The organism is Pseudomonas sp. HR96 (assembly GCF_034059295.1).
Classification (GTDB): Bacteria; Pseudomonadota; Gammaproteobacteria; order Pseudomonadales; family Pseudomonadaceae; genus Aquipseudomonas.
Genome location: NZ_CP139141.1, coordinates 2,888,416 through 2,943,526 on the forward strand (window position 1 = coordinate 2,888,416; position 55,111 = coordinate 2,943,526).

Annotated in this window: 56 protein-coding genes and 1 pseudogene (2 of these 57 running past the window's edge); 35 read left to right on the forward strand and 22 right to left on the reverse strand. The window is 64.7% G+C overall.

What is annotated here, in order from left to right; all coding sequences use genetic code 11:
• The 10 genes from SFA35_RS12920 to SFA35_RS12965 all read left to right on the forward strand — a co-directional run.
• Positions 1-553 carry the 3' portion of an ABC transporter substrate-binding protein gene (locus tag SFA35_RS12920; RefSeq protein ID WP_320570917.1) on the forward strand. The gene continues 686 nt to the left of window position 1, outside the view, so only the last 553 of its 1,239 coding nucleotides appear in the window; its start codon lies off the left edge, out of view; the stop codon is at positions 551-553.
• 10 nt (positions 554-563) lie between these two features.
• Positions 564-1,433 (forward strand): ABC transporter permease subunit, encoded by an 870-nt coding sequence (locus SFA35_RS12925; RefSeq protein WP_320570918.1) that lies wholly within the window; start codon positions 564-566, stop codon positions 1,431-1,433.
• A complete protein-coding gene (locus tag SFA35_RS12930; protein WP_320570919.1) occupies positions 1,433-2,464 on the forward strand; it encodes an ABC transporter permease subunit in 1,032 nt (343 codons plus the stop codon). Before SFA35_RS12925 ends, SFA35_RS12930 begins: the two co-directional genes overlap by 1 nt.
• A complete protein-coding gene (locus SFA35_RS12935) occupies positions 2,461-3,186 on the forward strand; it encodes an ATP-binding cassette domain-containing protein (protein WP_320570920.1) in 726 nt (241 codons plus the stop codon). Before SFA35_RS12930 ends, SFA35_RS12935 begins: the two co-directional genes overlap by 4 nt.
• Positions 3,179-3,883, forward strand: a complete 705-nt coding sequence (locus tag SFA35_RS12940; protein WP_320570921.1) for an ABC transporter ATP-binding protein — start codon at positions 3,179-3,181, stop codon at positions 3,881-3,883. Before SFA35_RS12935 ends, SFA35_RS12940 begins: the two co-directional genes overlap by 8 nt.
• Positions 3,884-3,895: 12 nt before the next feature.
• Positions 3,896-5,416 carry an amidase gene (locus SFA35_RS12945; RefSeq protein WP_320570922.1) on the forward strand — a complete coding sequence of 507 codons (1,521 nt, stop codon included), beginning with the start codon at positions 3,896-3,898 and terminating at the stop codon, positions 5,414-5,416.
• Complete coding sequence (locus tag SFA35_RS12950) at positions 5,413-6,537, forward strand: transporter substrate-binding domain-containing protein (RefSeq protein WP_320570923.1); 1,125 nt, start codon at positions 5,413-5,415, stop codon at positions 6,535-6,537. Before SFA35_RS12945 ends, SFA35_RS12950 begins: the two co-directional genes overlap by 4 nt.
• A 16-nt stretch (positions 6,538-6,553) precedes the next feature.
• A complete protein-coding gene (locus SFA35_RS12955; protein ID WP_320570924.1) occupies positions 6,554-7,156 on the forward strand; it encodes an ANTAR domain-containing response regulator in 603 nt (200 codons plus the stop codon).
• Positions 7,157-7,185: 29 nt separating this feature from the next.
• The gene (locus SFA35_RS12960; RefSeq protein WP_320570926.1) at positions 7,186-8,340 is read left to right on the forward strand and encodes an iron-containing alcohol dehydrogenase; all 1,155 of its coding nucleotides are present in this window, start codon (positions 7,186-7,188) and stop codon (positions 8,338-8,340) included.
• 130 nt (positions 8,341-8,470) lie between these two features.
• On the forward strand, positions 8,471-9,163 hold the full coding sequence (locus SFA35_RS12965) for a TIGR02466 family protein (RefSeq protein WP_320570927.1): 693 nt from the start codon (positions 8,471-8,473) through the stop codon (positions 9,161-9,163).
• A gap of 95 nt (positions 9,164-9,258) precedes the next feature.
• Here SFA35_RS12965 and SFA35_RS12970 read toward each other — a convergent pair whose 3' ends face one another.
• Positions 9,259-9,867, reverse strand: a complete 609-nt coding sequence (locus tag SFA35_RS12970) for a dTMP kinase (protein WP_320570928.1) — start codon at positions 9,865-9,867, stop codon at positions 9,259-9,261.
• A 321-nt stretch (positions 9,868-10,188) separates the two neighbouring features.
• Between SFA35_RS12970 and SFA35_RS12975 the strand changes: the two genes are divergently transcribed.
• The 7 genes from SFA35_RS12975 to SFA35_RS13005 all read left to right on the forward strand — a co-directional run bounded on the left by SFA35_RS12975 (position 10,189) and on the right by SFA35_RS13005 (position 15,363).
• Entirely contained in the window at positions 10,189-10,917 is a 729-nt protein-coding gene (locus SFA35_RS12975) for a hypothetical protein (RefSeq protein ID WP_320570929.1), read from the forward strand.
• A 335-nt stretch (positions 10,918-11,252) separates the two neighbouring features.
• Positions 11,253-11,978 carry a hypothetical protein gene (locus tag SFA35_RS12980; protein WP_320570930.1) on the forward strand — a complete coding sequence of 242 codons (726 nt, stop codon included), beginning with the start codon at positions 11,253-11,255 and terminating at the stop codon, positions 11,976-11,978.
• 742 nt (positions 11,979-12,720) lie between these two features.
• A complete protein-coding gene (locus SFA35_RS12985) occupies positions 12,721-12,948 on the forward strand; it encodes a hypothetical protein (protein ID WP_320570931.1) in 228 nt (75 codons plus the stop codon).
• A 104-nt stretch (positions 12,949-13,052) separates the two neighbouring features.
• The gene (locus tag SFA35_RS12990; RefSeq protein WP_320570932.1) at positions 13,053-13,424 is read left to right on the forward strand and encodes a hypothetical protein; all 372 of its coding nucleotides are present in this window, start codon (positions 13,053-13,055) and stop codon (positions 13,422-13,424) included.
• Between the two features lie 177 nt (positions 13,425-13,601).
• The gene (locus tag SFA35_RS12995) at positions 13,602-14,153 is read left to right on the forward strand and encodes a hypothetical protein (protein WP_320570933.1); all 552 of its coding nucleotides are present in this window, start codon (positions 13,602-13,604) and stop codon (positions 14,151-14,153) included.
• Positions 14,154-14,214: 61 nt separating this feature from the next.
• Positions 14,215-14,766, forward strand: coding sequence for an isochorismatase family protein (locus SFA35_RS13000; RefSeq protein ID WP_320570934.1), 552 nt, complete (start codon positions 14,215-14,217; stop codon positions 14,764-14,766).
• Positions 14,767-14,886: 120 nt separating this feature from the next.
• Complete coding sequence (locus tag SFA35_RS13005) at positions 14,887-15,363, forward strand: SMI1/KNR4 family protein (RefSeq protein WP_320570935.1); 477 nt, start codon at positions 14,887-14,889, stop codon at positions 15,361-15,363.
• 76 nt (positions 15,364-15,439) lie between these two features.
• On the opposite strand, the gene sfnG is transcribed toward SFA35_RS13005, so the two are convergent.
• Both sfnG and SFA35_RS13015 read right to left on the reverse strand, forming a co-directional pair.
• On the reverse strand, positions 15,440-16,540 hold the full coding sequence (sfnG, locus tag SFA35_RS13010; protein WP_320570936.1) for a dimethylsulfone monooxygenase SfnG: 1,101 nt from the start codon (positions 16,538-16,540) through the stop codon (positions 15,440-15,442).
• Positions 16,541-16,788: 248 nt separating this feature from the next.
• Entirely contained in the window at positions 16,789-17,772 is a 984-nt protein-coding gene (locus SFA35_RS13015; RefSeq protein WP_414058393.1) for an MBL fold metallo-hydrolase, read from the reverse strand.
• Between the two features lie 166 nt (positions 17,773-17,938).
• Here SFA35_RS13015 and SFA35_RS13020 point away from each other — a divergent pair, with 166 nt between their 5' ends.
• From SFA35_RS13020 to SFA35_RS13035, 4 genes are all read left to right on the forward strand, one after another.
• The gene (locus tag SFA35_RS13020) at positions 17,939-18,766 is read left to right on the forward strand and encodes an amidohydrolase family protein (RefSeq protein WP_320570938.1); all 828 of its coding nucleotides are present in this window, start codon (positions 17,939-17,941) and stop codon (positions 18,764-18,766) included.
• Positions 18,767-18,926: 160 nt separating this feature from the next.
• Complete coding sequence (locus SFA35_RS13025) at positions 18,927-19,187, forward strand: hypothetical protein (protein ID WP_320570939.1); 261 nt, start codon at positions 18,927-18,929, stop codon at positions 19,185-19,187.
• An 11-nt stretch (positions 19,188-19,198) separates the two neighbouring features.
• Entirely contained in the window at positions 19,199-19,525 is a 327-nt protein-coding gene (locus SFA35_RS13030; protein WP_320570940.1) for a hypothetical protein, read from the forward strand.
• Complete coding sequence (locus SFA35_RS13035; RefSeq protein WP_320570941.1) at positions 19,522-19,983, forward strand: YbaK/EbsC family protein; 462 nt, start codon at positions 19,522-19,524, stop codon at positions 19,981-19,983. The genes SFA35_RS13030 and SFA35_RS13035 overlap by 4 nt, the downstream gene beginning before the upstream one ends.
• Positions 19,984-20,030: 47 nt before the next feature.
• Here the strand turns inward: SFA35_RS13035 and glgX are convergent, their stop codons facing one another.
• Positions 20,031-22,205 carry a glycogen debranching protein GlgX gene (gene glgX, locus SFA35_RS13040; RefSeq protein WP_320570942.1) on the reverse strand — a complete coding sequence of 725 codons (2,175 nt, stop codon included), beginning with the start codon at positions 22,203-22,205 and terminating at the stop codon, positions 20,031-20,033.
• Positions 22,206-22,494: 289 nt separating this feature from the next.
• Between glgX and SFA35_RS13045 the strand changes: the two genes are divergently transcribed.
• A complete protein-coding gene (locus SFA35_RS13045; RefSeq protein WP_320570943.1) occupies positions 22,495-22,761 on the forward strand; it encodes a hypothetical protein in 267 nt (88 codons plus the stop codon).
• A 14-nt stretch (positions 22,762-22,775) separates the two neighbouring features.
• Here the strand turns inward: SFA35_RS13045 and SFA35_RS13050 are convergent, their stop codons facing one another.
• The 5 genes from SFA35_RS13050 to SFA35_RS13070 form a co-directional block, all read right to left on the reverse strand.
• Positions 22,776-24,110 (reverse strand): Gfo/Idh/MocA family oxidoreductase, encoded by a 1,335-nt coding sequence (locus tag SFA35_RS13050; protein ID WP_320570944.1) that lies wholly within the window; start codon positions 24,108-24,110, stop codon positions 22,776-22,778.
• A gap of 155 nt (positions 24,111-24,265) precedes the next feature.
• Positions 24,266-25,912 (reverse strand): lipid IV(A) 4-amino-4-deoxy-L-arabinosyltransferase, encoded by a 1,647-nt coding sequence (arnT, locus tag SFA35_RS13055; RefSeq protein ID WP_320570945.1) that lies wholly within the window; start codon positions 25,910-25,912, stop codon positions 24,266-24,268.
• A 222-nt stretch (positions 25,913-26,134) separates the two neighbouring features.
• On the reverse strand, positions 26,135-27,214 hold the full coding sequence (locus SFA35_RS13060) for an ABC transporter ATP-binding protein (RefSeq protein ID WP_320570946.1): 1,080 nt from the start codon (positions 27,212-27,214) through the stop codon (positions 26,135-26,137).
• Positions 27,211-28,713, reverse strand: coding sequence for an ABC transporter permease (locus tag SFA35_RS13065; protein ID WP_414058544.1), 1,503 nt, complete (start codon positions 28,711-28,713; stop codon positions 27,211-27,213). The genes SFA35_RS13060 and SFA35_RS13065 overlap by 4 nt, the downstream gene beginning before the upstream one ends.
• A 74-nt stretch (positions 28,714-28,787) precedes the next feature.
• A complete protein-coding gene (locus tag SFA35_RS13070) occupies positions 28,788-29,804 on the reverse strand; it encodes an iron ABC transporter substrate-binding protein (protein WP_320570948.1) in 1,017 nt (338 codons plus the stop codon).
• Between the two features lie 259 nt (positions 29,805-30,063).
• Between SFA35_RS13070 and SFA35_RS13075 the strand changes: the two genes are divergently transcribed.
• Positions 30,064-30,843 carry a phosphatase PAP2 family protein gene (locus SFA35_RS13075; RefSeq protein WP_320570949.1) on the forward strand — a complete coding sequence of 260 codons (780 nt, stop codon included), beginning with the start codon at positions 30,064-30,066 and terminating at the stop codon, positions 30,841-30,843.
• A gap of 44 nt (positions 30,844-30,887) precedes the next feature.
• Positions 30,888-31,313, forward strand: coding sequence for a GNAT family N-acetyltransferase (locus tag SFA35_RS13080; protein ID WP_320570950.1), 426 nt, complete (start codon positions 30,888-30,890; stop codon positions 31,311-31,313).
• Between the two features lie 13 nt (positions 31,314-31,326).
• On the opposite strand, the gene SFA35_RS13085 is transcribed toward SFA35_RS13080, so the two are convergent.
• Positions 31,327-31,596 (reverse strand): DUF6124 family protein, encoded by a 270-nt coding sequence (locus tag SFA35_RS13085; protein ID WP_320570951.1) that lies wholly within the window; start codon positions 31,594-31,596, stop codon positions 31,327-31,329.
• Positions 31,597-32,093: 497 nt separating this feature from the next.
• Between SFA35_RS13085 and SFA35_RS13090 the strand changes: the two genes are divergently transcribed.
• On the forward strand, positions 32,094-33,527 hold the full coding sequence (locus SFA35_RS13090; RefSeq protein ID WP_320579006.1) for an aldehyde dehydrogenase family protein: 1,434 nt from the start codon (positions 32,094-32,096) through the stop codon (positions 33,525-33,527).
• Here SFA35_RS13090 and SFA35_RS13095 read toward each other — a convergent pair.
• From SFA35_RS13095 to SFA35_RS13115, 5 genes are all read right to left on the reverse strand, one after another.
• Positions 33,524-34,420 (reverse strand): LysR family transcriptional regulator, encoded by an 897-nt coding sequence (locus SFA35_RS13095; protein ID WP_320570952.1) that lies wholly within the window; start codon positions 34,418-34,420, stop codon positions 33,524-33,526. The two genes, SFA35_RS13090 and SFA35_RS13095, sit on opposite strands and share 4 nt — an antisense overlap.
• A 41-nt stretch (positions 34,421-34,461) precedes the next feature.
• Positions 34,462-34,779 carry an AzlD domain-containing protein gene (locus SFA35_RS13100; RefSeq protein ID WP_320570953.1) on the reverse strand — a complete coding sequence of 106 codons (318 nt, stop codon included), beginning with the start codon at positions 34,777-34,779 and terminating at the stop codon, positions 34,462-34,464.
• Positions 34,776-35,471, reverse strand: a complete 696-nt coding sequence (locus SFA35_RS13105) for an AzlC family ABC transporter permease (RefSeq protein WP_320570954.1) — start codon at positions 35,469-35,471, stop codon at positions 34,776-34,778. Before SFA35_RS13105 ends, SFA35_RS13100 begins: the two co-directional genes overlap by 4 nt.
• 98 nt (positions 35,472-35,569) lie before the next feature.
• Positions 35,570-35,887 (reverse strand): hypothetical protein, encoded by a 318-nt coding sequence (locus SFA35_RS13110; RefSeq protein WP_320570955.1) that lies wholly within the window; start codon positions 35,885-35,887, stop codon positions 35,570-35,572.
• Between the two features lie 96 nt (positions 35,888-35,983).
• The gene (locus SFA35_RS13115; protein ID WP_320570956.1) at positions 35,984-36,340 is read right to left on the reverse strand and encodes a hypothetical protein; all 357 of its coding nucleotides are present in this window, start codon (positions 36,338-36,340) and stop codon (positions 35,984-35,986) included.
• Positions 36,341-36,549: 209 nt separating this feature from the next.
• On the opposite strand from SFA35_RS13115, the pseudogene SFA35_RS26730 reads away from it, so the two are divergent.
• The 5 genes and pseudogenes from SFA35_RS26730 to yfcF form a co-directional block, all read left to right on the forward strand.
• A pseudogene (locus SFA35_RS26730) lies at positions 36,550-37,257 on the forward strand (MCP four helix bundle domain-containing protein); the annotation flags it as partial.
• 198 nt (positions 37,258-37,455) lie between these two features.
• Positions 37,456-38,160, forward strand: coding sequence for a methyl-accepting chemotaxis protein (locus SFA35_RS26735; protein ID WP_414058545.1), 705 nt, complete (start codon positions 37,456-37,458; stop codon positions 38,158-38,160).
• 116 nt (positions 38,161-38,276) lie between these two features.
• Positions 38,277-38,651 (forward strand): RidA family protein, encoded by a 375-nt coding sequence (locus SFA35_RS13125; protein WP_320570958.1) that lies wholly within the window; start codon positions 38,277-38,279, stop codon positions 38,649-38,651.
• Positions 38,652-38,746: 95 nt separating this feature from the next.
• A complete protein-coding gene (locus SFA35_RS13130; RefSeq protein ID WP_320570959.1) occupies positions 38,747-40,744 on the forward strand; it encodes a U32 family peptidase in 1,998 nt (665 codons plus the stop codon).
• 115 nt (positions 40,745-40,859) lie between these two features.
• Positions 40,860-41,483, forward strand: a complete 624-nt coding sequence (gene yfcF / locus SFA35_RS13135; RefSeq protein WP_320570960.1) for a glutathione transferase — start codon at positions 40,860-40,862, stop codon at positions 41,481-41,483.
• 1,017 nt (positions 41,484-42,500) lie between these two features.
• On the opposite strand, the gene SFA35_RS13140 is transcribed toward yfcF, so the two are convergent.
• A complete protein-coding gene (locus SFA35_RS13140) occupies positions 42,501-43,718 on the reverse strand; it encodes a GGDEF domain-containing protein (protein WP_320570963.1) in 1,218 nt (405 codons plus the stop codon).
• Between the two features lie 270 nt (positions 43,719-43,988).
• On the opposite strand from SFA35_RS13140, the gene SFA35_RS13145 reads away from it, so the two are divergent.
• The 4 genes from SFA35_RS13145 to SFA35_RS13160 all read left to right on the forward strand — a co-directional run bounded on the left by SFA35_RS13145 (position 43,989) and on the right by SFA35_RS13160 (position 47,499).
• Positions 43,989-44,183: a DUF2986 domain-containing protein gene (locus tag SFA35_RS13145; protein ID WP_320570965.1), complete on the forward strand. Its 195-nt coding sequence runs from the start codon at positions 43,989-43,991 to the stop codon at positions 44,181-44,183.
• Positions 44,184-44,270: 87 nt separating this feature from the next.
• Positions 44,271-45,659 (forward strand): hypothetical protein, encoded by a 1,389-nt coding sequence (locus SFA35_RS13150; protein ID WP_320570966.1) that lies wholly within the window; start codon positions 44,271-44,273, stop codon positions 45,657-45,659.
• Between the two features lie 116 nt (positions 45,660-45,775).
• Positions 45,776-46,204: a DUF2231 domain-containing protein gene (locus SFA35_RS13155; protein WP_320570967.1), complete on the forward strand. Its 429-nt coding sequence runs from the start codon at positions 45,776-45,778 to the stop codon at positions 46,202-46,204.
• Positions 46,201-47,499 carry a sorbosone dehydrogenase family protein gene (locus SFA35_RS13160; protein ID WP_320570968.1) on the forward strand — a complete coding sequence of 433 codons (1,299 nt, stop codon included), beginning with the start codon at positions 46,201-46,203 and terminating at the stop codon, positions 47,497-47,499. The genes SFA35_RS13155 and SFA35_RS13160 overlap by 4 nt, the downstream gene beginning before the upstream one ends.
• A gap of 67 nt (positions 47,500-47,566) precedes the next feature.
• On the opposite strand, the gene SFA35_RS13165 is transcribed toward SFA35_RS13160, so the two are convergent.
• Positions 47,567-48,412, reverse strand: a complete 846-nt coding sequence (locus SFA35_RS13165) for an NAD(P)-dependent oxidoreductase (protein WP_320570969.1) — start codon at positions 48,410-48,412, stop codon at positions 47,567-47,569.
• A 39-nt stretch (positions 48,413-48,451) separates the two neighbouring features.
• Positions 48,452-49,219, reverse strand: coding sequence for an SDR family oxidoreductase (locus SFA35_RS13170; RefSeq protein WP_320570970.1), 768 nt, complete (start codon positions 49,217-49,219; stop codon positions 48,452-48,454).
• 129 nt (positions 49,220-49,348) lie between these two features.
• On the opposite strand from SFA35_RS13170, the gene SFA35_RS13175 reads away from it, so the two are divergent.
• Positions 49,349-49,768 (forward strand): helix-turn-helix domain-containing protein, encoded by a 420-nt coding sequence (locus SFA35_RS13175; RefSeq protein WP_320570971.1) that lies wholly within the window; start codon positions 49,349-49,351, stop codon positions 49,766-49,768.
• A 34-nt stretch (positions 49,769-49,802) separates the two neighbouring features.
• Here SFA35_RS13175 and SFA35_RS13180 read toward each other — a convergent pair whose 3' ends face one another.
• From SFA35_RS13180 to SFA35_RS13195, 4 genes are all read right to left on the reverse strand, one after another.
• Positions 49,803-51,083, reverse strand: a complete 1,281-nt coding sequence (locus tag SFA35_RS13180; protein WP_320570973.1) for an ABC transporter substrate-binding protein — start codon at positions 51,081-51,083, stop codon at positions 49,803-49,805.
• Between the two features lie 42 nt (positions 51,084-51,125).
• Complete coding sequence (locus tag SFA35_RS13185; protein WP_320570974.1) at positions 51,126-52,400, reverse strand: DUF1479 domain-containing protein; 1,275 nt, start codon at positions 52,398-52,400, stop codon at positions 51,126-51,128.
• Between the two features lie 153 nt (positions 52,401-52,553).
• Entirely contained in the window at positions 52,554-53,426 is an 873-nt protein-coding gene (locus tag SFA35_RS13190; protein ID WP_320570976.1) for an AraC family transcriptional regulator, read from the reverse strand.
• Positions 53,427-53,432: 6 nt separating this feature from the next.
• On the reverse strand, positions 53,433-55,111 hold the 3' portion of the coding sequence (locus SFA35_RS13195; protein ID WP_320570978.1) for an OsmC domain/YcaO domain-containing protein. Its footprint extends 514 nt past the window's final position; the window shows 1,679 of its 2,193 coding nt (coding positions 515-2,193); the start codon falls outside the window, past its right edge; its stop codon occupies positions 53,433-53,435.

The following is a 55,111-nucleotide window of genomic DNA, read 5'->3' on the forward strand; positions in this document are numbered from 1 at the left end:
GGCGCTGGTGGGCGGCGCGCACATGTCGTTCTACCGCCAATGGAAGGCCGCCGGCATGACCGGCAAGCTGCCGATCGCCTCCACCACCTTCGCCGGCGGCAACGAGCACATCGTGCTGTCGCCCGAGGAAAGCAACGGCATCCTCATCTGCCAGAACTACGTGCAGGAGCTGCAGACGCCGCTCAACCTGGCGTTCGTCGAGCGTTTCCACAAGCGCTTCGGCGCCGACTACCCGTACATCACCGAGCTGGCCATGGCCACCTACCAGGGCATGCTGCTGTGGGCCGAGGGCGTGCGCCAGGCCGGCAGCGTGGAGCGCATGGCGGTGATCCAGGCGCTGGAGAAAGGCGTGAGCCTGGACCTGCCCAGCGGCAAGGTGACCATCGACCCGGCCACCCACCACTGCATCCTCGACGTGCACATCGCCGAGGTGCGCGACCATCGCCTGGAGGTGGTGCAAAGCTTCGCCCAGCAGGCGCCGTCGGACACCGCCGCGGTGTGCGACCTGGTGAAGAACCCACGCGACGCCAAGCAGTACAGCATCGCGCTGTAAGGAGGCCGGTATGGATTGGGCTGCAGTCTTTTCGCTACAGATCATCGGCGCCATCGCCACCCTGGTGCTGCTCAGCATCGGCCTGGCCGTGGTGTTCGGCATGATGAAGATCATCAACCTGGCGCACGGCGAGTTCATGATGCTCGGCGGTTATGTGGCGGTGCTCGCCACCCACAACCTGCATGTGCCGATCTGGATCTCCATCCTGGTCCTGGCGCCGCTCACCGTCGGGCTGTTCGGCATGCTGGTGGAGCGTCTGCTGGTGCGCCACCTGTACGGGCGCATGATCGACACCATGCTCGCCACCTGGGGCCTGAGCCTGGCGCTGACCGGCACCGCCACCATGCTGTTCGGCAACACCACGGTGGGCATCAGCTCGCCGTTGCCGGGCATTGCCCTGGGCGCCTACCAGACCAGCGGCTACGGCCTGTTCGTGATCGCCGTGGCGCTGACGGTGCTGCTGGGCATGTGGGCGCTGCTGCGTTACACCGAGTTCGGCCTGTGCGCTCGCGCGACCATGCAGAACGCGAAAATGGCCGCGGCGCTCGGCGCCCACCCCGGACGCATCTACAGCCTCACCTTTGGCCTGGGCGCTGCGCTGGCCGGGCTGGGGGGCGCGGTGCTGGCACCGTTGACCGGGGTCATCCCGACCCTGGGCGCGGCCTACATCGCCAAGGCCTTCATCACCGTGATCGGCGGCGGCAGTGCGGTCATTGTCGGCACGTTGAGTGCAGCCACAGCCTTTGGCGTGATCAGCCAGGTGGTGACTTTCTTCAGTACGCCGGTGTTCGGTGAAGTGGCGCTGCTGCTGGCGGCCATCGTGTTGATTCGGGTGTTGCCCCAGGGCATCACCGGGCGGTTCTTTCGGAGGGCGTTCTGATGCCTGCATGGCGTGATCTGCTACCGCTGCTGGGCTGCGGCCTGGCGGCCCTGCTGGTGGGCGTGCTGCCGCACTGGCTCGACCTGTTCAGCCTGCTGTCGCTGACGGTGTACCTGGTGATGGCGCTGCTGGCCCTGAGCCTGGCGTTCATCTGGGGCTTTGGCGGCATCCTGTGCTTCGGCCAGGCGGCCTTCTTCGGCCTCGGCGCCTACGCCTATGCCGTCGGCGTGATCGACCTGGGCGACAGCACCTGGCCGGTGTTGCTGGCCATCCTGGTGCCGGCGCTGTTCGCCGCCGCCATGGGCTACTTCATGTTCTACGGCGGCATCAGCGACGTCTACCTGGGGGTCATCACCCTGGCGGTGACGCTGATTCTGTTCAACGTGATGAACTCCACCTCGGGCAGCGAATACCACATCGGCAGTGCCCTGCTCGGCGGCTTCAACGGGATTCCGGCGATACCGACCCTCAACCTGCCCTTCAACCCGGACCGGGTGCTGGAGCCGGAAACGCTGTTCCAGGTGATCGGCGGCGCGTTGATTCTCTGCTACCTGGGCCTGCGCGGGCTGCTGGCCAGCCGCTTCGGCAAAGTCGTGGTGGCGATTCGCGAGAACGAACAGCGCGCCGGCCTGCTGGGCTACGACACGCGCCTGCACAAGTTGATCGTGTTCAGCCTGGGCGGCGGCATCGCCGGCCTGGCCGGCTGCCTGTTCGCCAACTGGGGGGCCTTCGTCAGCCCCGGCGTGTTCGGCCTGGCGCAGTCGGCGCAGATCATCATCTGGGTCATCGTCGGCGGTCGCGGCACCCTGTTCGGGCCGATCCTGGCCTGTATCGGCCTGCAAGCGCTGATGGCGCGGCTGGGCCAGCAACCGACCGTGGACAGCGGCCTGGTACTGGGGCTGATCCTGCTGACCTTCGTCATGCTGCTGCCCCGGGGCCTGCTGCCCAGCCTCGGTTCGTTGCTGGCGCGGCTGAGCCGTCGCCGCGCAGCGCCGGTGCCCGCCACCCCTGCACAGGAGCGCAGCGCATGACCGCCCTTCTGCAAACCCGGGGCCTGGGCGTCAGCTTTGGCGGCGTGCACGCGGTCAAGGCCGTGGACTTCACCCTGCAACCCGGCGAACTACGCTGCCTGATCGGCCCCAACGGCGCCGGCAAGAGCACCTTCTTCAAGCTGCTCAGTGGCCAACTCAAGCCCAGCCACGGCACCTGCCACTTCCAGGGCCAGCTCACCAGCGGCCTGGCACCGCACCGTATCGCCCGCCTGGGCATCGGCATCAAGACCCAGACCCCCAGCGTGTTCGACGGCCTCGACGTGCTGGAAAACCTGCGCCTGGCCGCCAGCCGCCTGCAGCCTGCCGCCCAGGCCCGGCAGACCGCCGAGCAGACCCTGGAGCGCATCGGCCTGACCGAGCAGCGCCAGCGTCTGGTCGGTGACCTCGCCCACGGCCAGCGGCAATGGGTCGAGCTGGGCATGATCCTCGCCTCGCGGCCGACCCTGGTGCTGCTCGATGAACCGGCCGCCGGCATGACCTACCAGGAGGTGCGCAAGACCGCCGCGCTGATCAAGGAGATCAACGCCCACAGCACCGTGGTCGTGGTGGAGCACGACATGGAATTCATCCGCCTGATCGCCGGCACCGTCACGGTGTTCAACCAGGGCGCGATTCTGGCCCAGGGCAGCTTTGCCGATGTCACCCAGGATGCCCGCGTACGCGAGGCCTACCTGGGCAAACAGGAGATTCGCCATGCTTGAAGTCAATGGCTTGTGTGCCGGCTATGGCCGGGTCCCGGTGCTGCGCGACATCGCCCTGAGCAGCGCGGCCGACGCCTGCATCGGCGTGCTCGGGCGCAATGGCATGGGCAAGACCACCTTGCTGCGCGCGCTGATCGGCGAGTTGCCGGCGCTGTCCGGCAGCCTGCGTTTCGCCGGGCACGACCTGAGCCGCGCCGCCGCTCACCAGCGCGCCCGTGCCGGGATCGGCTATGTGCCTCAGGGCCGGCAGATCTTCCCGTTCCTCACGGTGCGGGAAAACCTGCGCATGGGCTGCGTCAAGGACTTTGCCAAGGCCCCGGCCACCATCGCGCGCGTGCTCGCCGACTTCCCGCGCCTGCAACGCCTGCTCGACCAACCCGGCGGCGCGCTGTCGGGGGGTGAGCAGCAGCTGCTGGCCCTGGCCCGCTGCCTGTGCGGCGAGCCGCGGCTGATGCTGTTGGACGAGCCCACCGAGGGCATCCAGCCGTCGATCTGCGACGAAATCATCGAGACCCTGCAGCGCCTGCGCCGCGAACAGGGCCTGGGCATCATCCTGGTGGAGCAGGACATCGACTTTCTCACCGCCCTGGCCGACCGCATCCTGATCATCGAAAACGGCCAACTGGTCGATGAAGTCGACCCTACCCAAACCAGCGCCGAAGCCCTCGCGGAGCGCTTCATGGGCTTTCATTCCTGAGGAACTGCCGCCATGTCCATTCCCCGTCCCACCCTTGCCGAGCTGGCCGCCACCGGCGAACAGCTGGGCCTGCAAGTGCCGGCGCCGCTGCTGGCCGAATACGCCCAGATCCTCGAAGCGGTCTGGCAGGACTACGACCGCCTCGAACAACTGGACACCACACCCGCCCCCCCAGCCTACCCGCGCGGCCCGGGCACCCTGCCCGAGCCCGCGCAGAACCCCTACAACGCCTGGTACGTGCGCACCGACCTGCACGGCGCGGTCAGCGGCCCGCTGGCCGGCAAGCGGGTGGCCCTCAAGGACAACATCTGCCTGGCCGGCGTGCCGATGATGAACGGCGCCTCGACCCTGCGCGGCTACGTGCCCGACCTCGACGCCACCGTGGCCACCCGGGTGCTCGACGCCGGTGGGCAGATTCTCGGCAAGGCCCACTGCGAGTTCTTCTGCGTCTCGGGCAGCAGCCACACCAATGCCACCGGCGCGGTGCACAACCCGCGCAACCCCGGGCACTCCACCGGCGGCTCGTCGTCCGGTTGCGCCGCGCTGATCGCCGCCGGCGAGGTGGACCTGGCCATCGGTACCGACCAGGGCGGCTCGGTGCGCATCCCGGCGGCCTACTCGGGCATCTACGGAATGAAGCCGACCCACGGCCTGATCCCCTACACCGGCATCATGCCCATCGAAATGACCCTGGACCACGCCGGGGTCATGAGCGCCAACGTCGCCGACAACGCCCTGCTGCTGGAGGCGCTCGCCGGCAGCGACGGCCTGGACCCGCGCCAGGACCGCCAGGTGCCGGTGCAGCGCTACACCGAGGCGCTGGGCAAAGGCCTGGCGGGGCTGCGCATCGGCGTGGTCAGCGAGGGCTTCGGCCACGTCAATTCCGAGCCGGACGTCGACCTGGCGGTGCGCCGCGCCGCGGCACTGTTCGCCGAGCTGGGCGCGCGGGTCGAAGAGGTCTCGATCCCGCTGCATGCCCTGGGGCACGCGATCTGGACGCCGATTGCCGTGGAAGGCACCACGCAGCTGTTGCAGGGCTACAATTACGGCTCCAACTGGAAGGGGCTGTATGTGCAAAGCCTGATGCACGCGCAACAAGGGTGGCAGCGCCAGGCGGCGGCCTTCCCCCACGACCTCAAGACCTGCCTGCTGGCCGGGCAGTTCGCCCACCAGCGCTTTGCCGGGCAGCACTATGCCAAGGCGCAGAATGCCGCGCGGCAACTGCGTGCGGCCTACGACGCGCAGCTGGCCCACTACGACCTGCTGCTGATGCCGACGGTGCCGTTGAAGGCGCCGCGGCTGCCGAGCGCCCATGCCAGCGCCAGTGACTGGGTCAGCCGCGCCCTGGAGATGAACGCCAACACAGCGCCGTTCGACGTCACCGGCCACCCGGCGATCTCCATCCCGTGCGGCCTGTCGCAGGGGTTGCCGGTGGGCCTGATGCTGATCGCCGGCGACTACCAGGAGGCCACGCTGTACCAGGCCGCCCATGGTTTCGAACAGCACATCGATTGGGAAAGCCTCACCTCATGACTGCCCAGCCCTACAAGGTCGGCCTGCTGTTTTCCGAGCACAGCCTGACGGCCGCCTCTGAAACCACCCAGGCCAACGCCACCCACCTGGCCATCGCCGAGGTCAACGCCAGTGGCGGCATCGGCGGACGGCCGTTGCTGGCCATCGACGGCCACCCCGGTGCCGAACCTGGCGACTATCGCGACAGCGCCCTGCAACTGTGCGACGAGCATCAAGTGCAGGTGCTGTTCGGCACGCACATGTCGAGCACGCGCAAGACCGTGCTGCCGGTGGTCGAGAGCCGCCGCCGGCTGTTGTTCTACCCGACCATGTACGAAGGCTTCGAGTACTCGCCCTACTGCTTCTACACCGGCTCCGCGCCCAACCAGAACTCGCTGCAGCTGGCGCGCTATGTGCTTGAGCACTTCGGCAATCGGGTACTGTTCGTCGGCGGTGCCTACGTCTACCCGTTCGAGTCCAACCGCATCATGCGCGAGCTGTTCGAGCAGGCCGGCGGCGAGGTGGTCGATGAAATCTACCTGCCCTTCCACGCCACTGGCGAGGACTTCATGCGGGTCATGCAGCGGGTGCGGGCAACCGCGCCGGACGCCATCTATTCCACCATCGTCGGCAGTGACATCCCGCCGTTGTACCGCGCCTACCGCCGCGCGGGTTTCGATCCGGCCGTCACGCCCATCGTCAGCCTGGCCACCAACGAGGTCGACGTGCTGGCCATGACCGCCGAAGAAGCCGAGGGGCATGTCGCCGCCGCGCCCTGGTTCTCCACCCTGCAGACCCCGGCCAGCCAGGCCTTCGTCGCGCGCTACCAGGCGCGCTTCGGCGAACAGGCGCCGCTCACCGCCGGCGCCGAGGCGGCGTATTTCCAGGTGCACCTGTTCGCCGAGGCCGCGCGGCGGGCCGCCGATGACTCGGTGCAGGCCCTGCGCGAAGCCCTGGCCGGGGCCAGCTATGCTGCGCCCCAGGGCCAGGTGCGCATCGACACGCAAACCCAGCACACCTGGCTGTGGCCACGGGTCGCCCGGCTGGACCACCAGCGCCGCTTCCAGACGGTGCTGGAGAGTCCGCACGCAGTGCCGCCGAGCCCCTACATGGTCGATTACCAGCTGGATGTGCAGCCATGACGCGCCGGAGGCCGCTATGACCCACGCCCCTTCGCTGCTGCGCGAACTCAAGGGCCTGCGCGTGCTGGTGATCCATCCCCAGGACAGCGAAGCGCACATCGTGCTCGAACAGCTGCAGCGCATCGGCTGCATCGTCGAACAGCGCTGGCCGGTGCCGGTACGCCTGCCCGAAGCGGTGGACGTGGTGCTGCTGGCCATCGAACTGAGCCAGCGCGCCAACACCCAGCAGTTGATCGAGGGGCTGAGCGAACAGGCGCCGCCGATCATCGCCGTGGTCGGCTACGAAAACCCGTCGATGCTGCAACTGGTGCTGGAAACCCAGCCCGCCGCGGTCATCGAACGACCGCTGCGGCCCTTCGGCCTGCTCACCCAACTGTTGATGGCCAGGGCGGCCTGGCGCGCGCGCATCGACCTGCTCGCCGAGCTGCGCAAGCTGCAAGGTCGCCAGCCGGCCGTGGCGAAGATCTCCATGGCCAAGACCCTGCTCATGGCCCGCCATCGCCTCGGCGAAAACGACGCCCACCGCCGCCTGCAACGCGAGGCGATGGCCAGCCGCACCAGCATGGAAGCCATCGCCCAGCAGATCATCGATGCCGGCCTGCCGGCAGCCCTTGAATGACTGACTAAAAAATTAAATCGAGGTCACCCATGCACGGATTCACCTTCAGCAGCACTGCCCACCTGATCTGCGCCGCCGGCAGTGCCACTGGCCTGGCAGTACAATGCGCCAGTTGCGGCGCGCGCAACGTCTTGCTGGTGACCGACGCCGGCATCCTGCGCCATGGCCTGCTCGACGGCGTGCTGCCCGGCTTTGCCGCCGCCGGCGTCAACGTGGCGGTGTACAGCGAGGTGCTGGCCGACCCTTCCGAAGCCGTGGTGCTGGCCGCCACCGCGCAGGCCCGGGCCATGCAGGCCGACCTGATCGTCGGCTTTGGCGGCGGCAGCTCGATGGACACCGCCAAGCTGGTCGCCTACCTGGCCTACCCGGGGCAGCAACAGGGCCTGGCCGACATCTATGGCGTCGACCAGGCGACCGGCCCGCGGCTGCCACTGATCCAGGTGCCGACCACCGCCGGCACCGGCTCGGAAGTCACGCCAATCTCCATCGTCACCACTGCCACCGGCAAATCCGGCGTGGTCTCGCGCCAGCTGCTGCCGGACCTGGCCATCCTCGACGCCCAGCTGACCCTCGGCCTGCCGGCCGCCGTCACCGCAGCCACCGGTATCGATGCCATGGTGCATGCCATCGAGGCCTACACCAGCAAGCTGCGCAAGAATCCCCTCTCCGACCTGCTCGCCCGCGAGGCCCTGCGCCTGCTGGCGGCCAACCTCGAGCGGGTGGTGCAGGTACCCGATGACCTGCCCGCGCGCCAGGCCATGCTGCTCGGTGCCTGCCTGGCCGGACAGGCCTTCGCCAACGCACCGGTGGCGGCGGTGCATGCGCTGGCCTACCCGCTGGGGGTGAGCTTCCACCTGCCCCATGGCCTGTCCAATGCCCTGGTCCTGCAGCAGGTGCTGCGCTTCAACCTGTCGGTCGCCCGCCCGCTGTACGCCGAACTGGCCCCGCTGGTGCTGGGCGATCGCCTGCAACCGGGGCTCGACATGGCCGAACAACTGATCGAAGAACTGCGCCGCCTGCATGTGGCCACCGGCCTGCCCTTGAGCCTGAGCGAGGCCGGGGTGACCCGCGACAGCCTGGCGCAGTTGGCCAGCAGCGCCATGCAGCAGCAGCGCCTGCTGGTGAACAACCCGCGCCACGTCAGCGAGGCGGATGCGCTGGGCATCTACACCGCCGCGTTCTGAGCCCGGGGCGGCGCCGGCTACGTCCGACGCCGCTTCGTGTCCACCCTGTAACCAAGGCAATACACTGATCTGTTTGACCTTTTTCAACACGCGCGGATAAATGTCAAGGTTCTACCCAGAGACCCTCGCCATGCTCCACGCCTCCCCTGCGGCCGCTCGCGTCGACCCCGAGCAGATCCACATCGACAAGATCTTCCCCACGCCCATCGCCAGCCTGGTGCTGCCGGGCCATGCGCAGCTCAATGCGCACCTGGCCGAGATCATCCTCGCCCGCGCCGGGTCGCACCCTGGCACCCAACACAGCAACCAGGGCGGCTGGCAGTCGCAGGACGACTTCGCTGCCTGGGCCGGTGCACCCGGCGCCACCCTGCTGGCCTTCGCCCGGTCCTTCGTCAACGAGCTGACCGCCATCAGCACCCCGGACCTTGGCCTGGTGGAGGCTACGCTGGACTGGCAATCCAGCGCCTGGGCCAACATCAACCGCAGCGGCCACTCCAACGCCCTGCACAGCCACCCCGGAGCCTTCTGGTCGGGGGTGTACTGGGTCGATGACGGTGGCGAGAGCGGCCTGGAAGCGGGCGGCGAGCTGGAGTTCTCCGACCCGCGCGGGGTCTTGCCGATCATGGTCAACCCTGAACTGCGCATGCGTATCGCCGGCTGCCTGACTGCCGGCTACCGCACCTCGGTCAAACCCAGCAGCGGCACCCTGACCCTGTTCCCGTCCTGGCTGATGCACGCTGTAAGGCGCTTCGACGGCCTGCGCCCACGGATCTCGGTGGCGTTCAACTTCGCTGCACCCCGGGTGTATGCCTCGGCGGGCTGAGCGCGGGCCGGATCAACCGCTGATCTGATCGGGCCCCGGCGCGCGCCGTTTTTTTTGCCAAAACGGATACACGCCCGCCAGTGGCGCGGGCCTGCTCACAGCAGCTCGCCAATCGCTGCCACCAGATGCCGAGTAGCGGCCTCGACGCTGCCCTCATTACGACACGCCAGCCAACCCTGCTCCGTCAGCGCCTGCTCGAACGCCTGGGTCGCGGCGACATGCTCCTCGAACCGCTGCATCACCGTACTGCCCAGCCCCCGCGAGCGCGCCGCGGCTCTTGCCCAGGAGAGCTGCGGGTCGGTGACCACCCCTACATGCAGGTCCGGCACCCGCACCCCTCGTTCAAGGTTCAGCCGCAGCACCTCGGCGAACGGCACTTGCCGGCGAAACGCCGCATCGGAGGGGTACCAGCGGTCGATCAGCAGGATGCTGCCCGCCGGCTGTCCGGGCAGCACCTGGCGGGAGATCCAGGCGCGGCTGTCGGCCAGGCGCTGGCACACCTGCCATTCCAGTTCGGGATCAGGCTGCCTGGCCAGTCGATTGACCAGGGCCATGGTCTCGGCCCGGGTGGGGTCGTTGTTGCGCTCGCAGAGGCGGATGACCTTGAGGTCGTGGCAACGCAGCGCCTGGGTCACGGCTTCCAGCAGCGTGGTCTTGCCGGTGCCTTTGGGGCCGTCGAAGGAGATGAACAGGGGGTGAGGCATGAGGGGTCCGGGTAGTCAGCGAGACCGCACGCTGGGTAGTCCTGGCGGCGCCGGGTGTCGATCGTACAGCGGCGTAAGGGGGTCACGAAAGCAGATTGTCGACCACGCGGCGGATCGAGGCCTCGGTCTGGGTGTCGCTGAGCAGGCTCTGCGCGACGCGGCGCACGACCTGGCTCAGGGCAAATTGCGGATGCCCTAGACGAGATCGATATGTTTTTGAGATAGTATCATATTAGTATTGTCGAGCTAATGTTGATTTATCTGTAAAAGTCGATGGCCGTATCAAGAATTATCACTTGCAGAACATGGAGTCAAAATAACATGATAGCTCCGGATCAATTTGACTTCATCTTTTCGCGAAGCGAAGCTGTCAAAGATGAAGTCTGCACCGAGCTGCGTGATGAAATCAAAGATTCGTTGGGGCTCGGATTTGCAGGTATGTTCCCAGGATTTTCAGGGGAGTTCCCATTAGCTACAGCAGTCATTGAAAATCATTGGGAAAAGCCTGTCCTTGCTTTTCGGAATGTAACCTCTACGTGGTTACCTTTTTTGATTGCCGTATCTGCTGATAGGAACATATTTTTTAAGATTAAGAGTAAGCGACTTCCAACAGAGGGTCTAAGCTTTGATGAAAGCCATTATATGCTGCCTGAAGGATGGTTAGAGAGCTATCGATCTTTTGAATCGTTCTATGTGACGGAAGGCTCAAGGATGCCGATATCATGGAAAGACACTCCAACCAGTTATGCAGGCAGGCTATCTATAGAGCAGTACTGCAGAGAATTAGGGGTCAGCTTCAAGTCGGCTAAAGCTTTCAAAAAAGCTCATCCTTCTTCGATTTTAGAATGTTGGTTAATTACAAAAGCGGGGGATGGATTATTCATAAATGCGATGAGCAAGGAACGAAAGGCTCTTCATATCAGGAACGGCAATTTCGATGATATATACGTGCTCGAACATCCCACGCATACCCTCGATAGGTATCTGGAGCATTATTTGCTCCGAAATCCTGGCACGTTCGATTTTCGAGATGAATCGGCACCTAGCTAAAACGTAAAGTTACGCTGCTGGCTACTGCGGCGGCACCGGGTGTGGAACGCGATCCGAGGCTTTAGTAAAGTAGATTGTTTATGACGCGGCAGATGACAGCCGTTAAAGTCCAGGTTTAGCGATTCATTTGCTGCACGCCCGGCCCGGTCCGGTTCACGTGCTTGCGCAGTTGGCACGAAAACGTGCGAGTGCTGCCCAGGCCGCGGTGTAGTGGCGATTCACATGGGGATCCACTATCGGGGTACAGAAAAAAGTCATGGCCGGCCAAAACCAGTCTGTGGGGAAATAAGTCGGCTTATCGAAAACGAACATCTACAAAAAACAGAGTAAATAAAATGCTAAAACCGGAACGCTTTGATTACGTCTTCACGCAAGGCTCAGATATCAGAGCAGAAATTTGTGCTGAGTTACGCGATGAAGTAAAGGAATCGCTAGGGCTAAATTTCGCGAATATGTTTCCAGGATTTTCGGAGAAATTTCCATTGGCTACGGCTGCCATTCAACACTATTGGGAGAAGCCTGTCGTTGCTTTTCGCAATGTGGACTCTATGTGGGTGCCATATTTAATTGCTGTATCCCCAGATAGCAATATTTTTTTTAAATTGAAAAGTAAATACAATCCGATACAAGGACCGGACTTTGATCGGAGCCATTATATGCTACCTGAAGGGTGGAAAGAAAATTATAGATCTTTTGAATCATTTTACGTGACTGAAGGCTCGGGTCTGCCACTGCAATGGAAAAACACGCCGACCAGTTATGCAGGCAGGCTATCTGTAGAAGACTACTGCAGGGAAGTGAGGGTGGGCTTGAAATCAGCGAAAGCGTTCAAACAAGCCAACCCTTCTTTTATACTAGATTGCTGGCTAGTCACAGAAGCGGGGGATGGATTATTCACGAATGCGATGAGCAAGCAACGAAAGGTTCTTCATATCAAGAACGGCAACTTTAATGATATTTATGTGCTCGAACATCCTACACATACCCTTGATAGGTATCTGGAACATTATTTGCTCCGAAATCATGGAGCGTTTGATTTCCGGGCCGAATCGGCACCATAGCCAAAACGAAAAATTGTGCAACTGGATATCGCGGCGGCGCCATGTTTTGATCGTGCAGTGGCGAAAAATGCATGAGCCCCAGAGGTGAAAAAGTGTGGTTCAATACAAAAAATGACACTTTGGAGTAAAGGCTAATGTCGAAAATGTATTTCATAGGGTGCGCCGGTAGTACCAAATGAATCGTTGGCGGGGATTTCGCTTTACAACCCCTGAAGAACTTGCTGATGCGATAGGCGATACCGGATCAGGGGGATTGATGATGCTTATAAATTTTAGATTCGCCTATTCTCAGGAGGATTCATACAAAATTTGCCGGTGAAGAGGCATACACCTTATAGTTATTTCATTTCTTAGTGGCAGCTCATTCAAAAAGCAAGTTTTTGAAATCCCAGCCCATAACTCCAGTTTTCTGGTGATGCAGCTGAGAGATTTGTTTCTAACGGGCTCTCCCGGATGGAGTAAAGCTGAGCAACCAGCTCTACGATTTGTTACACCTGAAAAATTTAAAGCTTGATGATTGTTAAGAGCGATTTTATTCTTATGACGATCATCGCTTAGTCAGGATAAGTGACCAAGCTGCTGCGCTTGAAGAAAGACTTGACCCGTTCATGTGTGCGATCAGCGTATTGCCTTATTCAGCAGCCTAAGGGCCCTAGGGTAAATTGGCGGCGGGCTAGCTGGCGGAGCGAATCAGGGTTTTCGCGATCAGGCCCCAGCCGTCAATCAGCAGGAACAGCGTGAGTTGAGCGGCATCGAGATGGTGATGGGCGGCACCATGACCTTGCCCAGCGCCATCGGGATCAAGGCGACGCCCAAATCGATGATCATAATCGGCACCTATCAGCGGCAAAAATGCCGGACAGGGGGCGTGTCAAAAAAATCATTATTTGTTACATTTGCCTGCAAGCCGACCGGCGGTGCTGGACGGGCTGAGCCAGTTCAAGAGGTTGGCGTGTTCGGATGTAAGTAGGGGCCAATTACGCCCCCCCCCGAATTACTCAGGCGTTCGGCTGCGCTCGATAGCGGAGTATCATCGAGATCCAGTAGTGCCGTGGACCATATCTAGGAATTAAAATGAATCAAAAAGCCAGTGCAGTAGTTATAGAGTTGGCAAAAAAGCTGATAGATGTTTCCAGTCAGCGTAACAACGATTGGGAGGCGGCATATTACCGCTTCAGCTTCGACAAGCTTCAGATAGATTCAACCGCTCTCTATTCAGTACGGGGTGAAGGATTTTTTTTCGATGGGTTCAAGTGCGTAGGCTTTTATGAGGATATGGAGGCTTTATCAATATCCTTGGTGAAGGAAGTCGATAAAAATAAAGGGCTATTTTTGCTGGTTGTCAGGTCGGATTTCACCTATGAAATCAAGTTTGAATGGACGGATCTTGGTAAATGGAAGATCAGCAAAGAAGACGGCCAGTCCGGTATCCCTTCGGATATATAAGGTTTTGCAGATGCATTGAAACAATGAAATCAGCCAGGTCGACACCGTGTCGGTCGAACCTACCTATAGACGACCTCACCGGTCTGGAGAACGGGTTCACCATGGCCGTAGCCAGCATTGACCGGACCCGTGACAAGATATCGGTAACATACGACCGCTTAAATGGTTGGACAAATCATGACAGTGAAAATTTCCTGGAACGCCCCTGTCGTACCCGGCAAGTCATTGGCCGGAATCCCTCTTGATATCACCTCTGACGCGCTGGTCGAAGCTCTTGAGCATTACCGGCTGAAGTCCGCATCGGATATTTACCAATTCGAAAGCTCACCATTACTAAAGAGAATAGAAACCTCTCTTAATGATTTCGTCGATGAGGCATACGTATTTGTATTGCTGGATGATAGTCGTATCCATAAATTCAACAAGGGCACCTACGCGTTAGGCGTCGCACTGAATAATCAGAAAATACTTGAAATAACGGCTTATAATTTCAGCTTCCCGGGTGATGAGGTGGAAGGTTTGGTCTATCGTGGGCGTCTCCCAGGCGGTGCAAAGCTGGGAAGCAAGGTGTCCGATCTGCTTGCCCACACGGACCTTATATTCGACGACGATGAAGAGCGTTTTTACACCACCGAGCCGTACGGTCTCCTGCGAATAGATGGGCAAGGCGTACCGCTTGATCATGTCGCCAATCAATATATCAGCGCGATTACCCTGCTGCAGGGCTGACTTGAATCCCGCAACTGCCCCGATATCGCCCCCCCATTTCCAATCCGCGCAAGACCCGCCCATGACCAGCATCCTCACCCCCTTGATCATCCTCGACGTCCAGGACGCCATCGACCAGCCCCGCTGGAATGGCAAGAACAACCCCGGCTACCTCGCCGTGATCCAGCGCCTGCTGGCCCATTGGCGGGGCAACGGCTGGCCGGTGCTGCACGTCAAGCATGATGAAGCCAACCCCGCCTCCACTTATCACACTCATGGTCCATGGAACGCCATCAAGCGCGAAGTTGCGCCCATCGCGGGCGAGCCGGTGATCGTCAAGCAGCACAATTGTGCCTTCATCGGCACCGAGCTGGACGCGCTGCTCAAGGGTATGCAGGTGCGCCGGGTGGTGCTCACCGGGGTGGTGATTCACCACAGCATGGATGCCACCGTGCGCGCCGGCAAGGCGCTGGGCTACGAGATCATCCTGCCGGCAGACGCCACCACTGCGGTACCGGTGGCAGGCGACGCGGGCAAGAGCTGGGATGCGGCCAGCGTCCACGAGTTGACGCTGGCGATACTGGCCGGCGAGTACGCGGAAGTGGTCACGGCCGAGGCATTGCTGGTCGGGTAATAGGGGCAGCCCGAATGCGCGGGCCGACCTCAGGGCGGTCAGCTTGCATCGTTGCAGATGTAAGCGGCATAAAAGCGTGAGTGGTGCGATAAAACGATCTGAAAACTTCGAGAGTCGAGCATGAGCAAGGTGACAACGCAGCAAATCGAGCAGTTAGTGTCGCTGCATCCTGAAATCGTGTGTTTTGGCAGTGAAGCTGATCGAGTGGATGATCACTGGATCACACTGGCAGAGCAGCGCCTGGGACTCGAACTGCCAAGGACGTACAAGTGGTTTTTGAAAACCTATGCGGGGGGCGAGATTGGCACCGAGGAAATCTATAGCCTCTATGGAGTGGACTTCGAGAGCGTCAATGGCGGAGACATCGTCTATCAACACCTCGTCGGTATGAAGAATGAGCTGATTGAAGTCGATCAACTTGTGGTGAGTGAAACTGATGCCGGGGAGGTTTTTTTCTTCAACTATTCACAGTTTGAAGGGGGTGATTGCCCAGTGACACTTCGGCTTCCTTCTGGCGAGACTGTAAGGTATGCGTCGGACTTCCATGAGTTTTTGTATAAACGAATTGTTGCCCACGTCGCTGGCCCTAGCCAGTGACCACGCTGAAGTGCTGTCGGCCGAGGCATTGCTGGCCCGGTAACCACTGGCGTTCACCGGGCCCGCCAGGCTTATCTCAGGCCGGTTCCACCTGCGCCTGCAACTGCCCTGCCCCTTCAAGCTCGCGCACCAGCGGCAGCACGTGCTGGCCGAAGTATTCAACCTCTTCCTGAAAGTGCAGAAAGGCCGACAGTACCAGGTCGACCCCGGCCGCCTTGAGCGCGACGATGCGCTCGGCGATCTGCCGGGGGGTGCCGATCAGGTTGGTCTTGAAGCCGTCGTTGTACTGCACCAGGTCTTCGAAACTGGACTTGGCCCAGTTGCCCTCGCCTTCCGGGCTGGCCTTGCCGGCCTGCCGGGCGGCGTCGCCAAAGGCGTTGACCGCCTCGGGGTCGGCTTTGTCGATGATTTCGGCGAGCACTTCGCGCGCCTGTTCCTCGGTGTCGCGGGCGATGATGAAGGCGTTGACGCCGATCTTCACCGTATGGCCGTTGGCGGCGGCCTTGGCGCGGATGTCTGCAACCTGGGCCTTGATGCCTTCGACCGTGTTGCCGTTGGTGAAGTACCAGTCGGAGACCCGCGCGGCCATGTCGCGCGCGGCCCGCGAGCTGCCGCCCTGGAAGATTTCCGGGTGAGGCTGTTGCAGCGGCTTGGGCCGCAGGTTGTAGTCGTGGAAGCGGTAGAAGTCGCCCTTGAAGGTGAAGTTGTCGGTGGTCCAGATGCCCTTCAGGGCGCGGATGAACTCTTCGGAGCGGCGATAGCGCTCGTCGTGCTCCAGCCAGGGTTCGCCGATGGCGGTGAATTCGCCCTTGAACCAGCCGCTGACGATGTTGATCGCCACGCGGCCGGCGGTCAGCTGGTCGATGGTCGCCAGTTGCTTGGCCACCACGGCGGGCGTCCATGGGCCTGGCAGGATCGCGGCGATCACCTTCAGGCGCTCGGTGGCGGCCAGCAGCGCGTGGCTGAAGGCGACCGACTCGTGCTGGTATTCGGCGCCGTAGCCGGCGGTGAAGCGGATCTGCGTCAAGGCGTACTCGAACCCCGAGCGTTCGGCGATCTGCGCCAGCTTTCGGTTGTAGTCGATGTCCCAGCCGGTGCGCTGCTCGATCTTGCTGACCACCAGGCCACCGCTGACATTGGGCACCCAGTAGGCGAACTTTATCGGGTGTGAGCTCATGCGGGCTTCTCCGTGTTGAAGGTGGACGTCACCTCACTGCCAGGGATGTGAGCAGCAACCGTGCCAGCGCATTTTTGCCAATCCATTCAATGCGTTGCCAGCTGAGCGCAGATCCTTGATGTCCGTGCCGGGGCAAGCTGCACAAGTGCTGTTGCGTCAGCAACACCCGAAAAAAAAGCCCGACGCCAAGGGGTCGGGCAGGCGCAAGCACAAGACTCGCCACAGGGAGGAGCTCGATCGACGCTGGCCTACTGCAACAACGGCACGTGCGCAGCACGCTGGTAAGGGCCATAGGCCGCCGGGGCCCAATGAAAGCTCGGACTCTGGCCGGTGACATGGCCGATGCCGGGGAACGGCAGGTGTGCGGCAGCCAGCCACTGATGGTCTCGGGCCAGTTCGCTGAACTCGCTCAGGCGGCTGGCGATGGCCTTGGCCGGGTCGACGTCGAAGCGGATCGCCACCTGTGGGTGCTCGAACTGCACGGCGACGTTGTGGATCAGGTCGCCGATGAAGACGATCGACTGGCCCTTGGACTCGAAGCGGTAGGTGGTGCTGCCCGGGGTATGACCCGCCTTGAGCTGGGTCTGCACGAACGGCAGGGGTGACGCCGGTGGCGTGAACGTTGCCCACTGCCCGCTGGCGACATAGGGCGCCACCGAATGCTGGGCCACCTCGAAGCCGTCGCGGGATTTCTCCGGGGCGGCGGCCTCCTCCTTCTTGCTCAGCCAATAATCGGCTTCAGCCTGTGCGGCGTAGACCTTGGCGTTGGGGAACAGCGCCGCGCCGCGGGCGTCCACCAGCCCGCAGACGTGGTCCAGGTGCATGTGGGTGAGCAGGATGGTCTCGACCTGTTCAGGCTCGTAGCCGGCTGCGTGCATGTTGGCCAACAGGTGGCCGGCGGTGGCGCCGATGCATTGCCCGGCGCCCGTGTCGACCAGCACCAGATGTTCGCCGGTGTTGATCAGAAAGGCGTTGAAGGTGGTCTGCACCGCCGCCCCATCGATGGCCTGGCGGGCCAGCAAGGCGCGGATCTGCGCCGGGCTCATGCCTTGCAGCAGGCTGGGGGCCAGGTCGTTGTAGCCGTCGTACAGGGCGTTCACCTCGTAGTCGCCCACCGCCAGGCGAAAATAGCCCGGGACCTGACTTTTTTGTTGGGCCGCCGGCTGGGCGGCGGCGGCCGCTGCCATGACACAGGCAAGCAACGGCAGGGCGTAACGGGCGTATCCCGGCATGGCAAGTGACCTCGTGAGCGAAGCCGGCATGTTGCGCGCCCCGCCGGGCGGCGGCTTGATGGTCTGTGCGCGATGTGGAAGCGGCGTGCTGCGGGTTTTGCCCGGTGGCGGGCTGTTGGGGCATCATGGCCCGGTCGAGCCCGGCGCCCACCCTTGCGAGTGACTCATGAGCGTATTGACCGAACCCAAGATCGACTGCCATCACCATTTGTTCGACCCGCAGCACTACCCCTATGTGGCGGACACCGCCTACCGCCCTGAAGGCCACGAAGTGGGGACCCAGCAGCAATACCTCGCGGTGATGCAGGCCTACAACATCCAGCACTCGCTGATCGTCGGGCCGACGTCGGGCTACAACACCGACAACCGCTGCCTGCTGGCCGCACTGGCCGAGCAGCCGGCGCGCTTTCGCGGCATTGCCGTGGTGCCGCTGGACATCGACAGCCAGGCGCTGGCCGAGCTCAAGGCCCAGGGCGTGGTGGGGATTGCCTTGAACGTAGCCATGCTCGGCACTGCGCCCTTCGTCGCCATTGACGCACTGATGGGCCGCCTGGCCGAGCTTGATCTGTTTGCCCAGATTCAAGTCATGGACAAACAGTTGCCGGCGCTGCTGCCGTTGCTGCAACGCACGTCCACCCGCCTGCTGATCGACCACAGCGGCCGCCCGGACGTCACGACTGGCCTGCAGCAACCGGCCTTCCAGGCACTGCTGACGCTGGCCGAGCACGGGCGTACCTATGTGAAATTGTCCGGGCTGTCGAAGTTTTCCCGCGAGCCCTACCCCTACGCCGATGGCCGGCCGTATCAGCAGGCGCTGCTGCAGGCCTTCGGCGCCGAGCGCTGCCTCTGGGGTTCGGATTGGCCGTTCCTGCGCGCCGCCGAGCGGATGGATATCGGCACGCTGTTGCTGCTGATCGAGGCGCTGGTGCCGTCGGCTCGCGAGCGTGAGCAGGTGTTGTGGCATACCCCGCGCGCGCTGTTCGGGTTTGCGTGAAGCTGGCGAGCTAGGGTGAGGGCAGATCGAAAGATCGCGGGCTCTGCCCGCTCCCACGGTGATTCGCGGCGAAGGCAGGCTTGAAGGTCTACAGGGTTTTGTGAACTTCGTGCCCCGCCGGTGTGCCTATTAGGTCAATCATTCCAGCGGTTGGCACAGCATGAACTTCATCGAATTACTGCAATGGCCGGCCATGGCCGTCACGGTACTGGCGGCCTGGTTCATGGGCTCGGTGCGAGCGCGGCGGCGGATCATCGCGTTCTGGTGCTTCACCATCGGGAATGTGTTGTGGGTGATTTGGGGCGCCAGCCACGACGCCTATGGCTTGATTACCCTGGAGGTGGTGCTGGCACTGATGAATATGCGCGGCCTGAAAAAGAACCGGCTGGAATGCCGCAAGGCCGAGCAGCCTCCCGCCTGACTGGAGTCGACATGCACCCCACCACCCCGGACGGCCGCTATTTCGTGGTCAAGGGTCAACTCTGGCGATGCACCAACCCAAGCCTCGACGACGCCGTGCGCCAACGCTGGGTCAAGGCGCTGATGGCCGCTCGCCGCGCGGTCAAGTCAGCCAAGGCATCGGCCGACGATGCGCAGTTGCGCGCCGCCCGTGCCCAGGTGCAGGACGCCAAGGTGGCGCTCGGCGAGCGCGGCCCGGTATGGTGGAATGACGGCAGCCCGGACTTCAACCGCCGGCAGGTCCGCCACACCCCCTATGCGGCTTGGTACGAGTCGCTTGCCCACAAGGAGCGTCCATGAGTCTTGCCAGCGTCAAATCCTTCCTCGCCGACCATGCCCCCGACCTTGCCGTCATCGAGCTGCCTGAAAGCACGGCCACCGTGGCCCTGGCCGCGCTGGCCCATCAGGTGGAGCCGGGGCAGATTGCCAAGTCACTTTCTCTGCGGGTCAATGAACAGGTCATCCTCATCGTCACCCGTGGCGATGCACGGCTGGACAACCGCAAGTTCAAGGAGCGGTTCGGGGTCAAGGCAAAGATGCTCGGTGCCGAGGAGGTAGAAGCGTACACCGGGCATCCGGTGGGCGGGGTCTGCCCGTTCGGCTTGCCGGAGGGCGTGGCGGTGTATTGCGATGTGTCGCTGCAGGCTTTCGACGAAGTACTGCCGGCCGGCGGCGCGATCAATGCGGCGGTGCGCTTGAATCCCCAACGGATGGCGAGTCTGGTCAAGGCGCAGTGGGTGGATGTCGTGCAGGGGTGATCAGAGTGGCGGGTTTGACGCGCTATCGCGTCAAACCCGCTTCTTGCTTACTTGCGCTTGCGCGAGCTAGGTTTTTTCAGCTCGAACATCAGCACCGAACGACCGGTCACCTGGTACTCGGCGCCGAACTCGAAGGTTTCGCCCAGGTCCAGATCCGGCTGGTTGGTGTCCAGTTGCAACACCCACTTGGCCCCCTGCGGCACTTGCGGCAAGGTGAATGACACCACGTCGTGGTGCGCGTTGACGATGATCAACAGCGAGTTGTCGACGCCCTCGCGCTGGATACCACTGGCCTTGGTGCGACCGTCGAGCAGGATGCCCATGCAGCGGTTGTTGCCGTCCTGCCACTGCTCGGTGCCCATTTCCGAACCGTTGGGTTGAATCCAGCTGACGTCTTTCACGCCCATGCCTTCGTCATACTCGCCGGTGAAGAAACGGTTGCGGCGCAGCAGCGGGTAGCGTGCGCGCAGCTCGATCAGGTAGCGCACGAAATCCTGCAGCTCGGCGCTCTGCTCGCTGACGTTCCAATCGACCCAGCCGATCTCGCTGTCCTGGCAGTAGGCGTTGTTGCTGCCGCCCTGGGTGCGAGCGAACTCGTCACCGGCCAGCAGCATCGGCGTGCCTTGGGCGAGGAACAAGGTGGCTAGGAGGTTGCGCATCTGCCGGTAGCGCAGCGCGAGGATTTCCGGGTCTTCGGTCGGGCCTTCGACGCCGCAGTTCCACGACTTGTTGTCCGAGTGGCCGTCACGGTTGTCTTCACCGTTGGCTTCGTTGTGCTTGTCGTTGTAGGAAACCAGGTCGTTGAGGGTGAAACCGTCGTGGGCGGTGATGAAATTCACCGAGGACGCCGGCTTGCGGCCGCGACGGTTGAACTGGTCGCCCGAGCCCAGGAAGATCTTCGCAAAGTCGCCGAGCATCTCGTCGTCGCCTTTCCAGAAGGCCCGGGAGATGTCGCGGAACTTGTCGTTCCATTCCATCCAGCCCGGCGGGAAGTTGCCCACCTGGTAGCCACCGGGGCCACAGTCCCAGGGCTCGGCCACCAGCTTGACTTTGGCCAGCACCGGGTCCTGGCGGCAGGCGTCGAGGAAGCCCCCGCCTTCGCTGAAACCATGGGCCTCCCGGCCGAGAATGGTCGCCAGGTCGAAGCGGAAACCGTCCACGCCCATCTCCGAACTCCAGTAGCGCAGCGAGTCGGTGACCATCTGCAGCACGCACGGGTGGCTCATGTTCAGGGTGTTGCCGGTGCCGGTGTCGTTGATGTAGTAGCGTGCATCGTCGGGCATCAGGCGGTAGTAGCTGGCGTTGTCGATGCCTTTGAGCGAGAGGGTCGGACCCATCTCGTTGCCTTCGGCGGTGTGGTTGTAGACCACGTCGAGGATGACTTCCAGACCGGCCTTGTGAAAACGCGAGACCATCACTTTGAATTCGCCGATCGACTGCCCGGCCAGGTAGCGGCCATGGGGTGCGAAGAAGCCCAGGGTGTTGTAGCCCCAGAAGTTGCGCAGGCCTTTTTCCAGCAGGTGGTTGTCGTCGAGGAAGTAATGCACCGGCATCAGTTCCACCGAGGTCACGCCGAGCGAGCGGATGTACTCGACCACGTCGTTCTCGTGGAAGGCGGCAAAGGTGCCCCGCTCCGCTTCACGTACCGAGGGGTGACGCATGGTGAAGCCGCGCACGTGGGTCTCGTAGAACACGGTGTTCTCCCACGGCACGTTCGGCTTGGGCGTGTTGCCCCAGGTGAACGCCGGGTCGATCACCCGGCAGCGCGGCATGAACGGCGCGCTGTCGCGCTCGTCGAACGAGAGGTCGCCGTCTTCGTGGCCCACGGTGTAGCCGAACAAGGCGTCGTCCCACTGCAGCTCGCCCCAGATCTGCTTGGCGTAGGGGTCGATCAGCAGTTTGTTGGGGTTGAAGCGGTGGCCGTTGGCCGGGTCGTAAGGGCCGTGCACGCGATACCCATAAAGGGTACCGGGACGGGCATCGGGCAGGTAGCCGTGCCAGATTTCGTTGGTGAATTCGGGGAGCGCGATGCGCTCGATCTCTTCCTTGCCTTCAGCGTCGAACAGGCAGAGTTCGACCTTGGTGGCATTGGCGGAAAAAATCGCAAAGTTGACCCCCGAACCATCCCAGGTCGCGCCCAGTGGGTACGGCAGACCTTCGCTGACGCGGCTGGCGGGACGGGGTTGATCAGTTGCACTGTCGTTCGCTGGTTGATCGGTCATGATCAATCACTCCGGGGAAAATTCGGGCTGAATTCGTAAACGCTTGACCAAAAGGGTCTAACGATAGAAGCCCCGGGTGAAAAACAGTTCAGCTTAATTTCATTCCCGTCCCTTCGGGGACTGGTGAGGTCCTGGCGCGACAACCAATAGCGTGGATTTATCCTGCCCGGCCAAATACTTGCGAGCCAAACACAGGTCATTCGTCGGCCTGTGGGCGCCATGGGCACGGCGCGGCGTCTGATGGATAGCTAGCACATCATTGCGTGCTCTCGCCACGATAAGGAAGAACATGACATCGCTCTATCAGGGGTTCGCGCAAGTGGCGTTTTCCGAAGTCGGTATCCAGGACTTCACCAGCTTTGCCTTGAGCCTCAAGACCATCACCTTGGTGGACTTGACCCCCGGCACTTATGAAGTGACCTTGCTGGGCGACGAACCCGAAGTCGCCACCGACTCCTACGTGCGCATCCTGCTGCCCGACGGCAGCGAACACTCGGGGCGGGTGACCGGAGTCTGCGGCTCGACCATCGCCTTCCTTGGCAACTTCACTGGCTGACTCACTCTGGCAGTTCAGGACGGGCTGGGCGGCGTGCCGCGAAAGGCATCCAGGCCGTTGACCGTCGGCAGCTCCACCGGCTTGCCGCTGTGGGCCGACTGGTAGATCGCCTCCATGATGCGCTGGTCCTGCAGGCCCTCCTCGCCGGGTGTCCACGGTTGCTTGCCGTTGGCAACGCAGTCGGCAAAATGGTCCATCTCCAGGGCGAACTGGTTTTTCTCGGGCGGGCTGATCTGCTCGATGCCCGGCGCGATGAACTCGCTTGTGTCACTGGCAATGCGGCTGCGCTTGAGCTGCAGCCCGCGATAGGCGAATGCCGGGTCCATGTTGGCCCAACCGCTGTCGCCGACCACTCGGTAGTGCTTGGAGGTGAAGGTGCCATAGCTGGCGTTGCACTGCACCCGGGTGCCGCCGGGAAAGCGCATCTGCCACAGGATGGCTTCTTCCACCTCGGTAAAGCGCGGGTCGCCGGGGGTACTGTAGAGGCTGGCCTGGACCTCCACCGGCTCCTCCCCCAACAGGAAGCGTGAGGTGTTGAGGCAGTACAGGCCGATGTCCGGCAACGCCCCGCCGCCGGCCAGCGCCTTGATGTGGCGCCACTGGCGGGTGTTCTGCTTCGATTGGTTCTGGCAATTGGACATCGTGATCAGCTTGATCTGCCCCAGCGCCGCGCGGTTGCGCACCCAGTCCTTGACCTGGCGGTCAAGGGGCTCGTATTGAATGCGATAGGCAATCATCAGCCGGCGGTCTGCCGCCTTGCAGGCAGCGATCATCGCCTGGCAATCGGCGACCGAGGTGGCCATGGGCTTTTCGCACAGTACGTGCTTGCCGGCATGGGCGGCGCGCACGGTAAATTCCTTGTGCAGGGCGTTGGGCAGGACGATATACACCGCGTGCACGTCCGGGTTGTCGCGCAGTTGGTCGAAGGTCTCGTAGTTGTACAGATGGCTTTCGGGCACGTCATACATCGCAGCTACCTGGCGCGCCTTGGCTGGGTCGCCACTGACCAGCGCGGTGACCCGGCAGCGCTTGCTGGTGGCCAGCGCCGGCATGATCTCCTCCAGGCTCAGGCGCCCGAGGCCGACGATGGCCAGCCCCAGGCGGCCGTCCTTGCCCAGTTGCACCGGCATCTGGGCCTTCTCGCTTTTATCTTCCTGCATGGGCGGCAGCTTGACCGCCGCCGGCAGCTCCCTGGCCGGCGTGGCCGCCATGCCGGGCGATGGGGCAGCACCTTGTGCCCAGGCGGCCTGGCCGGTCAGGCCGACCACACCGGCAGTGGCCACGGCCGAACCGGTCAGTTTGAGGAAACGGCGTCGGTTGGCCGTGGCAGCGTCCAGGTCATTGTTCACTCGCGTTCTCCACTAGCAGGACTGGCACGGCGCTCAGGGATTGAGCGCCCAGGCCTGACGTCGTCGGCGAGCGGGGTTGGGGCGGGCCGGCACAGGCTGTGCAGCGGTGGACTTTGGCCTGTGGCGCGCAGTTCGGTTTTTTTTGCCGACCGGTCTCAAGGCAGGCGGTCGTACAGCACGATTACCACACTGCCCTGTTCATACCGCTGCCCGTCGGCGGGCAGCAGGGCCAATTCGCGCTGCTCGTCGCTGCTCTTGACCCGCATGGCCACCCCCACCGGGCCCGCCTTGCGCGCTGCCCGCAACCACTGCCGGACCTGATCCATGCCCACCGCGCGGCCCTGGGCATCGGGGTAGCGCATGCCGTAGTTGGTCTCGCCGGAGGTGTTGAACAGGGTGATGTCCGGCTTGCCGGTGTGCCAGGCCAGGGCCGAGGCGGTGCCCAGCTCGTTGCTCAACAGGCTGTGGGCGCTGCGCAGCTGCCCCGCGTGCTCGGCAATGAATACGTCCGGGGTCTTGTTCACCACCACCTTGTCCGGCAGCGCTGCCGGCGCCAAGGCCAGCAAGGCGCCCATCGCCACGGCGGGTGCTGCCCACAGCCGCGCCGGGCGCCAGAGGCTCAGGGCATTGCCCAGGGTCCAGGCGCCGAGGGCCAGCAGCAGCAACAGCAGATGCGCAGGCTCGTTGACGTAGATCGGCTGCTTGAACTGGAAGAACGCCAAGGCCAATAGCCCGGCCACCCCCAGTGTCAGGTTCAGCGCTGCGTTGCGCCGCAGCACCTGGGTGGCGCCCTGCTCCAGCAGGGTCACCAGATAGCGCCCCAACAGCAGGCCCAGCGGCAACATGCAGGGCATGATGTAGGACGGCAGCTTGCCCTTGGCCATGCTGAAGAACAGAAATGGCAGCAACAGCCACAGCCACACGAACACCTGCCGGTGGTCGCCGCGCTGGCGCCAGCCCTGCGCGAAGGTGCCTGGCAGCAGGCCCAGCCATGGCAGGCTGCTCAGGGCCAGCAGCGGCAGGTAATACCAGAACGGCGCGGCGTGCTGGGCGTCGTTGCCGGCAAAGCGGCGGATGTGCTCGTCCCAGAAGAAATAGCGCCAGAAGTCCGGTTCCTGGGTGTGGATGGTCAGCGCCCAGGGCAGCGCCACCAGCACCGCGACCAGCATCGCCAGGCTGCCGTAGCCCACCAGTTCGAGAAAGCGTCGCTGCCAGATCAGGTACGGCGCAATCACCAGCACCGGCAGCAGCAGCGCCAGAAAGCCCTTGGTCATGAACGCCATACCGGCGGCCAGCCCAAGCACTGCCCAGGCGGCCAGGCGCTGGCGCCGGCGCTCGCTGTCGCTGGCGTAGAAGCCAGCGGCGATGCTCAGGTTCAGCCAGGCGCTGAACTGCGGGTCGAGGTTGGCGTAACCGGCGCCGGCCGCGATCAGGCACAAGCTCATGTACACCGCCGCGCAGGCCAGACGGGTGCGCGCATCGCGCCACAGGCGTCCAGCCACCGCGTAGGCCAGCAGTACGCTGAGCCCCAGGCTCAGGGCCGAGGCGATGCGCACGCCGAACAGCGTCTGGCCGAACACGGCCTGGCCCAGGGCAATCATCCAGTACCCGGCGGCGGGTTTTTCGAAATAGCGCAGGCCCATGAAATGCGGCGTGGCCCAATGGCCGCTCAGGAGCATTTCCTGGCTGGCCTGGGCGTAGCGGGTCTCATCCGGAATCCACAGGCCGTGGCTGCCCAGCGGCGCCAGGTAGAACAGTACGAACGCAAGAATCAGGAGTGGCAATGCCCAACGTTGGGTCATGGTGACGGTGCCCCGCAAGCGGCTTTGAGAAAGTTGCCCGCACTATAGAAAGCGGGCAATCGGGCGCGGGTGAAAGCGACGTCAAAGAAGTGTGGGGGGCGCGGATTTTGGGACTCGAACATTGTCCTGACGGGGACAGGTGGCAGGTGCGCCCCATCTACGGCGCCGCGCTGTGCGCAGCACACCGGGCCCGCGTAGAAGCCGGCGCAGCTGGCGACGGCATTACCTCGCTATCCGGGATGGATCATCTGACGGTAACGCGGCCCAAGGCCGATCAAGCCTGGCGTTGAACACATGCGCCTGGCCGGACACGCCGATCCGCACCCGGTCTCCCACACTCACCTGAGCCGCGCTAGGCACTCGCAGGCTCAACAGCGGCCCGGCGTCCAGCCGTACCTCAACGCCGAAATGGCTGCCGTTGAACTCCAGGCTCAGCACCTGGCCCGGCGCGCCGACCTCGGCCAGGCACAACTGCTCGGCGCGCAACAGCAGCCGCCCCGGCCCCGGCGGCGCTGTAGCGCCAACCGCCACCCGGCCCAATGCGCAATCGGCCCCGCCGGCGGCCACCTGGGCCGGCAGGATGATCGCCTCGCCGAGAAACCCTGCGGTTTCTTCGTCCACCGGTGCCCGGTACAGCGCCTGTGGGTCGCCGGCCTGCACCAGCCAGCCGTTGCGCATGACCGCCAGTTGGTCGGCGAAAGACAGCGCCTCGGCCTGGTCGTGGGTGACCAGCAAGGTGGTGATGCCGGCCTCGCCCAGCACCTGCGCCACCGCCTTGCGCAGGTTGGCGCGCAGGCCGGTGTCGAGGGCCGAGAAAGGTTCGTCCAGCAGCATCAGGCGAGGCCGCTGGGCCAGGGCGCGGGCCAGCGCCACGCGCTGCTGCTGGCCGCCCGACAGTTCGTGAGGCCAGCGGTCGATCAGGTTGGCGGCCAAGGACACCTGCTCCAGCAGCGCCTGCACCTGCGGGCGCCGCGCCCGCCGCGATCCGCTGAGGCCGAAGCCGATATTGTCGGCCACACTCAGGTGGGCGAACAACGCGCCGTCCTGGGGCACATAGCCAACCTGGCGCTGGTGCGCCGGCAGCGCGGTGGCCTCATCGAACAACGTGCGCCCGGCCAGGCGGATGGTGCCCTGGTCGGGAAACTCGAAGCCGGCGATCAGCCGCAGCAAGGTGGTCTTGCCCGAACCCGAGGGCCCGACAATGGCCGTGCGGCTGCCGCTGGCGACCGCCAGGCGGATGTCTGCCACGGCCGGCTGCCCGGCGTACTGCTTGTGGACTGCAAGGATTTCAAGTGCACTCATCGGCCGGCGGCTCGTCTGGATTGGTGGTAGAGAATGGCCGTGAGCGGCAGGCTCAGCAGCATCATGATCAGCGCATAGGGGGCTGCGGCGGCGTAGTCGATCTCGCTGGTGCGCGCCCAGAATGCCGTGGCCAGGGTGCGGGTGCCGTTGGGCGCCAGCAGCAGGGTCGCGGTCAGTTCGTTGGTCACCGCCAGAAACACCAGCGCCGCGCCGGCCGCCGCCCCTGGCGCGGCCAGGCGCAGGGTCACCGACCACAGTGCCTGGGCCGGCGTGCGGCCCAGGCTGCGGGCGATGTTTTCCAGCTCCACCGGCGCCTGGGCAATGCCGGTGCGCAGGCTGACCAGCGCGCGCGGCAGGAACATCAGCACATAGGCCACCAGCACGGTGAACAGCGTCTGGTACAACGGCCGGGCGTAATGCACCGTCAGGGTTACCAGGGCCAGGGCGACGACGATGCCCGGCAGCGCACTGCTGAGGTAATTGCAGCCCTCGAGCACGCGCAGCAGGCGCCCGGGCTTGCGCACCGACAGCCAGGCGATCGGCACGGCGGCGGCGGTGGTCAACAGCGCCCCGCCCGAGCCCAGCAGCAGGGTCTGCTGCAAGGTTTGCCACAGCTGCGGGTCGCCCCACACCTCGCCGCCGCCGGCCCACAGCCACTGGCTCAAAGTCAGCAAGGGCACCCCCAGGGCCAGGCTGGCGGTCAGCACCATCAGCCCTTGCGCCAGCCACCGCCCGGCCCGCCCCAGGCGCTTGGGACTCTGCAGGCGCGCGCTGCCGGCGCCGACCCTGGCGTAACGGGCAGTGCCCCGGGCCGTCGCTTCCAGCCCGAGCAACAGCAGGCAGCACAGCGCCAACACCCCGGCCAGCATGTTTGCGGCGGGGCCGTTATAGCTTGATTGGAACTGATCAAAAATCGCCGTGGTGAAGGTGTCGAACCGAATCAGCGCGTACAAGCCGTATTCGGCCAGCAGATGCAGGGCCACCAGCAGGCCGCCGCCGAGCATGGCCACGCGCAGCTGTGGCAGCACCACCCGCAGGAACACCGGCCAGGGCTTGTGCCCCAGCGACTGGGCGACGTCTTCCAGGGCCGGGTCCATGCGCCGCAAGGCGGCCGCCGCCGGCAGATAGAGAAAGGGGAAATAGGCCAGCACCGAGACCAGCACAGCGGCGCCCAGCCCGTGCATGGCCGGCACCAGGCTGACCCAGGCGTAGCTATGAACGAAGGCCGGTACGGCGATTGGCGCAGTGGCCAGCAACGACCACAGGCGCCGGCCGGGCAGGTCGCTGCGCTCGGTCAGCCAGGCCAGCGCCACGCCCAGCACCACGCATAGCGGCACGGTGAGCAGCACCAGCCACAGTGTATTGCCCAACAGCTCGCCGACCCGCGGCCGCCAGACCAGGCTGACCAGGCTGTCCCAGCCGCTCTGCACCGCCACCAGCACTACGAAACCGAGCGGCAGCAAGGCCAGCAAGGCGATGGCCACTGCGCACAGGCGCAGCCAGCGATCGGGCCGCGAACGAAAATGCCGCTGCCGGCGAACCGGCAGCGGCGCGCAGATACCCGCCGGGGGCACTACAACAACCCGGCCTGGGTCATCAGCTCGACCACCTTGCGGCTGTCCAGGGTCGAAGGGTCGACCAGCGGCGCGTCTAGCTGGCTCAAGGGCACCAGCGCCGGGTTGGAGCGGGCACCCTCGCCCACCGCATACTCGAACGAATTGCCGGTTTCCAGCACCGCCTGGCCCTGCTGGCTGGTGACGTACTGGACGAAGGCCTGGGCCTGCTCGGGGTGCTTGCTGGAGGCCAGCACGCCGGCCCCGGAGACGCTGACGAAGGCGCCCGGATCCTGCTGCTTGAAATAGTGCAAGCCGGTGTTCCGGCTGTTTTCGCCGGTCTTGGCGCCGTCGACGAAACGGTAGTAGTGATAGATCACCCCGCTGTCGACCTGCCCGGCGTTGACCGCCTTGAGCACCGCACTGTTGCCGCGGTAGAGGCTGGCGTTGGCCTTCATGGCTTTGAGCCAGTCGAGGGTGGCCTGCTCGCCCTTGAGTTGCAGCACGGCGGCGACGATGGCCTGGAAGTCGGCACCTGCTGGCGAGGCGGCCCAGCGCCCTTTCCACTCGGGTTTGCTCAGGTCGAGCAGCGAGGCTGGCAGTTCGTTGGCCTTGAGCTTGCTCTTGTTGTAGACGAACACGGTGGAGCGCGCGGCAATCGCCGTCCAGTTGCCGTGAGCCGGTCGGTAGGCGCTGCCTATCTGGCTCAGGGTCGCCGACGGCAGCGGCGCGAACAGCCCGGCGCGGTCGACCAGGACCATGGCCGGGGAGTTTTCGGTAAGGAACACGTCGGCCGGGGAGGCCTTGCCCTCCTGCACCAGCTGGTTGCCCATCTCGCTGTCATCGCCGTTGCGCAGGGTGACCTTGATACCGGTCTGCCGGGTGAAGCCATCGACCCAGGCCTTGGTCAGGCTTTCATGCTGAGCGTTGTAGACCACGATGCCATCGGCATTGGCGGCGGCCATGGCGTGGCTGCTGCCAACGATGGCGGCCGTCAGCAGGGTCACCTTGAGGTAAGACGCGAAGGGGGAAATCATCCGGTTTGCAGCTCCTGAGCGGTTAGGGTGAATACGGCGCGACCTGCGGTGAATGCAAATCGTTATCGAGAAGATTGGTACGGTAGGGGCGCTCGAATCAAACCGAAGTCGTGACAAAGTGAAAAAAATGTCATGAACCTGCTCGGCGAATACGGACGTAATCCCCTGAAAGGGCTCAAATTTCACATGCCGTTCACCGCTGTTTCACAAATGCAGTCTTAATGTTGCTGCTACTCCCTCCTGCCTGCTGCGGCCTGTCATGAACGATGCGACTGCACTCCCCGCCCCGTCGCCGCTGGCCCAAGGGCGCGCAGCCTACTGCGGCCAACTGTTGCGCCTGCTCGGTTGGCCGCTGCTGTGCGGCGGGCTGGTGTTCCTGGTATTCGACCTGAGCGACCTCGACCTGTGGGTGTCGGACGCCCTGTACGACGGCGCTAGCGGACACTTCCTGTTACAACAAAGCGCCCTGTTCCACGACATCACCTTTCGCTGGACCCGGCTGCTGCCCGACGCCGTGGAAAAGGCCGCCATGCTCGGCCTTGGTCTGGCTTGGCTCGGCAGCTGGCAGCCGCGAGGTCTGGCCAACCCGCTGGCGGGGCTGAGGGCCTATCGGCGTGATTTTCTCTACGTGGTGACCGCGTTCGCCGTGGGCACCTGGCTGGTGCAGTTGTGCAAGCTGCACACGGGTGTCGAGTGCCCGGTCGAGATGGCCCGCTATGGCGGGCACGCCGCCTACGGGCGCTGGTTCCAGAGCTTTTCCTTGTGGCACGCGCCCGCTCGCGGGCGCTGCTGGCCCAGCGGCCACGCCGCCACCGGTTTCAACCTGTTAAGCCTGTATTTTGCCAGCCGCTGCAACGGCTGGCAGCCGGCCCGCTGGCTGCTGCTGGCCATCCTCCTGCTCGGCGCCGCGACGGGCGCGATCCGCACGCTGCAGGGCTGGCACCTGCTGTCGCACACCCTGTGGTCCGCAGTGCTGGTGTGGTTCTGCATGGCCCTGCTGGCCGGGTTGTTCTATGGGCCGCGAGCATTTGGACGCTAGACTCCCCGGGCGCATACCGCGCTTCATCCACTAAGGGAATAGCCATGCCAGTGCGTCTGGAGATCCGCAACGACCCCACCGAGGCCGATCGCTCGGCCATCCTCAAGCCCCTGCGCGCCCACAACCGGGCCCAGGCCGGCGACCCCCAGGCCGAATCCTTCGCCCTGCTGGTGCGCGACGAGCACAGCGACGAAGTGCAAGGCGGCTTGTGGGGCGAAGTGTTCTACCGCTGGTTGTTCATCGAACTGCTGGCCGTGCCGGAGCAGACCCGTGGGCAAGGCATGGGCGCGCGCCTGATGCAGATGGCCGAACAGCTGGCACGTGACAAGGGGTGCGTGGGGATCTGGCTGGACACCTTCAGCTTTCAGGCGCCCGGCTTCTACGAGAAGCAGGGCTTCAGCCGCTTTGGCCAGCTGGAGGATTTTCCACCGGGGCGTCAGCGCTTTTATTACCAGAAGCGTCTGGTGTAAAGGCGCCAGGCCCTCAGCGCGCCGCCAGGGCGTTGAGCGAAGCGAGCAACAGCGCCCGGATCGCCTCGAGCTGGTACACCGCCGAGCGCGCCAGCGGGCGGAATTCTTCGCTGGCGTTGCTGGCCGATTCGTAGACCACGGCGCCCACGCAGTCGAGCAGTTCGCTGGCGTGGGTCAAGGCGGTGTCGATGGGGATGCCGGGCTGTACCACAAAAAGCATTTCGCCATTGGGGCCGCGGCCAAAGGGGATGGCTTGAGTCAGGGGGCTGCTTGCAGTGTCCATGCGCTTACTCCAGGGAAGCGGTGAAGCCGCGCCCGTGCGAAAGGTTGGGTGGCGGCTGTGCGCAGGTTAGTCGACCGGCAGAAGGCAGCAAAAAACCGGCAGGGCCGAAGCCCTCCCGCGCACAGCCACCATGGCTGGCCAGCGGGCGCCAGGGCGGCCGAAGGCAACGACGGTTGCTTTGCATACCTATCTCATCGGGCGACTAAACCCGGCCGCTGAATGCCAGCGACCGAGGGAAACTATCCCATCACCCGGGGAGCGACAAGGCGGCCGGCAGGGTATCGCGCAGAATCAGAAACGTCCTACAGCGCATAGTCTGATTTCCCACAAACACAGCGAGATGGGTCCGACAATCGTGCACGCAGCTGAGCCGGATACATCAATTTTTCCTGATGTCAGCCTCAAGTGATCGGTATTCAGCCTGATGCATCGCCGCCCTTACCATCGCGCTCCTTGTCCAAGCCTGCGGAGCTGCAACCATGATAAAAACAACCGACCTGACCACCGGCCATTTCATCGACGGCGACTGGGTCGGGGGCCAAGGCCTGCAGACCCTCAGCGTGTTCGACCCCAGCACCGGCAGCGCCTTCGCCGAGCTGCGCGCCGCCAGCGTGGTCCAGGTCGACCAGGCGGTTGCCGCCGCCCGCGCGGCACTGCCCGCCTGGAGCGCCCTCACCGGCCAGCAGCGTGCCGGGTACCTGCGCGCCATGGCCGGGAGGGTCGAGCAACAGCGCGCCGACCTGCTGGCCCTGCAAATGCGCAACAACGGCAAGCCCGAGCACGAAGCCTGCGTGGATATCGACGACGCCGTGGCCACCTTCAACTATTACGCCGACCTCGCCGAGGGGCTCGATGCCCGTCAGGACCAGCCGGTGCCACTGGCGGTAGCGGGCTTCGTCGCCCACACCCGATTCGAACCGCTGGGCGTGGTCGGGCTGGTGGTGCCGTGGAACTTCCCGCTGGTGACCAGCGCCTGGAAGATCGCCCCGGCCCTGGCGGCGGGCTGCACCCTGGTGCTGAAACCATCGGAGGTCACCCCCCTGATCGAACAGGCCTATGGCCGCATCGCCCAGGCCATCGGCCTGCCCGCCGGGGTGCTGAACATCGTCAACGGCGCCCGCGAAGTGGGCAGCGCCCTGAGCGAACACGCCGGCCTGGACAAGCTGTCGTTCACCGGCAGCAATGCCGTGGGCAGCCTGGTGATGCGCAGCGCCGCGCCGCACTGCCGACCGGTGACCCTGGAGCTGGGCGGCAAATCGGCCATTGTCGTGTTCGAGGACAGCGACCTTGATCAGGCGGTGCAGTGGGTGGTGGCCGGTATCACCTGGAACGCCGGGCAGATGTGCTCGGCCACCTCGCGCCTGCTGGTGCACGAGGCCATTGCCGACGCCCTGCACGCGCGCCTGGCCGTGGCGTTCGCCGCGCTGCGGGTGGGCAACCCCATGGCGGGCGAGGTCGACATGGGCCCACTGAGCAGCGCGGCGCAGTGGCACAAGGTGGCCGAGTATTTCGCGCTGGCCCAGGCCGAAGGCCTGCGCTGCCTGAGTGGCGGCGCAGTCGGCCAGGGGCCGGGCTGGTTCGTGGCGCCCACCTTGTATGCCGACGTGCCGGCCAGCAGCCGACTGTGGCGCGAGGAAATCTTCGGCCCGGTGCTGTGCACCCAACGCTTCACCAGCGAGGCCGAGGCCATCGCCCTGGCCAACGACAGCCGCTTCGGCCTGGTGGCCACCGTGGTCAGCCAGGACCTGGCCCGCGCGCAACGGGTGGCCGCTGCCTTGCAGGTCGGCCATGTGTGGATCAACTCGGTCCAGGCGGTGTTCGTCGAAACCTCCTGGGGCGGCACCAAGGCCAGCGGCATCGGTCGCGAACTCGGCCCCTGGGGCCTGGCGGCGTATCAGTCGGTCAAGCACGTGACCCGCTGCCTCGGCTAGCCGGGGTGCACCGCCTGCAGGTCGGCGATGAAGGCGCGCACCGCTTCGCTGGGCGCCTGGCCGACCCGGGTGATCAGGCGGTGCTCAACGTCGTAGCGCAGTGACGCCGGCTCGAGCTCGCGCAGGCGGCCCGAGCCGACCCAGCCCTGGGCATAGTGCAGCGGCAGGTAGCCCAGGTGGGTGCCGGCCAGCAGCGCATGGGCCACCGCCTCCATGTGCTGGGCGCTGGCCGAACTGCGTTGCGGGGTCAACGGCAAAGGCTCGCCGGGCAGCAGGAAACCATGGCGAATCCAGTCGGCGGCCTGCAGTTGCGCGCGGTCGACCTGGGCCGCCGCGTACAGCCGGTGGCCCTCCCCGCAGAACACGCCGATCGCCTCGCGGTACAGCGGCTGGTAGTCCAGGCTGGGCAGCGTGCGGTTGAAGTACGACACCGCCAGGTCCAGCTGCCCGTCGATCACCCGTTGTTCCAGTTGCGGCGGCGAGTCGACGTGCAGGTGCAGCTGGGTGTCCGGCGCGCGCTCATAGAAGCGGGCGATGGCGGCGTCGATGTGGGCGCTGGGCAAGGTGGCGATGTTGTCGGTCAGCCCCAGGCGCACTTCGCCCACCAGCCGCCCGGTCAGGGCTTGTGCCTGGTCGCGAAAGGCGTCGGCGGCAGCGAACAGCGTGGCGCTCGCGGCCAGGATGCGCTGGCCCTTTTCGGTGACGCTGAAGCCGCTCTTGCCGCGCTCGCACAGGCGGTACCCCAGGCGTTTCTCCAGCGCCGAGATGTGCATGCTGATGCTCGACTGGCTCATGTTGAGCTGCGCCTGCGCGGCGCTGAAGCCTTGGCATTGCACCACCACGCTGAAGATGCGCAACAGGCGCAGGTCGAGGTCGGCTACGGTTCTGAGCATGGTCTTGCCCTTTCACATCAATCCATCAATCGGCGGCGGCTTCAGCCTGGCAGCCACCAGCGCAGCAGGTAGAACAGCGCCACGCTCAACACCACGCTGGTCAGCACGCGGCGGGTCAGCAGCATCAGTATCACGGTGCACACCGCCGCCAGCAGGTAGGGGTTGAGCAGCGACAGGTCAAGTTGATGCCCCGGCAAAAAGATGATCGGCCCGCCGATGGCGGTGAGCATGCCGGGCACGGCGAAGCCGAGAAAGTCCCGCGCGCGCTGGCCCAGGCGCACCGGCAGGCGCGGTTCGAGGAACAGGTAGCGGTTGAACAGCAAGATGGCGCCCATGCCGAAGATGACGACGAAGATCATGCCCTGCGCTCCATCAGGCACTTGGCCGAAAAGCCCGCGACCATCCCGGCCAGCCCCGAGACCACCAGCGCCGATTGCAGGCCCAGCCAGCTCAGCCACACCGAGCAGCCCAGCGAGACGGCCACGCAGATCAGCACCGGCAGCGACTTGACCAGCGGCGTGACCAGGGCCACGAAGGTGGCGGCGATGGAAAACTCCAGCCCCAGGGATTCCAGGTTGGGAATGTTGCGGCCCAGCACGATGCCGGCCAGGGTAAAGAGGTTCCAGGCGACATAGAAGGTCAGCCCCACCCCCAGCGCGTACCAGCGGTCGAAGCCGCGGGCGTTCTGGTGGCTGTTGAGGGCGAAGAACTCGTCGGTCAGCAGAAAACCCAGCCCTACCCGCCAGCGCGAGGGCAATGGCGCAATGCAGGGGCGCATGTGCATGGCATAGAGCAGGTGCTGGGAAGTCAGCAGCAAGGTGGTGACGAAGATCGACAGCAGGCTCGCACCGCCCTTGACCATGCCGATGGCCACCAGCTGGGCCGCGCCGGCGAAGACGATGGCGGACAGGCCCTGCCCCTCGACGGGTGTGAAGCCGGCGCCGATGGCCAGCGAACTGACCAGCAACCCCCAGGGCGCACAGGCGAAGGACAGCGGCAGCACCGCCATGGCACCCCGGCCAAACGCCAGGCTTGCAGGAGAGGATTGCATTGTTCGACACGCCAGCTGTTTCTTGGAAGGCCGAGGATGATCCACGACTTTGCGCCGGATGTCTTGAACAAATTTGCAGCCGTGTCAGCCCTTGCCGGTCATCGCCATGGCAGCTGGCGCCAACTGGCGCAGGCCTTGGCCAGGCTCCAGCCGTACAGGGTGTCGGTGCGCGCCTTGGGCCAGCTGAGGCGCGGCCAGTCGCGCGCCAGGGCACTGTGGTACCACTCGATGAGGCGGTCTTCGAGGGCATAGGGCACTTCTGGCCACTGCCCCCACCAGAGCAAGATCACCTGGGGCACCACGGCGATGGCCAGCATGCCAGTGAAGTCCACCAGACCGACCCCGCCCAGGGCCGCCCCGAGCATGACGAAGGCCGCCGAGACAACGGCGGTCCATAGTTTTAAAAGCCTGCGCATATCGCCTTCCTCCCGCAAAGATTCACCGGAATCGCTGATTGACCCGGATACTGTACATGCATACAGTGCCCGTGAAAACCGGCAATTTCGATGACCTCAGCGGGCCGCGGTGCGGTTCTTGTACTTCACGCAGTCCTGGTAGAACACCTGGCGCACCGCCTCGGCCTTGTAGCGCGACGGGCTGTCGTAGGTCTGCTCGGTGATGCGCATGGCCAGCATGCGTTTCCAGCTGCGGTCGAAGGAATAGGCCTGAATTTTCTGCCGAGCGGCATACAGCGACACCCCGGCCAGTTTCAATTCCTGGGCGCGGGCGGCAGTGCCTGCGCCCCAGCTGCAGGTGTAGCGGTCGGCGTCCTGGCGTTGCGCCGCCTTGGCAGCGCCGGCGGCGTGGGCGTAGCCGGCGGTAAGCAAAACTGAGGAGACCAGGGCTAAAGTGAGCAAGATCAATCGCATGGAGCGGGCTCTTCGAGTGAAAGGTGACGGATTCTGGTCGTCCCTTATCGGCAGCGGGGCCATCATTTTGCCTGCCCAGCCGACGCCTGCCGGCGCCACTGCCTTTCGTCGTCGCCCACTCAATGCCGCGTTTTGCTGGCCGATAGCGGGGAATCGACGCGCACTCGGCGTCTCCAGCAGCAGGCTTTGCACTCATGAATCTTCGCAGCATGAACCTTGCGCCACGGGCAGCGCTGTTTTTCTCTCTGATCGTGTTGGTGGTGTTCGCCCTCGGCACCGTGGCGGCCTTGCAGATGGGCAAGTTGCGCGAGTCCGAGCAGGACGTCGAGACCAACTGGATGCCCAGCGTGCGCCAGACCGGCCTGATGACCCAGACCATCCTGCGCCTGCGTCTGGAGAGCCAGCGCGTGACCGGCAGCACCGACGCCAAGGTGCTGCAGGAGTCGGTGGCATCCTTCGGCGGCTTTCGCGCAGCCTACTTCAAGGCCGTGGCCGGCTATGAGCCATTGATTTCCAATGACGACGACCGCGCCCTGTACCAGGCCGTGAAGGCCACCAGCGAGGCCTACGGCAGGCAGCTGGACCTGTTCGAACCGCTGATCCGGGCCGGCAAGTACAGTGAAGCCGGCGCGCTCATCGTCAGTGGCATCCGCCCTTTGACCAATAACCTGATGGAGCAGATCGGCAAGCTGCAGGCCTACAACGACGACGGCGCCAAGGAGGCCGGCCTCGCCGCCGCCCAGGCCTACTCCAGCGGCATGACTTTGGTGATCGGCCTGGTGATCGCCGCGCTGGTGCTGACCATCGTACTGGCCGTGTTGCTGACCCACAGCATCGCCTCGCCGATCAACTCGGCGCTGGCCGTGGCCGAACGCATCGCCAGCAGCGACCTGTCGCGCGAGATCCAGCTCAGTGGCCGCGACGAGGCCGGACGGCTGCTGGCGGCGCTGTCGACCATGCAGGCCAACCTGCGCGCCACCATCGCCCAGATCGCCGACTCCTCCACCCAACTGGCTTCGGCCTCCGAAGAAATGACCGCCGTGACCGAAGAGGCCAGCAAGGGCCTGGTGCGGCAGAACGATGAAGTCAACCAGGCGGCCACGGCGGTCACCGAGATGAGTGCGGCCGTGGACGAGGTGGCGCACAACGCCGAAGCCGCTTCGGTGGCCTCCCGCGAGTCGGCGGCCTACACCCTGACCGGCATCGACAACGTCGCCCAGACCCTCAAAGCCATCGAAGGCCTGGCTGGCAACGTGGCGGTGACGGGCGAGCAGGTCAAGAGCCTGTCGACCCGCGCCCAGGGCATCGGCAAGGTGGTGGAGGTGATTCGCGCCATCGCCGAGCAGACCAACCTGCTGGCGCTCAACGCGGCCATCGAGGCTGCCCGGGCCGGCGAACAGGGCCGCGGCTTCGCCGTGGTCGCCGATGAAGTGCGGGCCCTGGCGCACCGCACCCAGCAGTCGACCCAGGAGATCGAGCAGATGATCGGCGCCATCCAGGGCGACTCCAACCAGGCGGTGAGCGCGATGAGCCTGAGCCAGGACATGGCGGCCAACTCCATCGCCGTGGCGCAGAACGCCGATGCCTCGCTCAAGCAGATCAGCGAAGCGATCAACCAGATCAACGAGCGCAACCTGCTGATTGCCACGGCCGCCGAAGAACAGGCCCAAGTGGCCCGCGAAGTGGACCGCAACCTCACCAGCATCCGCGACCTGTCGGCCCACAGCGCCGCCGCCGGCAGCCAGACGGCCAGTGCCTGCGGCGAGATGTCGAAGCTGGCGGTGAACCTCAACCAGCTGGTGGCGCGGTTCCGCGTCTGATTGGCGCCGGGGCGGGGCTATGCCCTGCCCCAAGGCCTGCGGGTTGACGCGCGCCCTGCGCTGCGGCACCTTGGCCGGCCCGGTTGTTCAACCTCACCGAGCAAGGCCTGCCTCTCATGACTGATCCCGTATTCCTGCCCGACCCCGACGCCGACTCGATCTCTTCCGATGTCGCCAGCTTCAACGGCATCCTGGTGTCGACACAGATTCCGACCCGCGCCGACGGCAGCCTTGAACTGGGCGACATCACCGCCCAGAGCGAATGCACCCTGCAAGCTTTGAAAGTGGCCCTCGAACGCGCCGGCAGCTCCCTGGAGCGGGTGCTGCACCTGACCATCTATCTGACCGATATCAACGAGCGCGCCGCCTTCAACGCGGTGTACCAACGTTTTTTCGCCAAGCCCTGGCCGGTGCGCGCGGCCGTCGGCGTGGCGGCGCTGGCAGTGCCCGGCATGCGCGTGGAAGTCACGGCGATGGCCGCGCAGGGCTGAGCGCCCTGGCCTGAACTTTTCGTCGCTGGCCATTCACGGCTAGAGTGGTTCGGCTACAATGGTCGGCTCGACCGTGACCGATCCGACCATTGCCCATGTCCCTACCCAAACACCAGCTGGAACTGCTCAGCCCCGCGCGCGACGTTGAGATTGCCCGCGAGGCCATCCTGCACGGCGCCGACGCCATCTACATCGGCGGCCCCAGCTTTGGCGCGCGCCACAACGCCTGCAACGAAGTGGCCGATATCGCCCGCCTGGTGGAGTTCGCCCGGCGCTATCATGCGCGGGTGTTCACCACCATCAACACCATCCTCCACGACAACGAGCTGGAGCCGGCGCGCCAGCTGATCCACCAGCTGTACGATGCCGGTGTCGATGCGCTGATCGTGCAGGACCTGGGCGTCATGGAGCTGGACATCCCGCCGATCGAACTGCACGCCAGCACCCAGACCGACATCCGCACCCTGGCCCGGGCCCGGTTCCTCGACCAGGCCGGTTTCTCGCAGCTGGTGTTGGCCCGTGAGCTCAACCTGCAGGAAATCCGCGCGATCGCCGACGAAACCGAGGCGGCCATCGAGTTCTTCATCCATGGCGCGCTGTGTGTAGCGTTTTCCGGTCAGTGCAACATTTCCCACGCCCACACCGGGCGCAGCGCCAACCGCGGCGACTGCTCGCAGGCCTGCCGCCTGCCCTACACCCTCAAGGACGACCAGGGCCGCGTGGTCGCCTACGAGAAGCACCTGCTGTCGATGAAGGACAACAACCAGAGCGCCAACATCCGCGCGCTGGTCGAGGCCGGGGTGCGCTCGTTCAAGATCGAGGGCCGCTACAAGGACATGGGCTATGTGAAGAACATCACCGCCTACTACCGCCAGCGCCTGGACGCCGTGCTTGAAGACCGCCCGGACCTGGCCCGCGCTTCCAGCGGGCGGACCGCGCACTTCTTCGTGCCCGACCCGGACAAGACCTTCCACCGCGGCAGCACCGACTACTTCGTCAGCGAGCGCAAGATCGACATCGGCGCCTTCGACACGCCGACCTTCACCGGCCTGCCGGTGGGTGTGGTCGAGGCGGTGGGCAAGCGTCACCTGCAGGTGGTCACCGAGCAGCCGCTGTCCAACGGTGACGGCCTCAACGTGCTGATCAAGCGCGAAGTGGTGGGCTTTCGCGCCAACATCGTGCAGGCCCAGGGCGAGTACGAGGAAGACGGCGCGCCACGCTACCGCTACCGCGTCGAGCCCAACGAGATGCCGCCGGCGTTGCAGCGGGTGCGCCCGCAGCAGCCGCTCAACCGCAACCTGGACCACAACTGGCAACAGGCGCTGCAGCGCACCTCGGCCGAACGCCGCATCGGCCTGACCTGGGTCGCGCGGCTTAGCGAGCAGCAGCTGCAGCTGACGGCCACCAGCGAAGAAGGCATCAGCGCCAGCGCCACCCTCGCCGGCCCGTTCGGCGCGGCCAACAAGCCGGCCCAGGCGCTGGAGCAGCTGCAGGACCTGCTCGGCCAACTGGGCAACACCGCCTACCACGCCACCGACATTCGCCTGGAGGCGCCACAGGCGTTCTTCATCCCCAACTCGCAGCTCAAGACGCTGCGCCGCGAAGCCATCGAAGCGCTCGACGCCGCTCGGGTGCTGGCCCACCCGCGCGGGTCGCGCAAGGCCGCGACGGTGCCAGCGCCGGTGTACCCGGAATCGCACCTGTCGTTCCTGGCCAACGTCTACAACCAGAAGGCCCGCGATTTCTACCACCGCCACGGCGTGCAGCTGATCGACGCGGCCTATGAGGCCCACGAGGAAACCGGCGATGTGCCGGTGATGATCACCAAGCACTGCCTGCGCTTCTCCTTCAACCTGTGCCCCAAGCAGGCCAAGGGCGTGACCGGCGTGCGCACCAAGGTCGAGCCGATGCAGCTGGTGCACGGCGACGAGGTGCTGACCCTCAAGTTCGACTGCAAGCCGTGCGAAATGCACGTGATTGGCAAGATGAAGGGCCACATCCTCGACCTGCCGCAACCGGGCAGCGTCAAGCATGTGGTGGGGCACATCAGCCCTGAAGACCTGCTCAAGACCATCGTGCGCGCGCCGCACTAGGTTGGCGTGGCCGGGGGGCCATTCTCGCCAGGAATGGCCCCATGCTTCATGCGACTTTTATTTTTCCCGCCACAAACGGTAGAAAGGTTCACGCCCGCCCCCCAAGGATCGCGCCATGAACCTCTGCCTATATGTCGATGCCCAGTTCACCAGCCCTTATGCGCTGTCGGTGTTTGTCGCGCTGCGCGAGAAAGGTCTGGACTTCGACCTGCACACTCTGGATCTTGACCAGCGGCAGCATCAGGCGCCCGCCTATGCCCGGCTGTCGCTGACCTGTCGCGTGCCGATGCTGCTGCAGGGCGACTTCGCGCTATCGGAGTCCTCCGCCATCACCGAATACCTTGAGGATCGTTTTCCTGCCGTGCCGGTGTACCCGCTGGATCCGCTGCAGCGAGCCAGGGCGCGACAACTGCAGGCCTGGCTGCGCAGTGACTTGCAGCCCTTGCGCGAGGAACGCTCGACCCTGGTCGTGTTCTACGGGGTGCGCGCAGCGCCCCTGTCGGCCGAAGCGGCCAAGGCGGCGGCCAAGCTGCTCGCGCTTGCCGAACGCCTGCTAGATGCCGGGCGCGAATATCTGTTTGAACGATGGTCGATTGCCGACCTCGATCTGGCGCTGATGCTCAATCGGCTGATCCTCAACGGCGACCCGGTGCCCGCAGCATTGGCGGCCTATGCCCAGCGTCAGTGGCAGCGGCCGTCAGTGCGCGAGTGGCTGCGCCTTGAAAGGCCAGCGCTATAGCAGACCGTTGTAGCCGGCGCAGCTGGCGAGGGCATCACCTCGGTGCCCGAGCGGATCGCTGGTATCGCGGCCCATGGCCAATCAAGCCTGCTGTTCAGGGTTGCTTCGCTCGCCAGTTACGCCGGCTACATCTGTTTCGATTTATATGCATCCAGTTCGCTTTTGGAGTTCAGGGCGGTCATAGGTGACGGTTGCTGGATGCACGCGCCCGAAACAACCGTAGGAGCGCGCGAAGCCCGCGATAAGGCCGCGGTCGGTCGGTGGTGGCCTTGATTGAGTCTCAAGACCGGCCTGGCGGCCTCTCGGGGTCTTCGCCCCCTCCCACAAGGGATTCGCGATCAAAGTGGGAGGGGTCGCAGACCCCGAGAGGCCGCCAGGCCGGTTTGATCTTCGGGCGCCTGGCGGAATGTCCAATATGGCCACCAGCGGCCGCCCGCGCGGCCTATCGCCAGCTGCGCCGGCTCCTACATCTGTTTCGATTTATATGCATCCAGTGGCATCGCCTATGACCGCTCTTGATGTTCGACGACAGACCGCCATGCACCAAGGCGCTCATAGGTAATGCCACTGGAACGGCACGTTCGAAGCAAATGTAGGAGCCGGCGAAGCTGGCGATAGGCCGCGCGGGCGGCCGGTGGCGGCCATGATTGAGTCTCAAGACCGGCCTGGCGGCCTCTCGGGGTCTTCGCCCCCTCCCACAAGGGATTCGCGATCAAAGTGGGAGGGGTCGCAGACCCCGAGAGGCCGCCAGGCCGGTGTGATCTTCCTGGTGCCTGGCGGAATGTCCAATATGGCCACCAGCGGCCGCCCGCGCGGCCTATCGCGGGCTTCGCGCGCTCCCCACGTTTGTTTCGAGCGTGCCGTTCCTGGCAGATTCCTATGACCGCCTTGGTGCTTGGCGGTCTATCGTGGAACATCAAATGGATGCATGCGCCCGAAACAACCGTAGGAGCGCGCGAAGCCCGCGATAGGCCGCCCTATTGAACCTCCAGACATGCGCCAGCGCCGCCCTGCCCCTCACCCGCCCACCCGCTCCGGCCAGGCGCTGCGCAGGCAGTCTCGGCCGGCGCGTTTGGCGGCGTACAGGGCGCTGTCGGCGGCGCTGATCAGCTCTTCGGCGCTGGCCTGGGGCGCCAGGGTGGCCGCCACGCCCAGGCTGATGGTCACGCGGGCGCCCTCGCCCAGCACCGGGTGCGGGATGCCCAGCGCCGCCACGGCGCCGCGCAGCGCTTCACCGGTGGCGGTCGCCTGGCGGGCGTCGATGTCGGTCATCAGCAGCAGGAACTCTTCGCCACCAAAGCGGAACGCCATCGCCCCGCGTTCCCGAGCGACGCGCTGGATCACCCGGCTCAGTTCCTTGAGGCAGGTGTCGCCCTGGGGGTGGCCATAGCTGTCGTTGTAGACCTTGAAATAGTCGATATCCAGCAGGATCGCCGCCACCTGGGTCCGCGTGCGCGCCGCGTGCTGCCAGATGGCTTCAAGTACCTCGCCCTGGTAGCGGCGGTTGTACAGCAGGGTCAGCGCGTCGGTGCGAGCGATGGCGGCCAGTTGCTCATGCAGCAGGCGACCGCGCAGCGCATACAGGTAGCTCAGCCGCGTGCCGCGCTCGAGAAACCATGAGGCCATCAACAGCAGCAGCACCGCCGACACATAGAACACGGCGTTGGACTGCCAGTTGACGATGTCCGCGTAGTGCGCGAGGTAAGTGGTCAGCAGCTGGATTGGCAACATGCTGAGCAAGGCCACCAGGGTAAAACGGAACGGCAGCTGCTGGATCATCGCGCCATACACCATGATCAGCAGCATCCCCAGCTGGTACTGCAGCCGATACGGGCTGTCGCTGTAGATCATCACCACCAGCGGCATCACCGAGCAGGTCACGGTGCCGAAGGTGGCGACAGTTTCCAGCGCGCGCCGCGACTTGAGCCGCGGCCCCAGCAGCAGCAGGACGATGAACATCGGCGTGATCAGGCACAAGCGGCCCAGCGCCACGTAGGTGAACATGTCGTTCAGCACCAGCCAGTCGCTGATCAGAAACAGGTTGTAGATCAGCGCGCCGCCGATCCCGACCGCCGTGATGAAATGCAGGCGGCGCTTGTGGGTGTCGGCCTCGTAGCGCGCTTCCAGCTCCTCACTGAAGCGCAAGCTTCGCACGCCGGACGTGATGGTGCGCTCGACCTCGGCCAGCAGCTGGGGGTCGTTGAAACCAGGAGGTTGTAGAGCGGGAACAAGCATGCGGCACCGGATCAGCAGGTTGAGGCGAGTATGACAGCCCCAATGATGTTTTAGTGCCATCATCCGATCAAGGGACACGCGTAACGCCGTGACTCCCTGTATCGGCGCGGGCCAGGGTCGCCTGACACCACTGGTCACGTCAGGCCTGACGGCTGCTTTTGCGGACACCGGCCACGCATGATGGTAGGGTGCGATTTTTTCCGGGCCGGGTACGCCAACGCCTGCAGGCGTCAGACCACTTTTCGCCAGAACCGATCGAGTCGAACCACCATGAACCGTCGCAAGAAGATCAAACAGCTGCTGCAAGCTCACGCCAAAAAGGCCAGTGCCAAGCTGGCGCCGAAGAAGGAGCGCTACGTCAGCAAGGCGGATCGGGCCAAGCTCGAGGCGCAGGCCGAAGCAGGGGTAGCCGAGGATGCGTTCGCCCGCACAACTGCGCAGGGGCCTCTCCTAGAGCCTCAGTGACCTGCGCACTTTTGGTTCAAGGCGGGTTCAGCCGGCCGACTGGACCCCCATGCTACCGTGCGTTTTTTTTGCCTGGACGCACTGCGCATGAACCGTTTGACCCGCGAGGTCGTTGACCGTCCCGCTTGCAGCATCTTCCTGTTCAGCCTGCTGGCACTGCTGCTGATGCAGTACAAACCGGCCATCCTGAACTACACCACCCGCTTCGTCGACTTCACGCAATACGCGTTGCATCACGGCCTCACGCTGTTTCCGATTGCCGATGACCTGCAGCCCTACCCCGACTACACCATTGCCAATACCCTGCTGCAATACCTGGCGTCGCTGCCATTCGGGCGCGTGTCGATCCTCTCGATGGGCTTGCCCTTTTGCCTGGCGGCGGCGCTGATCCTGGTGCTGGTGTACAAACTGGGCGCCTTGCATGACAAGCGCTGGGGCGTATTCGGGGTGTTGTTCACCCTGTTCAGCTGGTCGTTCGTCGATGGCGTGACCTATTACGCCCTGGACGTCTACCCGGCTCTGGTCACGGTGGCCTGCTTCTATCTGGTGTACAGCGCCGATATGCAGCAGGTGCGCCCGCGTCTGCACCTGGTGATGCTGGCCCTGGCCCTGGGGTTCGCCTTTCGCGGGCCGGTCGGCCTGATCGGCCCGACCCTGGTGATCGCCACCTACTACAGCTTGAGCCAGCAGTGGCGGCGCCTGGCGGTGCTGCTGCTGGGCGCAGGGGCGATGCTGGCACTGGGCGTTGCCTTGCTGGTCTGGGCGGCCTGGGTTGAAGGTGGGCAGCCATTCGTCGACCACGTGCTGGAGATGCAGGGGCTCGGCCGTGTGTCCAATGTCCACTCGTCACGCTATTACTTCTATTTCACGGCGGGGCTGGCGACCTATGGCGTGAGCGCCTTCTACGCCGTGTATGTGGTCGGCAAGCTGGCGGGCAAAGCCACGGCAACGCCGGGCTGGACGCTCTGGCGCGCGCCACGGCATGGCGACGCCGCCTTGCTGTTCCATCTCGCGGTCTGGGTGGTGACGTTGTTGCTGTTGTTCACCATCCCGGACTCCAAAAAGAATCGCTACGTGCTGTCCATCGCCCCGGCCATCGGCTTGCTGGCAGCCTATATCTTCGTTGACCGCAGCGCCCTGTTCAGCCGCGCGCGTGAAGGCTTCCTGCGCTTTTGCTGGCACCTTCCGGTCATCGGCCTGGCATTACTGGCAGCGGTGCATCTGTACAACCTCTGGGCCGACCACCCGCTGCAGCCCAATACGGCCGGGGTACTGTTCAGTTGCACCCTGCTGGCCCTGGGGCGTTATGGCCTGGCGCGGTACTGGGCGACTCATCCCTGGCGTGAAGCCCTGCTGGTCATCTTCGGCCTGGCGAGCTTCCTGGCCCTGGATGCGTTTCTGATCAACACCATCAGCTATCACCAGGAATTGGCCGTGGAGCCGACGCCCAAATACCTGCCCTTCTGGTTCTGGTGAGCCCCCAGCGGCGGTAGCGGGGTTGAACTAATCCTGTGGTGTCATGATCGTTTTCTATGCCCAGTCAGCACACCCCGGGCCGCTCGCCCGGGGTGAGAAACGAAAAAGGAACCCTCATGACGGTCCAGACCCTCCCCGATTACCGCTACCTGCCCGGCCCGTTGCACGCCACCTTGCTGGCCGGCGGGGTGCCGTTGTTTCTCGGCGCCCTGCTCAGCGACATCACCTACTACAAGACTTACCAGAGCCAATGGAGCAACTTCGCGGCGTGGCTGCTGGCCGGCGGTGAGCTGTTCAGTGGCCTGGCCCTGCTGTACGCCCTGGTCAACCTGGTTCGGGCCTCGCACAAGGGCGGACGGCCCGCCGCCTACTTCCTGTTGCTGCTGGTGGCCTGGATCGCCGGGCTGGTCGGCTCGTTCGAGCATGGCAAGGACGCCTGGGCGGTGATGCCGGCCGGGCTGGTGATGTCGGCGGTCGCCACGGTGCTGGTGATGCTCGCCACCTGGGTCGGCCTGACCCGCCTTCGTGCGCAGGGGGTGCAATGAACAAGTCCATTCTGCCAACCCTGAGCGTCCTGAGTGTCGCCTTGCTGCTGGCCGCCTGCGGCAATGAGGGCGACAGCACCGAGGCCCATGGCCCGGACCCGAAGATGCCCGAGGCCCAGCGCGGCCTGCTGCCCATCATGAAGATCGCCGACCCGACTGCCTGGGGCAACCAGACGCCATCGGTGCCGCCGGGCTACAGCATCAGCGCCATCGCCACCGGCCTGCTGATTCCGCGCCAGACACTGGTGCTGCCCAACGGCGACATCATCGTTTCCGAAGGCCGCGGCGGCAGCGAAGCACAGCTCAAGCCCAAGGATGTCATCGCCTCGCTGGTCAAGGCTCGTGGCACCAGCCCGGTCAAGGGCGGCAATCGCCTGACGCTGCTGCGCGACGCCGACGGCGACGGTGTGTACGAAACCCGGACAGTGTTCGCCGACAACCTCAACGCGCCCTATGGGCTGGCCTACGCCAACGGCCATCTGTACGTGGCCGACCAGGATGCCTTGCTGCGCTTCGACTACAGCGACGGCCAGACCAGGGCCACCGCAGCGCCGACCAAACTCACCGACCTGCCTTCGCAGATCAACCACCACTGGACCAAGTCGCTGGCCATCAGCGCCGACGGCAAGACCCTGTACGTGGGCATCGGCTCGAACAGCAACATCACCGAGCGCGGCATGGAGGTCGAGATCGACCGCGCCAGGGTCTGGCAGGTGGACGCCCAGACCGGCGCCTACAAACCCTACGCCACTGGCATTCGCAATCCCACTGCACTGAAAGTGCAGCCCGGCACGGGCAAGTTGTGGGCGGTGGCCAACGAACGTGACGAGCTGGGTCCGGACCTGGTGCCCGACTACCTGACCTCGGTCAAGGAAGGCGCGTTCTACGGCTGGCCCTACAGTTACTGGGGCCAGAACGTCGACACCCGCGCGCAACCCCAGGACCCGGCCAAGGTGGCCTCGGCCATCAAGCCGGACTACAGCCTGGGTTCCCACGTCGCTGCGCTGGGGGTGGATTTTTCCATCCCCGCCATGGGCGCGAAATTCGCCGACGGGGTGTTCGTCGGCGAGCACGGCAGCTGGAACCGCGAGCATCCGGTGGGCTACAAGGTCATCTTCGTGCCGTTCAGCAATGGCGTGCCGGCCGGCGAGCCGGTGGACTTCGCCACCGGTTTTCGCGGTGATGACGGCAAGACCCGCGGCCGTCCAGTCGGCGTGACCGTCGACCCACGCGGTGCGCTGATCATTGCCGATGACCTGTCCAATACGGTGTGGCGGGTGGTGCCCAAGCCGTAATCGACAGCCGACCTGGGACACTCGGGGGTATGCCCCCGAATGTTCTCAAGGCCGGCCAGGTCTGGCGTCAGCCCCGGGTAAAACGCTCCAGCGCCGCGATGATCTCGCTGTCGGCCCCTTGCTTCCAGCTCTCGGCAACCTGCCCGTACCACTCGGCGGCGCCTTCGTACATCTGCGCCGCACCCGCCTCAGGCGCCACAAACCTGGCTATCTCGTGCATCTCGCCATCCCAGCGATAGGCCTTGGCGTACATCGACGGCAGCTGCCTGGCCAGCCATCCGTACAACGCCGGCTGGCTGGCCTGCAGCTCGGCCAGCAGCAGGTCCTGCCCGCCGTGGCGCGCAGCGCCCAGGGCCATGGCGCTGCCCAGGGCCTGCAAGCCCTTGGTGATACCGGCGTAGGCCATTTTCAGGGCCGAGGCGTCGCCCAGTTCCCCCGACACTCGCCGCGCGTCCAGGCCCAGCGCCCGCAGTTGCTCGCAGGCATTGTCGACGTTTCCGGCGAGGTAGAAGCGCGGGCTGCCGCCGCCGACCTTGGGGCTAGGCCCGATGATGCCGGCATCGGCGAACGGCAGGCCGCGCTGCACAAAGGGCTGGGCCAGCGCCAGCAGTGTCTGCGGGGCGATAGCGTTGCAGTCCAGATAGGTGGGGGGCTGCACCGCCTGCTCGAGCAGCGGCAGCAAGCGCTGCGCCACCTCGCCGGCCACGGCGGGTGGCACGATCGACAACAGCAGGTCTGCCTGCTCGACCATCGAACGCTCGTCGAGTACCTCCACCCCCGCCGCCTCGGCCCGGGCCAGGCTGGCGGCGCTGCGCCCGCCCAGCGAGGTCAGCACCCGCGCGCCGTTGCTCACCAACAGGCCGGCGATGCCGGCACCCATCTCGCCCATGGATATCACTGCAATGCTGTTCATGCCTTGCCCCCGGAGGTGGCAGCGCGCCCCAGGCCGGTATCACTCCCCTGCCCGCGCGGCGGCCATCTGGTCATTGAAGTTGCGGAAAAACTCGGCGTACCCACCATTGACCTCGGCAAAGCGCAGCGGTTTGACCCGCTCCACCAGAATCTCCTCGGCATCGGGCTGGGCCTTGAAGATACCCATGACTTCGTCGATGAACGCCTTGAGCGGCATGGCGTGCGGGTCGTTGGCCTGGCGCTGGCCCATCAACTCGGTCTGCACATAGGGCGGCGCCAGTTCGTGGACCTTTACCGCCGTGTCCTTGAGCTGGTAGCGCAGCGACTGGCTGTAGGAATGTACGGCCGCCTTGGTTGCGCAGTAGCTGGGGGTCAGGGCCAGCGGCACGAAGGCCAGGCCCGACGACACGGTGACGATGGCGGCGTGGGGTTGCTTGAGAAAGTGCGGCAGCAGCAGGCCATCCAGGCGGATCGGGCCGATCAGGTTGGTCGCCACCGTGGCTTCCAGTTCGGTGGGGCCGTCGACCAGCCTTTCACCACGCATGATGCCAGCGCAGTGGATCACGGCGTTGAGTTGCGGGTAGTCGGCAAGCAGTCGTTCGACACCGCGCTGGCTGTCGGCCGCATCGCTGGTGTCGAGCACCACGTAGTGCAGGCCCGGGTTGGCCTGGGCCACCTGTTGCAGCAGGGCTTCGCGGCGCCCGGCGATGATCACCTGGTTGCCCAGGGCAAGGAACGCTTCAGCCAGGGCGCGACCGATACCGCTGCCGCCGCCGGTTACCAGCAGAGTATTGCCTGTGGTTTGCATCGTAGTCTCCCATGTGAGTTGCAGAGGCCGCGCCGGTGCGCAGCGACTTGATCTACCATAGAGTCCACCGGCGCCGACGGGAAGTAGGCGCCGAAAAGTGCCTTACTGACCTGCAGGAAACCATCAACCATGCCCCACCCTCTGCAACCTGCCAGCGGCCCGGCGCCCTGGCCCCACGGCGGCCAGGCCAGCGACCCGCAGCTGGAACGACTGGTGCGCGAAATCATTGGCCGGATTGCCGACAAGTGGACCATGCTGGTGATCGAGGCCCTCGCCGAACACGGCTGCCTGCGTTTCACGCAATTGGCGGCGCGGGTCGGCGAGGTCAGCCAGAAAATGCTGACCCGCACCGTGCGCCAGATGGAGGCCGACGGCCTGCTGTTGCGCACGGTGTACCCGCAGGTACCGCCGCGGGTGGAGTACCAGCTGACCGCGATGGGCATGAGCCTGGGCCAGGCGTTTTGCGGGGTTTGGCTGTGGGCCGAGCGCCACCGCGATGACATCGAGGCGGCGCGGCGAGCTTATGAGCAGCGGCTGGAAGCCCGCTGAGGTTCAGGCTGAACCGCCAGCCGGCCTGCTGCTTTTACTGGGTCGCCTTGATGGCAGCCAGCAGCCGTGCACCTTCCTGGCTTGGATCAGCATTCCTGTCGTTCATGAACTGGGTGACGACGTCGAACACCGCCCCCTGCACCGCCTGTGACGTCGACATGTTGAAAGCCATGCTCGGCGCCAGGGTGCCGGCTTGTTCGGCCGTGGCAAAATCCTTGGCCGAGGCTTGGGCGCAGCTGTCGAAGCGGCTCATGTCCAGGCCCTTGATGACCGGGATGGAGCCCTTGTTCTGGTTGAAGACATACTGGAATTCCGGCTCCAGGGCCACGCGCGCCAGGTCGTTGCGCGCCGCCGTATTGGCGGGCGTGTCGTTGTTGCTGGACGGTTTGAACATCGCCAGCGAGTCGACGGTGTAGCTGTAGGCGCCCTGCGATCCGGGAAACGGCACACAGGCATAATCGCTGCCGGCCGTCTTGCCGGCCGCAGTCCATTCGCTTTTTGCCCAATCGCCCATGATCTGCATGCCGGCCTTGCCGTTGATCACCTTGGCGGTCTCCAGATTCCAGTCCTGGCCCGAGCCATCCGGGTCCAGGTAGGCCTGCAGCCGGCGCAAGGCGCTGAACACGGCGGTCATCTGGGCGCCGGTAAGGGTGGCCGGGTCCATGTCGATGAAGGATTTTCTGAAGCCGTCGGCGCCCATGATGCTCAGCAGCAGGTTTTCGAAGATCGTGGTGTCCTGCCACGCCTGCCCGCCATGGGCGATGGCGATGAAGCCGGCGGCCTTGAGTTTGTCGCCGGCCGCATACAGCTGCTCGAGGGTGGTGGGCAGCTCGGTCACCCCGGCTTTTTTCAGCACCTGGGGGTTGAGCCACAACCAGTTGATGCGGTGGATATTGACCGGCACCGCTACGTAGTGCCCGTCGTATTTCATGCTGTCGCTGACCTGCCGGGGCAGCAGGTTGTCCCAGTCGTTGGCTTTGGCCACCTCATCGATGCTGGTCAGCAGGCCCAGCCGGCCCCACTCCTGGATGTCCGGGCCCTTGATCTGAGCGGCCGAGGGCGGGTTGCCGGACACTGCCCGGGTTTTCAGCACAGTCATGGCAGCGGCGCCGCCGCCCCCGGCCACCGCGCCGTCGCGCCAGACAAAGCCATCTTTTTCGATGATCTTCTTCAAGACGTCGACCGACTTGGCTTCGCCGCCGGAGGTCCAGTAGTGCACCACTTCGACGGCGCCCTGGCTCTCGGCTGCCTGCGAGCCGAAAGGCAATACCGCAGCCAGGGAAACCACGGCTGCCAGACGATTCATGGGATTCATGGGGATACCTTATTGTTGTTATGGGGGGCGTTGGGGTTGCAACTAGAGCGGGTCGAGGCCCAGGCCGCGCCGGCCGATGGCGTTCAAACCTTCGGCCTTGAAGCGGTCGGGCCAATCCGTCTCATAGTCTTCGCGGGCGAAGTCGTCGGGCGAGGTGCCCTTTTCGAAGGCGCGGTGTACCGCCTTGGCGTACTGGCGGTTCTTGCGGCACATGGGCGCGGCCGGCACATACATCACGTTGCCCCACCCTTGCTGGTCCTGCACCGGCGCCACGCTGTGAATCACGTCGCAATGCCACCACACCGAGTCACCGGCCTGCACGTCCGGGATCGGCGAGAGGCCTTCGACCAGCAGCGGATGCCATCGGGCCGACACCGGCAGCACCTTGCCCGGCGCCACCCCGCACAGTTCGTCTTCGGGAACGTCATCGAGCAATGGCCGCAACAGCATGTAGGCCATGGCCTTGGGGATCGGCAAGGTGTGCAGCACGCCCTGGTCGGCGCGCATGTCGCAGAGTGCCGTCCAGCCCTGGAAGGTCCTGAACGCCGAACACTTGACCGTGTCCTTGTAGGCGTATTCGTCGACCTCGGTGCGGTAGGCCGCGTCCCAGGGGTCATAGGCCTGGAAGTCGTTGCTGTAGATGCGGTCGAACACCTTGAGGTACGCCGGGTGCAGCCAGCGCTCCAGCGCACCGGAATCGGTATGCGGGCCCAGGCCCTTGGAGTGAGTACCTGGCGGGCGGCGGCGGACGCGGTCGGGATACAGCGCGTTGACTTCAGGGTCGAACCAGGTCTGGCCGTGGGAGTCGGTTTTCCATAGGCGGTTGAGGAAGGTCTGCGCTGTCGCCATGCGTTCGTGCTGGCGCAGCTGCATTTGCGCACTCGACCAGTAGATGGGAAAGATCTCCGGACGCGATGCGTCGAGGCTGCCGAAGAAGGTGTCGGCGGGGCCGCGATAGACCTGGTCGAAGCGGTTTGTGTCCAGGTAATCGAGCAGGTCGCGTTCCCAGGCCAGTACCTGCTGGCGAGGAAAATGATTGCGGATCACCACGCACCCGCGGCGCTTGATCAACGCCAGCTGCTCGTCGCTGACGCGCTGGGCGGCGATATCGTCGAAGGCCAACTCGGGCCAGGCCGAGCCGGTCAAGGCCTGCTGTTGTTTGATGGCGGCGATTTCGCCGGCGATGAACACGCTGACCTCGGCGAACAAGGCATCGACGTCGCCGATCTGCGCGCGCAAGGCCCGCTTCATCTTCACCACGTTGTCTTTGTAGTCGTGCGGCAGTTCGGCGCTTTCGAACGCCTGGTATTTGCTCATGGCGGGGCCTGCTGTTTTTTATTCGAATGAACGCCGTCATGAGAACACCGGGCAGTGCCGTTGAGGCAGCCTGATTGCGCGCGTCAACTGATACGATTGTGGCGTTTCAACTATCGGTAACGACACTTGCCCGAGAGCACAATGCCGGCTCCACTAGCGAAAGTGGTGCCCGTGCAGCTGCCGGAACTGCGAGGGTGTCAGGCCTTTGTGCGCCTTGAACTGACGATTGAACAGCGCCAGGGAGCCGTAGCCCACTCGCTCGGCAATGGCCGCAACACTCAGGTTGCCTTGTACCAGCAACGCGCAGGCGTGGCCGATGCGCAGGCGCACCACGTATTCCAGGGTAGTGCAGCGAGTGTGCCGGCGAAACATGCGGTGGAACGCCGACACGCTGACGCAGGCCAGCTGGGCCAGCAGAGGGATGCTGACCGGGCTGCCATAGTGGCCGTGCAGATGTTCCAGCACCCGGTGGATGCGGATGTCTTCAAGGCCGGGGTTGCCGGAAGGCAACGGCCCTGCCGGCAGGATTCGGCTGGCCTGGCTGTCCCGCGCCAGGCGGTTGAGCACCGCCAGCAACGACACCAGGCGCTCGGCCGGAGCCTGTTCGACCATGGCCTCGATCAGCGGCCGCAGCTGCGCCCTGACCGCCGGACTGAACCCCAGGGCGTTGCGCGCCGCCGCCAGCATTGGCCCGATCGGCGCCATTTCCGGCAGCAGCTTGACCAGCGATTCGGCCCAGGCTTCGGAAAACCAGATGACCAGCGCGATGTGCGGCTTGCCCGGATCGATTCGTTCAGCCGACGACCAGCTGTGCGGAACATTGGGCCCCACCAGTATCAGGTCGCCGTCGTCGTAGAGCGCGACGTCATCGCTGATGTAGCGATGACCCCGGCTGTTCAAGGTCAGGGTCAGCTCGTATTCCGGGTGATGGTGCCACTCGAAGGGTATCGCGTCGGCGAGGCGCCGGTTGAGCAAGGTCCAGGAGGCATTGGATGGGGTCGGGACCTTCTCGTAGCTCGGCTTCATGAGGGCCTACACCGCCTTGGCGCGCATCCCGTGCAGCTTGCGGTAGCTGTCCAGCAGGCGCAGGTGGCGGTCCAGGCCTTCGAGCTTGAGGCTGGTCGGCGTCAGCCCGTGAAAGCGCACGGTGCCGGCCATGGAGCCAATGGCCGCGTCCATCCGCTCGTTGCCGAACATGCGCCGCAGGTTGGTTTCGTAGTCCTCCAGTTCGAGGTCGTCGTCCAGTTCGATTTCCAGCAGCACATTCAACGCCTGGTAGAACAGCCCGCGGTCCACGCTGTTGTCGTTGAACTGCAGGAAGGCGCCGACCTGGTCCTGGGCCTGTTCGAAGTGCTGCAGGGCTAGGTTGATGAGCAGCTTGAGCTCGAGGAGGGTCAGCTGGCCCCAGGCCGTGTTGTCGTCGAACTCGATGCCGATCAGGGTCTTGATGTCGCCGTACTCGTCCAGCTCGCTCTCTTCCAGGCGATCGAGCAGTGCCTGCAGGGCGTCGGCGTCGAGGCTGTGCAGGTTGAGGATGTCGGCGCGAAACAGCAGGGCCTTGTTGGTGTTGTCCCAGATCAGGTCGTCCACCGGGTAGATCTCCGAGTAGCCCGGCACCAGGATACGGCAGGCGGTGGTACCGGCCAGGTCGTACTGGGCCATGTACACCTGTTTGCCGAGGCCTTCGAGCAGGCCGAACAGGGTGGCCGCCTCTTCGGCGTTGGCGTTGGCACCCTGGGCGCTGAAGTCCCACTCGACGAACTCGAAGTCGGCCTTGGCGCTGAAGAAGCGCCATGAGACCACGCCGCTGGAGTCGATGAAATGCTCGACGAAGTTGTTCGGCTCCATCACCGCGTGGCCCTGGAAGGTCGGCTGCGGCAGGTCGTTCAGGCCTTCGAAGCTGCGCCCCTGGAGCAGCTCGGTGAGGCTGCGCTCCAGCGCCACTTCAAGGCTTGGGTGGGCACCGAACGAGGCGAACACGCCGCCGGTGCGCGGGTTCATCAGGGTTACGCACATGACCGGGAATTCACCGCCCAGCGAGGCGTCCTTGACCAGCACCGGGAAGCCCTGGGCCTCCAGGCCCTGGATGCCGGCGAGGATGCCTGGGTACTTGGCCAACACCTCCTGGGGCACGTCCGGCAGGGCTAGCTCGCCTTCGATGATCTCGCGCTTGACCGCCCGCTCGAAGATCTCCGACAGGCACTGTACCTGCGCCTCAGCCAAGGTATTGCCGGCGCTCATGCCGTTGCTGAGGAAGAGGTTTTCGACCAGGTTGGATGGGAAGTACACCACCTCGCCGTCGGACTGGCGCACATAGGGCAGCGCGCAGATGCCGCGCTCGACGTTGCCCGAGTTGGTGTCGTACAGGTGCGAGCCGCGCAGCTCGCCGTCGGGGTTGTAGATCTTCAGGCACCAGGGGTCGAGGATGCCCTCGGGCAGTGCGTCCTTGCGCCCGGGCTGGAACCAGCGCTCGTTGGGGTAGTGGACGAACTCGGCGTTGGCGATTTCCTCGCCCCAGAACTGGTCGTTGTAGAAGAAGTTGCAGTTGAGCCGCTCGATGAACTCGCCCAGCGCCGAGGCCAGCGCGCCTTCCTTGGTGGCGCCCTTGCCGTTGGTGAAGCACATCGGCGAGTGCGCGTCGCGAATGTGCAGCGACCAGACGTTAGGCACGATGTTGCGCCACGAGGCGATCTCGATCTTCATGCCCAGGC

What these genes read in the sequence shown, in the direction of transcription:
- SFA35_RS12925 (WP_320570918.1), top strand. Translation starts at nt 564, where the DNA reads ATGGATTGGGCTGCAGTCTTTTCGCTACAGATCATCGGCGCCATCGCC.
- SFA35_RS12930 (WP_320570919.1), top strand. Translation starts at nt 1,433, where the DNA reads ATGCCTGCATGGCGTGATCTGCTACCGCTGCTGGGCTGCGGCCTGGCG.
- SFA35_RS12935 (WP_320570920.1), top strand. Translation starts at nt 2,461, where the DNA reads ATGACCGCCCTTCTGCAAACCCGGGGCCTGGGCGTCAGCTTTGGCGGC.
- SFA35_RS12940 (WP_320570921.1), top strand. Translation starts at nt 3,179, where the DNA reads ATGCTTGAAGTCAATGGCTTGTGTGCCGGCTATGGCCGGGTCCCGGTG.
- SFA35_RS12945 (WP_320570922.1), top strand. Translation starts at nt 3,896, where the DNA reads ATGTCCATTCCCCGTCCCACCCTTGCCGAGCTGGCCGCCACCGGCGAA.
- SFA35_RS12950 (WP_320570923.1), top strand. Translation starts at nt 5,413, where the DNA reads ATGACTGCCCAGCCCTACAAGGTCGGCCTGCTGTTTTCCGAGCACAGC.
- SFA35_RS12955 (WP_320570924.1), top strand. Translation starts at nt 6,554, where the DNA reads ATGACCCACGCCCCTTCGCTGCTGCGCGAACTCAAGGGCCTGCGCGTG.
- SFA35_RS12960 (WP_320570926.1), top strand. Translation starts at nt 7,186, where the DNA reads ATGCACGGATTCACCTTCAGCAGCACTGCCCACCTGATCTGCGCCGCC.
- SFA35_RS12965 (WP_320570927.1), top strand. Translation starts at nt 8,471, where the DNA reads ATGCTCCACGCCTCCCCTGCGGCCGCTCGCGTCGACCCCGAGCAGATC.
- SFA35_RS12970 (WP_320570928.1), bottom strand. Translation starts at nt 9,867, where the DNA reads ATGCCTCACCCCCTGTTCATCTCCTTCGACGGCCCCAAAGGCACCGGC.
- SFA35_RS12975 (WP_320570929.1), top strand. Translation starts at nt 10,189, where the DNA reads ATGATAGCTCCGGATCAATTTGACTTCATCTTTTCGCGAAGCGAAGCT.
- SFA35_RS12980 (WP_320570930.1), top strand. Translation starts at nt 11,253, where the DNA reads ATGCTAAAACCGGAACGCTTTGATTACGTCTTCACGCAAGGCTCAGAT.
- SFA35_RS12990 (WP_320570932.1), top strand. Translation starts at nt 13,053, where the DNA reads ATGAATCAAAAAGCCAGTGCAGTAGTTATAGAGTTGGCAAAAAAGCTG.
- SFA35_RS12995 (WP_320570933.1), top strand. Translation starts at nt 13,602, where the DNA reads ATGACAGTGAAAATTTCCTGGAACGCCCCTGTCGTACCCGGCAAGTCA.
- SFA35_RS13000 (WP_320570934.1), top strand. Translation starts at nt 14,215, where the DNA reads ATGACCAGCATCCTCACCCCCTTGATCATCCTCGACGTCCAGGACGCC.
- SFA35_RS13005 (WP_320570935.1), top strand. Translation starts at nt 14,887, where the DNA reads ATGAGCAAGGTGACAACGCAGCAAATCGAGCAGTTAGTGTCGCTGCAT.
- sfnG (WP_320570936.1), bottom strand. Translation starts at nt 16,540, where the DNA reads ATGAGCTCACACCCGATAAAGTTCGCCTACTGGGTGCCCAATGTCAGC.
- SFA35_RS13015 (WP_414058393.1), bottom strand. Translation starts at nt 17,772, where the DNA reads ATGCCGGGATACGCCCGTTACGCCCTGCCGTTGCTTGCCTGTGTCATG.
- SFA35_RS13020 (WP_320570938.1), top strand. Translation starts at nt 17,939, where the DNA reads ATGAGCGTATTGACCGAACCCAAGATCGACTGCCATCACCATTTGTTC.
- SFA35_RS13025 (WP_320570939.1), top strand. Translation starts at nt 18,927, where the DNA reads ATGAACTTCATCGAATTACTGCAATGGCCGGCCATGGCCGTCACGGTA.
- SFA35_RS13030 (WP_320570940.1), top strand. Translation starts at nt 19,199, where the DNA reads ATGCACCCCACCACCCCGGACGGCCGCTATTTCGTGGTCAAGGGTCAA.
- SFA35_RS13035 (WP_320570941.1), top strand. Translation starts at nt 19,522, where the DNA reads ATGAGTCTTGCCAGCGTCAAATCCTTCCTCGCCGACCATGCCCCCGAC.
- glgX (WP_320570942.1), bottom strand. Translation starts at nt 22,205, where the DNA reads ATGACCGATCAACCAGCGAACGACAGTGCAACTGATCAACCCCGTCCC.
- SFA35_RS13045 (WP_320570943.1), top strand. Translation starts at nt 22,495, where the DNA reads ATGACATCGCTCTATCAGGGGTTCGCGCAAGTGGCGTTTTCCGAAGTC.
- arnT (WP_320570945.1), bottom strand. Translation starts at nt 25,912, where the DNA reads ATGACCCAACGTTGGGCATTGCCACTCCTGATTCTTGCGTTCGTACTG.
- SFA35_RS13060 (WP_320570946.1), bottom strand. Translation starts at nt 27,214, where the DNA reads ATGAGTGCACTTGAAATCCTTGCAGTCCACAAGCAGTACGCCGGGCAG.
- SFA35_RS13070 (WP_320570948.1), bottom strand. Translation starts at nt 29,804, where the DNA reads ATGATTTCCCCCTTCGCGTCTTACCTCAAGGTGACCCTGCTGACGGCC.
- SFA35_RS13075 (WP_320570949.1), top strand. Translation starts at nt 30,064, where the DNA reads ATGAACGATGCGACTGCACTCCCCGCCCCGTCGCCGCTGGCCCAAGGG.
- SFA35_RS13080 (WP_320570950.1), top strand. Translation starts at nt 30,888, where the DNA reads ATGCCAGTGCGTCTGGAGATCCGCAACGACCCCACCGAGGCCGATCGC.
- SFA35_RS13085 (WP_320570951.1), bottom strand. Translation starts at nt 31,596, where the DNA reads ATGGACACTGCAAGCAGCCCCCTGACTCAAGCCATCCCCTTTGGCCGC.
- SFA35_RS13095 (WP_320570952.1), bottom strand. Translation starts at nt 34,420, where the DNA reads ATGCTCAGAACCGTAGCCGACCTCGACCTGCGCCTGTTGCGCATCTTC.
- SFA35_RS13100 (WP_320570953.1), bottom strand. Translation starts at nt 34,779, where the DNA reads ATGATCTTCGTCGTCATCTTCGGCATGGGCGCCATCTTGCTGTTCAAC.
- SFA35_RS13105 (WP_320570954.1), bottom strand. Translation starts at nt 35,471, where the DNA reads ATGCAATCCTCTCCTGCAAGCCTGGCGTTTGGCCGGGGTGCCATGGCG.
- SFA35_RS13110 (WP_320570955.1), bottom strand. Translation starts at nt 35,887, where the DNA reads ATGCGCAGGCTTTTAAAACTATGGACCGCCGTTGTCTCGGCGGCCTTC.
- SFA35_RS13115 (WP_320570956.1), bottom strand. Translation starts at nt 36,340, where the DNA reads ATGCGATTGATCTTGCTCACTTTAGCCCTGGTCTCCTCAGTTTTGCTT.
- SFA35_RS26735 (WP_414058545.1), top strand. Translation starts at nt 37,456, where the DNA reads ATGAGTGCGGCCGTGGACGAGGTGGCGCACAACGCCGAAGCCGCTTCG.
- SFA35_RS13125 (WP_320570958.1), top strand. Translation starts at nt 38,277, where the DNA reads ATGACTGATCCCGTATTCCTGCCCGACCCCGACGCCGACTCGATCTCT.
- SFA35_RS13130 (WP_320570959.1), top strand. Translation starts at nt 38,747, where the DNA reads ATGTCCCTACCCAAACACCAGCTGGAACTGCTCAGCCCCGCGCGCGAC.
- yfcF (WP_320570960.1), top strand. Translation starts at nt 40,860, where the DNA reads ATGAACCTCTGCCTATATGTCGATGCCCAGTTCACCAGCCCTTATGCG.
- SFA35_RS13140 (WP_320570963.1), bottom strand. Translation starts at nt 43,718, where the DNA reads ATGCTTGTTCCCGCTCTACAACCTCCTGGTTTCAACGACCCCCAGCTG.
- SFA35_RS13145 (WP_320570965.1), top strand. Translation starts at nt 43,989, where the DNA reads ATGAACCGTCGCAAGAAGATCAAACAGCTGCTGCAAGCTCACGCCAAA.
- SFA35_RS13150 (WP_320570966.1), top strand. Translation starts at nt 44,271, where the DNA reads ATGAACCGTTTGACCCGCGAGGTCGTTGACCGTCCCGCTTGCAGCATC.
- SFA35_RS13155 (WP_320570967.1), top strand. Translation starts at nt 45,776, where the DNA reads ATGACGGTCCAGACCCTCCCCGATTACCGCTACCTGCCCGGCCCGTTG.
- SFA35_RS13160 (WP_320570968.1), top strand. Translation starts at nt 46,201, where the DNA reads ATGAACAAGTCCATTCTGCCAACCCTGAGCGTCCTGAGTGTCGCCTTG.
- SFA35_RS13165 (WP_320570969.1), bottom strand. Translation starts at nt 48,412, where the DNA reads ATGAACAGCATTGCAGTGATATCCATGGGCGAGATGGGTGCCGGCATC.
- SFA35_RS13170 (WP_320570970.1), bottom strand. Translation starts at nt 49,219, where the DNA reads ATGCAAACCACAGGCAATACTCTGCTGGTAACCGGCGGCGGCAGCGGT.
- SFA35_RS13175 (WP_320570971.1), top strand. Translation starts at nt 49,349, where the DNA reads ATGCCCCACCCTCTGCAACCTGCCAGCGGCCCGGCGCCCTGGCCCCAC.
- SFA35_RS13180 (WP_320570973.1), bottom strand. Translation starts at nt 51,083, where the DNA reads ATGAATCCCATGAATCGTCTGGCAGCCGTGGTTTCCCTGGCTGCGGTA.
- SFA35_RS13185 (WP_320570974.1), bottom strand. Translation starts at nt 52,400, where the DNA reads ATGAGCAAATACCAGGCGTTCGAAAGCGCCGAACTGCCGCACGACTAC.
- SFA35_RS13190 (WP_320570976.1), bottom strand. Translation starts at nt 53,426, where the DNA reads ATGAAGCCGAGCTACGAGAAGGTCCCGACCCCATCCAATGCCTCCTGG.